The sequence below is a fragment of the Cytophaga aurantiaca DSM 3654 genome, from assembly GCF_000379725.1.
Lineage (GTDB): Bacteria > Bacteroidota > Bacteroidia > Cytophagales > Cytophagaceae > Cytophaga > Cytophaga aurantiaca.
On record NZ_KB903662.1, the window covers coordinates 1 to 57,671 of the forward strand.

The 57,671-nt window shown below is 37.2% G+C and carries 57 protein-coding genes and 1 pseudogene; 31 read left to right on the plus strand and 27 right to left on the minus strand.

The genetic code is table 11. From position 1 onward, the window contains the following. The 4 genes and pseudogenes from A3EE_RS0114410 to A3EE_RS0114435 form a co-directional block, all read right to left on the minus strand. Nucleotides 1-1,337, minus strand: a pseudogene (locus A3EE_RS0114410) (hypothetical protein); the annotation flags it as partial. Nucleotides 1,338-1,803: 466 nt separating this feature from the next. Beyond that, entirely contained in the window at nt 1,804-2,376 is a 573-nt protein-coding gene (gene nadD, locus A3EE_RS0114420) for a nicotinate (nicotinamide) nucleotide adenylyltransferase (protein WP_018344144.1), read from the minus strand. A gap of 16 nt (nt 2,377-2,392) precedes the next feature. Next, nucleotides 2,393-2,962 (minus strand): guanylate kinase, encoded by a 570-nt coding sequence (gene gmk / locus A3EE_RS0114425; protein WP_018344145.1) that lies wholly within the window; start codon nt 2,960-2,962, stop codon nt 2,393-2,395. 300 nt (nt 2,963-3,262) lie between these two features. Continuing rightward, nucleotides 3,263-3,868 (minus strand): sigma-70 family RNA polymerase sigma factor, encoded by a 606-nt coding sequence (locus A3EE_RS0114435; protein WP_018344147.1) that lies wholly within the window; start codon nt 3,866-3,868, stop codon nt 3,263-3,265. A 100-nt stretch (nt 3,869-3,968) separates the two neighbouring features. On the opposite strand from A3EE_RS0114435, the gene A3EE_RS0114445 reads away from it, so the two are divergent. Beyond that, nucleotides 3,969-5,216 carry an O-antigen ligase family protein gene (locus A3EE_RS0114445; protein WP_033418133.1) on the plus strand — a complete coding sequence of 416 codons (1,248 nt, stop codon included), beginning with the start codon at nt 3,969-3,971 and terminating at the stop codon, nt 5,214-5,216. Nucleotides 5,217-5,505: 289 nt separating this feature from the next. Here A3EE_RS0114445 and A3EE_RS0114450 read toward each other — a convergent pair whose 3' ends face one another. The 8 genes from A3EE_RS0114450 to A3EE_RS0114485 form a co-directional block, all read right to left on the minus strand. Next, complete coding sequence (locus A3EE_RS0114450; protein ID WP_018344150.1) at nt 5,506-6,267, minus strand: glycosyltransferase family 2 protein; 762 nt, start codon at nt 6,265-6,267, stop codon at nt 5,506-5,508. Nucleotides 6,268-6,272: 5 nt separating this feature from the next. Next, nucleotides 6,273-7,283: a glycosyltransferase family 9 protein gene (locus A3EE_RS0114455; protein WP_018344151.1), complete on the minus strand. Its 1,011-nt coding sequence runs from the start codon at nt 7,281-7,283 to the stop codon at nt 6,273-6,275. A gap of 34 nt (nt 7,284-7,317) precedes the next feature. After that, a complete protein-coding gene (locus A3EE_RS0114460) occupies nt 7,318-8,103 on the minus strand; it encodes a glycosyltransferase (RefSeq protein WP_018344152.1) in 786 nt (261 codons plus the stop codon). A gap of 8 nt (nt 8,104-8,111) precedes the next feature. After that, nucleotides 8,112-8,984, minus strand: a complete 873-nt coding sequence (locus tag A3EE_RS0114465; RefSeq protein WP_018344153.1) for a glycosyltransferase family protein — start codon at nt 8,982-8,984, stop codon at nt 8,112-8,114. A 75-nt stretch (nt 8,985-9,059) separates the two neighbouring features. Beyond that, nucleotides 9,060-9,593: a hypothetical protein gene (locus A3EE_RS0114470; protein WP_018344154.1), complete on the minus strand. Its 534-nt coding sequence runs from the start codon at nt 9,591-9,593 to the stop codon at nt 9,060-9,062. A gap of 383 nt (nt 9,594-9,976) precedes the next feature. Beyond that, nucleotides 9,977-11,284, minus strand: a complete 1,308-nt coding sequence (ahcY, locus tag A3EE_RS0114475; protein ID WP_018344155.1) for an adenosylhomocysteinase — start codon at nt 11,282-11,284, stop codon at nt 9,977-9,979. 199 nt (nt 11,285-11,483) lie between these two features. Then, nucleotides 11,484-12,590, minus strand: coding sequence for a DUF4421 family protein (locus tag A3EE_RS0114480; protein WP_018344156.1), 1,107 nt, complete (start codon nt 12,588-12,590; stop codon nt 11,484-11,486). Between the two features lie 47 nt (nt 12,591-12,637). After that, complete coding sequence (locus tag A3EE_RS0114485; protein ID WP_018344157.1) at nt 12,638-13,408, minus strand: biotin--[acetyl-CoA-carboxylase] ligase; 771 nt, start codon at nt 13,406-13,408, stop codon at nt 12,638-12,640. Nucleotides 13,409-13,457: 49 nt separating this feature from the next. Here A3EE_RS0114485 and rsfS point away from each other — a divergent pair, with 49 nt between their 5' ends. The 8 genes from rsfS to A3EE_RS0114525 all read left to right on the plus strand — a co-directional run bounded on the left by rsfS (nt 13,458) and on the right by A3EE_RS0114525 (nt 22,377). Then, nucleotides 13,458-13,835: a ribosome silencing factor gene (gene rsfS, locus A3EE_RS0114490; protein WP_018344158.1), complete on the plus strand. Its 378-nt coding sequence runs from the start codon at nt 13,458-13,460 to the stop codon at nt 13,833-13,835. Nucleotides 13,836-13,862: 27 nt separating this feature from the next. After that, nucleotides 13,863-15,944: an ATP-dependent zinc metalloprotease FtsH gene (ftsH, locus tag A3EE_RS0114495; RefSeq protein WP_018344159.1), complete on the plus strand. Its 2,082-nt coding sequence runs from the start codon at nt 13,863-13,865 to the stop codon at nt 15,942-15,944. Nucleotides 15,945-15,953: 9 nt separating this feature from the next. Continuing rightward, nucleotides 15,954-16,601: a LutC/YkgG family protein gene (locus A3EE_RS0114500; RefSeq protein WP_018344160.1), complete on the plus strand. Its 648-nt coding sequence runs from the start codon at nt 15,954-15,956 to the stop codon at nt 16,599-16,601. Next, the gene (locus A3EE_RS0114505) at nt 16,585-17,358 is read left to right on the plus strand and encodes a UDP-2,3-diacylglucosamine diphosphatase (RefSeq protein ID WP_018344161.1); all 774 of its coding nucleotides are present in this window, start codon (nt 16,585-16,587) and stop codon (nt 17,356-17,358) included. Before A3EE_RS0114500 ends, A3EE_RS0114505 begins: the two co-directional genes overlap by 17 nt. Next, nucleotides 17,337-18,155: a hypothetical protein gene (locus A3EE_RS0114510; RefSeq protein ID WP_018344162.1), complete on the plus strand. Its 819-nt coding sequence runs from the start codon at nt 17,337-17,339 to the stop codon at nt 18,153-18,155. The genes A3EE_RS0114505 and A3EE_RS0114510 overlap by 22 nt, the downstream gene beginning before the upstream one ends. A gap of 97 nt (nt 18,156-18,252) precedes the next feature. Beyond that, nucleotides 18,253-20,604 (plus strand): TonB-dependent receptor, encoded by a 2,352-nt coding sequence (locus tag A3EE_RS0114515; RefSeq protein WP_018344163.1) that lies wholly within the window; start codon nt 18,253-18,255, stop codon nt 20,602-20,604. A gap of 6 nt (nt 20,605-20,610) precedes the next feature. Further along, complete coding sequence (locus tag A3EE_RS0114520) at nt 20,611-21,408, plus strand: DUF4249 family protein (protein ID WP_018344164.1); 798 nt, start codon at nt 20,611-20,613, stop codon at nt 21,406-21,408. Nucleotides 21,409-21,579: 171 nt separating this feature from the next. Further along, on the plus strand, nt 21,580-22,377 hold the full coding sequence (locus tag A3EE_RS0114525; RefSeq protein WP_018344165.1) for a DUF4249 family protein: 798 nt from the start codon (nt 21,580-21,582) through the stop codon (nt 22,375-22,377). 262 nt (nt 22,378-22,639) lie between these two features. On the opposite strand, the gene A3EE_RS0114535 is transcribed toward A3EE_RS0114525, so the two are convergent. From A3EE_RS0114535 to A3EE_RS0114545, 3 genes are all read right to left on the minus strand, one after another. After that, nucleotides 22,640-23,545, minus strand: coding sequence for a diacylglycerol/lipid kinase family protein (locus tag A3EE_RS0114535; RefSeq protein WP_018344167.1), 906 nt, complete (start codon nt 23,543-23,545; stop codon nt 22,640-22,642). 77 nt (nt 23,546-23,622) lie between these two features. Then, nucleotides 23,623-24,276: a porin family protein gene (locus tag A3EE_RS0114540; RefSeq protein WP_018344168.1), complete on the minus strand. Its 654-nt coding sequence runs from the start codon at nt 24,274-24,276 to the stop codon at nt 23,623-23,625. Between the two features lie 94 nt (nt 24,277-24,370). Then, the gene (locus A3EE_RS0114545) at nt 24,371-27,064 is read right to left on the minus strand and encodes a putative LPS assembly protein LptD (RefSeq protein ID WP_157447043.1); all 2,694 of its coding nucleotides are present in this window, start codon (nt 27,062-27,064) and stop codon (nt 24,371-24,373) included. Between the two features lie 99 nt (nt 27,065-27,163). On the opposite strand from A3EE_RS0114545, the gene A3EE_RS0114550 reads away from it, so the two are divergent. From A3EE_RS0114550 to A3EE_RS0114570, 5 genes are all read left to right on the plus strand, one after another. After that, the gene (locus A3EE_RS0114550) at nt 27,164-27,937 is read left to right on the plus strand and encodes an N-acetylmuramoyl-L-alanine amidase family protein (protein WP_026209794.1); all 774 of its coding nucleotides are present in this window, start codon (nt 27,164-27,166) and stop codon (nt 27,935-27,937) included. 22 nt (nt 27,938-27,959) lie between these two features. Beyond that, nucleotides 27,960-28,883: an MlaD family protein gene (locus A3EE_RS0114555; RefSeq protein ID WP_157447044.1), complete on the plus strand. Its 924-nt coding sequence runs from the start codon at nt 27,960-27,962 to the stop codon at nt 28,881-28,883. A 383-nt stretch (nt 28,884-29,266) separates the two neighbouring features. Then, on the plus strand, nt 29,267-30,895 hold the full coding sequence (locus A3EE_RS0114560; protein ID WP_018344172.1) for an acyl-CoA carboxylase subunit beta: 1,629 nt from the start codon (nt 29,267-29,269) through the stop codon (nt 30,893-30,895). Nucleotides 30,896-30,910: 15 nt separating this feature from the next. Then, nucleotides 30,911-31,753: a transglutaminase-like domain-containing protein gene (locus tag A3EE_RS0114565; protein WP_018344173.1), complete on the plus strand. Its 843-nt coding sequence runs from the start codon at nt 30,911-30,913 to the stop codon at nt 31,751-31,753. An 84-nt stretch (nt 31,754-31,837) separates the two neighbouring features. Beyond that, a complete protein-coding gene (locus A3EE_RS0114570) occupies nt 31,838-32,350 on the plus strand; it encodes a methionine-R-sulfoxide reductase (protein ID WP_018344174.1) in 513 nt (170 codons plus the stop codon). Between the two features lie 49 nt (nt 32,351-32,399). Here the strand turns inward: A3EE_RS0114570 and A3EE_RS0114575 are convergent, their stop codons facing one another. The 4 genes from A3EE_RS0114575 to A3EE_RS0114590 form a co-directional block, all read right to left on the minus strand. Continuing rightward, nucleotides 32,400-33,353, minus strand: coding sequence for a hypothetical protein (locus A3EE_RS0114575; protein ID WP_018344175.1), 954 nt, complete (start codon nt 33,351-33,353; stop codon nt 32,400-32,402). A gap of 1 nt (nt 33,354) precedes the next feature. Then, nucleotides 33,355-34,182, minus strand: coding sequence for an FkbM family methyltransferase (locus A3EE_RS0114580; protein WP_018344176.1), 828 nt, complete (start codon nt 34,180-34,182; stop codon nt 33,355-33,357). Between the two features lie 84 nt (nt 34,183-34,266). Then, nucleotides 34,267-34,872 (minus strand): thioredoxin family protein, encoded by a 606-nt coding sequence (locus tag A3EE_RS0114585; protein ID WP_157447045.1) that lies wholly within the window; start codon nt 34,870-34,872, stop codon nt 34,267-34,269. Nucleotides 34,873-34,962: 90 nt separating this feature from the next. Next, nucleotides 34,963-35,583, minus strand: coding sequence for a 4'-phosphopantetheinyl transferase family protein (locus A3EE_RS0114590; protein ID WP_018344178.1), 621 nt, complete (start codon nt 35,581-35,583; stop codon nt 34,963-34,965). A gap of 292 nt (nt 35,584-35,875) precedes the next feature. On the opposite strand from A3EE_RS0114590, the gene A3EE_RS0114595 reads away from it, so the two are divergent. The 3 genes from A3EE_RS0114595 to folB are packed head-to-tail and all read left to right on the plus strand — an operon-like array spanning nt 35,876 to nt 38,048. Continuing rightward, nucleotides 35,876-36,802: a WD40 repeat domain-containing protein gene (locus A3EE_RS0114595; RefSeq protein ID WP_018344179.1), complete on the plus strand. Its 927-nt coding sequence runs from the start codon at nt 35,876-35,878 to the stop codon at nt 36,800-36,802. Between the two features lie 28 nt (nt 36,803-36,830). Beyond that, the gene (locus A3EE_RS0114600; protein WP_018344180.1) at nt 36,831-37,664 is read left to right on the plus strand and encodes a DivIVA domain-containing protein; all 834 of its coding nucleotides are present in this window, start codon (nt 36,831-36,833) and stop codon (nt 37,662-37,664) included. Between the two features lie 18 nt (nt 37,665-37,682). Continuing rightward, a complete protein-coding gene (gene folB / locus A3EE_RS0114605; protein ID WP_018344181.1) occupies nt 37,683-38,048 on the plus strand; it encodes a dihydroneopterin aldolase in 366 nt (121 codons plus the stop codon). On the opposite strand, the gene A3EE_RS0114610 is transcribed toward folB, so the two are convergent. Then, on the minus strand, nt 38,026-38,343 hold the full coding sequence (locus tag A3EE_RS0114610) for a HesB/IscA family protein (protein WP_018344182.1): 318 nt from the start codon (nt 38,341-38,343) through the stop codon (nt 38,026-38,028). The two genes, folB and A3EE_RS0114610, sit on opposite strands and share 23 nt — an antisense overlap. Nucleotides 38,344-38,436: 93 nt before the next feature. On the opposite strand from A3EE_RS0114610, the gene A3EE_RS0114615 reads away from it, so the two are divergent. The 14 genes from A3EE_RS0114615 to A3EE_RS0114680 all read left to right on the plus strand — a co-directional run bounded on the left by A3EE_RS0114615 (nt 38,437) and on the right by A3EE_RS0114680 (nt 49,180). Next, nucleotides 38,437-38,991 (plus strand): DUF7935 family protein, encoded by a 555-nt coding sequence (locus A3EE_RS0114615; protein ID WP_018344183.1) that lies wholly within the window; start codon nt 38,437-38,439, stop codon nt 38,989-38,991. A gap of 50 nt (nt 38,992-39,041) precedes the next feature. Next, nucleotides 39,042-39,884: a prephenate dehydratase gene (locus A3EE_RS0114620; RefSeq protein WP_018344184.1), complete on the plus strand. Its 843-nt coding sequence runs from the start codon at nt 39,042-39,044 to the stop codon at nt 39,882-39,884. Next, nucleotides 39,862-41,037: a pyridoxal phosphate-dependent aminotransferase gene (locus tag A3EE_RS0114625; protein ID WP_018344185.1), complete on the plus strand. Its 1,176-nt coding sequence runs from the start codon at nt 39,862-39,864 to the stop codon at nt 41,035-41,037. Before A3EE_RS0114620 ends, A3EE_RS0114625 begins: the two co-directional genes overlap by 23 nt. A gap of 56 nt (nt 41,038-41,093) precedes the next feature. Continuing rightward, nucleotides 41,094-41,612: a hypothetical protein gene (locus A3EE_RS0114630; protein ID WP_018344186.1), complete on the plus strand. Its 519-nt coding sequence runs from the start codon at nt 41,094-41,096 to the stop codon at nt 41,610-41,612. 53 nt (nt 41,613-41,665) lie between these two features. Next, a complete protein-coding gene (locus A3EE_RS0114635) occupies nt 41,666-42,589 on the plus strand; it encodes an SPFH domain-containing protein (protein ID WP_026209796.1) in 924 nt (307 codons plus the stop codon). A 24-nt stretch (nt 42,590-42,613) separates the two neighbouring features. Continuing rightward, entirely contained in the window at nt 42,614-42,997 is a 384-nt protein-coding gene (locus A3EE_RS0114640; protein WP_033418136.1) for a hypothetical protein, read from the plus strand. Between the two features lie 10 nt (nt 42,998-43,007). Continuing rightward, the gene (locus A3EE_RS0114645; RefSeq protein ID WP_018344189.1) at nt 43,008-43,550 is read left to right on the plus strand and encodes an NADPH-dependent FMN reductase; all 543 of its coding nucleotides are present in this window, start codon (nt 43,008-43,010) and stop codon (nt 43,548-43,550) included. A 336-nt stretch (nt 43,551-43,886) separates the two neighbouring features. Next, nucleotides 43,887-44,222 (plus strand): hypothetical protein, encoded by a 336-nt coding sequence (locus A3EE_RS0114650; protein WP_018344190.1) that lies wholly within the window; start codon nt 43,887-43,889, stop codon nt 44,220-44,222. A gap of 30 nt (nt 44,223-44,252) precedes the next feature. Further along, entirely contained in the window at nt 44,253-44,555 is a 303-nt protein-coding gene (locus tag A3EE_RS0114655) for a hypothetical protein (protein WP_018344191.1), read from the plus strand. 282 nt (nt 44,556-44,837) lie between these two features. Continuing rightward, on the plus strand, nt 44,838-46,022 hold the full coding sequence (locus tag A3EE_RS0114660; RefSeq protein WP_018344192.1) for a cation:proton antiporter: 1,185 nt from the start codon (nt 44,838-44,840) through the stop codon (nt 46,020-46,022). A 169-nt stretch (nt 46,023-46,191) separates the two neighbouring features. Next, entirely contained in the window at nt 46,192-46,473 is a 282-nt protein-coding gene (locus A3EE_RS0114665; protein WP_018344193.1) for a GNAT family N-acetyltransferase, read from the plus strand. Between the two features lie 77 nt (nt 46,474-46,550). After that, complete coding sequence (locus A3EE_RS0114670) at nt 46,551-47,132, plus strand: MiaE family protein (RefSeq protein WP_018344194.1); 582 nt, start codon at nt 46,551-46,553, stop codon at nt 47,130-47,132. A 144-nt stretch (nt 47,133-47,276) separates the two neighbouring features. Beyond that, entirely contained in the window at nt 47,277-48,476 is a 1,200-nt protein-coding gene (locus A3EE_RS0114675; RefSeq protein ID WP_018344195.1) for a BaiN/RdsA family NAD(P)/FAD-dependent oxidoreductase, read from the plus strand. A 53-nt stretch (nt 48,477-48,529) separates the two neighbouring features. Next, the gene (locus A3EE_RS0114680) at nt 48,530-49,180 is read left to right on the plus strand and encodes a class I SAM-dependent methyltransferase (protein WP_018344196.1); all 651 of its coding nucleotides are present in this window, start codon (nt 48,530-48,532) and stop codon (nt 49,178-49,180) included. Nucleotides 49,181-49,575: 395 nt separating this feature from the next. On the opposite strand, the gene A3EE_RS0114685 is transcribed toward A3EE_RS0114680, so the two are convergent. The 7 genes from A3EE_RS0114685 to A3EE_RS0114710 all read right to left on the minus strand — a co-directional run bounded on the left by A3EE_RS0114685 (nt 49,576) and on the right by A3EE_RS0114710 (nt 57,492). Continuing rightward, entirely contained in the window at nt 49,576-50,613 is a 1,038-nt protein-coding gene (locus A3EE_RS0114685) for an LIC11966 family surface protein (RefSeq protein WP_018344197.1), read from the minus strand. A 3-nt stretch (nt 50,614-50,616) separates the two neighbouring features. Then, on the minus strand, nt 50,617-52,692 hold the full coding sequence (locus A3EE_RS0114690) for a S41 family peptidase (protein WP_018344198.1): 2,076 nt from the start codon (nt 52,690-52,692) through the stop codon (nt 50,617-50,619). Between the two features lie 273 nt (nt 52,693-52,965). Next, nucleotides 52,966-53,097: a hypothetical protein gene (locus tag A3EE_RS22210; protein WP_281166489.1), complete on the minus strand. Its 132-nt coding sequence runs from the start codon at nt 53,095-53,097 to the stop codon at nt 52,966-52,968. Nucleotides 53,098-53,134: 37 nt separating this feature from the next. Further along, on the minus strand, nt 53,135-53,455 hold the full coding sequence (locus tag A3EE_RS0114695) for a magnetosome magnetite crystal formation protein family (protein ID WP_018344199.1): 321 nt from the start codon (nt 53,453-53,455) through the stop codon (nt 53,135-53,137). A gap of 223 nt (nt 53,456-53,678) precedes the next feature. Next, complete coding sequence (locus tag A3EE_RS0114700; protein ID WP_020526093.1) at nt 53,679-55,901, minus strand: hypothetical protein; 2,223 nt, start codon at nt 55,899-55,901, stop codon at nt 53,679-53,681. Continuing rightward, nucleotides 55,898-56,440 carry an RNA polymerase sigma factor gene (locus tag A3EE_RS0114705; RefSeq protein ID WP_018344200.1) on the minus strand — a complete coding sequence of 181 codons (543 nt, stop codon included), beginning with the start codon at nt 56,438-56,440 and terminating at the stop codon, nt 55,898-55,900. The genes A3EE_RS0114700 and A3EE_RS0114705 overlap by 4 nt, the downstream gene beginning before the upstream one ends. Before the next feature lie 50 nt (nt 56,441-56,490). Continuing rightward, nucleotides 56,491-57,492 (minus strand): hypothetical protein, encoded by a 1,002-nt coding sequence (locus tag A3EE_RS0114710; protein WP_018344201.1) that lies wholly within the window; start codon nt 57,490-57,492, stop codon nt 56,491-56,493. Between the last annotated feature and the right edge of the window lie 179 nt (nt 57,493-57,671).

A 57,671-nucleotide genomic window follows, 5' to 3' on the forward strand; every position in this document is an offset into this window, starting at 1 on the left:
GCAGTAGTTGCACCGTTGCTCCAAAGCAGTGTTGTATTAGCAGATGGAGTAGCTGTTAAGTTGACAGAACCACCGGCACAGAAGGTTGCAGTTGGACCGGCAGTGATGGAGATAGTTGGTATAGGTAATTGTGTGATGCTGATTGGAGAGGATGTGCTTATACAGCCTTGATTGTCTGTGGCAGTAAAACTTACCGTACTTGTTCCGGAGACATTAATGGTGTTTGTTGTTGCACCGGTGCTCCACACAATATTTGTAAGTGATCCGGCATTTGCTGTCAATGTAACGTTACTGCCTGCACAAACAGTCGCTGATGCAGTTGTAATACTCACCGGTTGTGGAGCCAGCTTGAAGTGCATCCCATTGTATACATCTATGGAATTTAAAACGCTTATGCCACCCAATGTAATTCCTAGTTTTGCTATATCGTATGAACCTGCAGGTGTTACAAAACCTATATAATATTTATCGGTGCTGCCATCCAGTAATCTTAAATCAGCTAATGCAAAATTATTTTTTACAGCTACCGCTGTACCTGCGGTGTTATACGCAGTAATAATAATACTTGATAACAGATCTGCTGATACCAATGCTGGAGACTTTCCGACAGTGAAACCTACGTATTCGCCCGCAATACCTTTTGTTGTGAATGCCAGATCAAGATAAGATGGGCCAATGGCAGGTACAATAAGGCTTGCAAAGTCTGTAGTGCTTGCACTTACTGCGTTTGTCTCATTTGAAACATAACCCAATAAACCATTCGTCGCAAAAGCCGCTACACTTGTTGCGTAAATTGCAGTACAAGGTGTTTGCAACCGGGCATTGTATATTCTTAATTCATCTAATAGTTGAACAGAAAGTAAATTGTTTATTTCTAATGTTGCTTTCTTGATGTGATAAGATGCTGTTGCATCTGTCATATACTTAAGTGTATATACTTTTGGTCCTCCTCCGATGGATAGGTCTAGTCCTAACAGACTGCTTCCTGTTCCATTGGCAACATTTACATTGTTTTCATCATATAGACGAATTGTAATGTTGTTTAGCAGGGAAGTAGAGAGTAGACCTCCGATTGCCTGGATATCAAAAGAAACAATGTCACCGGCATGGCCGATCTGAGGAAAACTCACCGTTATGGATGAATTTGTTAAAATACCTGCAGAAGCAGATAGATAACCATAATTGGAGGCATCGCCATCTACTAAAAGATTCGCCTGGATAAAGTCAGACGAACTTGCGATTAGAGCATTTGCCTCAACAATTGTTTGGGCACGGCAAATAGTAAATGTTGAACTCAAGCCTATTGAGAACAACAAAAAGGTGTATAATTTTTTCATAGCTGGTTGAAAAATTTATGTGTCAAAAATAAAAGAACGATTAATTATATGTTAATTTATATCAATAATATTACATCATATAGCTACTTACGCCATTCTTTATTTATTGTTCTATACTATGATAAGTTTTATTTGCAATCTTTAATAAATACTTTTATTTATTTGAAAAATATAATTATAAGCTATAATATTGAACTAAAATGGCCTTTATTTGAATTTTACACCTTTATTAAAGCGGATAAATGGGTTAATCACTAATCCGAATCATTATTTATGCCAATTAACAAGCGTTAAAATGTTGAATTTTTTAAATAAATTACATTGTTTAAATGGTTGATTTTTTAAAAATAGAGCCATTTAAAATGGATATATTCTTAAGTCGGGAAGAAATAGAGAGTGTTTTATCAGATAAAGGCAAGGTGAATATCACCTGTATTGGGATTCAAAAAGGAGCGTAGATCAAAAATCAGTTATAATATTTTCTGGATAAAATGAGTTCTTCAACTTTATCACTCACAAGGTAACGAATGGATTTTTCCTGTTTAATCAGGTTACGAATGTAGGTTGCTGAAATCTCTATCAGAGGGGCATTAACCATTTTAATGCGGGGATGATTTTTTAATACTGAATCTTCGGCATTCGGTCTAGGGTATACATACAATAAAAAATGTTCAAGTATTTGTTCGTAATTTTTCCAATTGGTGAATTGAGGCAGGTTGTCTTCACCAATAATTAAAACAAAAGTATGCTGCGGGTATTTGTCGCTTAGATGTGTAAGCGTATCAATGGTGTAGCTCGGTTTTGGTAAGTTAAATTCAATATCGCTTGCGCGGAATTTTGGATTGTCGTGTATGGCAGCAGTAACCATATCCATACGATCAAATTCATGAAGCAGGGATTGATTTTTTTTGAATGGATTTTGAGGGCTTACTACAAACCACACTTCGTCCAGATCGGTTGTTTCAACCATTGTGTTGCCAATGATCAAATGACCCATGTGTATGGGGTTGAATGAGCCAAAGAATAATCCGATTTTCATAATAGACGCTTACAGACTATTTATCAAGAAAGGCATCTACTAATATATGTGCTTTTTCAAACGTCTCTTCCAGACGATCATTTATAAGTATTACATCAAATTTATCCTGAAAGGAAGATTCGTATTTCATTTTTTCAACACGCGTCTTTAAACTTTCTGCCGATTCTGTATTGCGGTCAATAAGTCTTTTTTCTAATTCTTCTAAAGAAGGAACTTTTACAAATATGGATAAGGCAATATCTCCGAATTGTTCTTTTAAACTTATTCCGCCTTTTACATCTACATCAAAAATTACATGTTTGCCCATGTCCCAGATACGCTGCACTTCAGAGCGCAATGTCCCGTAGTATCTACCCGGATATACTTCTTCCCATTCAACAAATTCGTTGTTTTGAATGCGGCGTTCAAATTCTTCTACTGATAAGAAATAATAATCTTTGCCATTGGCCTCTTTACTTTCACGCATTTCACGTGTACAGGCAGATATTGAAAATCCAATGCGAGGGTCTGTTTTTAGCAGATGCTGAACGATGGTGGTTTTACCAGAGCCGGAGGGAGCAGAAAAAATGAATAATTTTCCTTCCATAAACTTAGATACAATTTTTATTGATATTTCCGCGGATGCTGTCAATCAGAGTAGAAGGTACGGGGCGCTGTTCTAACTTATGCTTGATAACTTCTTTAACAGACTTTTCAATGTTGTAATGATTGTAGCAAGGGGCGCAATGTTCGATATGTTCCTGCAGATACAGAATCTCTTCTTCGGNACCTTCACCGTCTAAAACTAAATTAAGCTTACATAAGCAATCTTTGCAACAGTAGCGTTGTTCGGCTTTTTTGCCCACGAGTTTGTTTACAACCTCTTTAATGAAATCAATCATGTAGCTTAATCGTTTTTCTTTCGTTGATCCTTGTAACCCATTGACTGGGCGTATTCATTTAACTTTTCTTTTAAAACGTTTCTGGCTCTATGTAAGCGAGAACGAACCGTTCCGATCGGAATGTCTAATATTTTAGCCATTTCTTCGTAAGTGAATCCTTCCAGATCACACAGAATAATAATGGTTCTGAAGTCTACATCCAATGCATTAAGTGCATTAGCAACTTCATCTCCAATCATATTGTTTAATGAATCAACACGTAAATCGCTCGTGATTGTTTCATTTATATCATCTGAATTATAATAGGATTCAACTTCTTGATAATCGACTTTATTAGGCTCTTTCGTCTTACGTCGATATTCATTAATAAAAGTGTTTTTCAGGATTCTAAACAACCAGGCTTTGGCATTAGTTCCCTTTTCGTAAGAGTCGAAAAAGCGATACGCTTTTAAATAGGTTTCCTGAACCAAATCATTCGCATCGTCTTCATCAAAGGTTAACCGGTAACCAAAGTTGTATAACGGCCCAATAAGGTGCATGAATTCCTTCTCAAAAAGGCTGTCCTTTTCTTCCTTACTTTTGTAGGTTGTTTTGGAATTTTGCTCCTCCATTAATCAATATTGTCTATATTTACAGACCTTTTGGTATTGTTATCAATACCAAATATACACTTTTTTGTTAAAGTTGTAGGGTGTCAACCAGACCGTTTTCATGAATTTATCTTTTAAAAACATCCATTCCAATACTTCTTTTCTAAATAGCTGGTTCTTAATAGCAGGCATCATTGCATTGGTCGGTATCTTTTTTTCCAGAGCAATGATCAGCATAGGCATGATTGGAATTGTTCTGATTTTTATCCTTACAAAAAGTTGGGAGAAATCGTTCTCTTTCAGATCAACAGATCCGATCTTATTCTTTTTAGCTCCGATATTATTTATATATGTACTTGGTGGTATCTGGACAGAAAATCATTCGTATTGGCTGGATCGGATTGTAGTAAAGTTGCCTTTGTTGTTTTTACCCCTAGGGGCATGGGCAATCAAAGATATCCTCAGACAGTGTACAATAGATTTGCTGATCTTGATCTTTATATCCTTATGTGCCGCAACAGCATTGGGGAGCTTTGTATACTACATCCTTCATTTTAAAGAAGTAACAGAATCTTATAAGCACGCGAAAACAATCCCGACGATCATCGAACACATTCGATTCAGTCTCTTATTGGCAGTTGCTGTTTTTGCATCCATTCAGGCGTATTTTCATTCAAATCTGTTAACTACAAAAAAGCAAAAAAACAGTGTAGCTGCATTGGGACTTTTCATTTTTATCTTTCTTCATGTATTGTCTATCCGCAGCGGTTTGTTAGCGCTCTATGCTACAGGTTTTGTATGGTTAATCGTATATGTAGTACAAAGCGGAAAAAAGAAATTTTTACTGGTATTGCCTGCGGGCTTAGGCTTTCTGGTGCTGATGTATTTCTTTGTTCCTTCTTTACACAACAAAGCAAATTACATGGTGCGCGACATCAGTCAGTTTGCAACAGGTAAAAGTGTAAATAATTATTCGGATGGAAATCGATTGCTTTCGATGAAAATAGGTACGGAGGTAGGCCTCGAACATCCTATTATAGGTGTTGGCAGTGGAGATGTGCAGGATGCAATGAGTGCAGTATACAAAAATGAATATCCGGATATTGATAAACGTAATTGGTTAATTCCGCACAATCAATTTGTTTATATGTTTACCGCATTAGGTAGCATAGGTTTGTTGATCTTTATTGCGTGTTTGATTTATCCATTATTCAATCGGGATATCTTAAGCGATATTTTTTGTCTTGCTGTATTGGTAAGCAGTTATACATCTTTTTTATCCGAGTCTACCTTAGAGATTCAGCAAGGGATTGTATTGGTAAGTTTAATGTTCTGTTTGGCTTACTTGAGAAAAGTAGCAGTGCATTAATTTCAATAGCGTTCAAATCGATTCCATTTATATTAGTGCTTTTAGCACGTCTCACCGGCCTCATTTCAAATTGCGTTAAGAAATTTTGGTTCATGGAGCTTTTTGAACGCTACAACTAGTCCTTTTTCAGGACGATTTTGTAGCGTTCGCGGAATGAACCAAAATTTTAGCTTATTTGAAATCAGCCTTGATTTTTTGGTTCTTTTGTATCAAGACAAAAGAACAGAAGAATAAAAAAGAGAGATGGTAATAGATAAGAAAGGAGAACTGTTAAATTAACTAAACAAATTTATTTTTCCCGAAGATACCTATACTCATACAACTTATTATATTTCACAAATACATAAAATGAACTGATAATGGCCCAAAGCAGACCTGCATACCCATTCATAAAATTACGTTCAATAATATAAAATTTGAAAAAGTAAAAAGGTGCAAATAGAAAAATAAAAAAACGGCTTCTGGATTTATTTTTCTTTACCTGTTCAAGCGCACCTTTGGAAGTATATACATTGAATTTGTCAAAATATTCCGAAAGCGAAGCATAACTGTAATGCAATAGCTCACCTTGCAAAGATGCTACAGAACCGTTTACAATAAGTTTTTCATGAACTTCAGCCAGATCGTAATTACACTTATTTTTATTGAACAAGCGCACAATCGATTGCTTATTTTCTCTTCCGTAATTGAATTTTTGTCCGAAGAAAAATAACGTACGTGGTAATTCAAACGCTACAGCAGTTGTATGATGTTTCGGTAATTCTGTTTGAATGGATTGTTTTAATTCCTCTGTAAGCACTTCGTCTGCATCAATGTGCAACACCCAATCATTTTTTGCCTGTAAAACAGAAAAGTTTTTTTGTGCACCGAATCCTAAAAAATCCTGATGTATCACACGGCAATTATGTTCTTTACAAATAGCCAACGTAGCATCGGTACTGCCAGAGTCTACAACAACAATCTCGTCACACCAACTTAGTGAGCTTAAACATTCGTTCAATATAGCTTCGGCATTTTTTGTGATCAGTACGGCGCTTACAGGTATATTCACAATACTTATGAGTTAGGTGTGTTGTCTATTAATGCTTCGTATACATATTTCGGAGTGATACTTTGTATGCATGTACACGTTCCGGTTGTGCGGCAAAGGTCGCAGCTTTTGGTGCTTACCAATGCTGTTGATCTGGATCCCAGCGGGCCCCATCTGCCTGCATGCATCGGTCGTATCGGTGGATAGATTCCGATGGTTTGTTTATTCAATGCTGCTGAAATATGTAATGGTCCGGTGCTGCATGCAACCGTAGCATCACAGATATTAATAAATTCAATAAATTCCTGCAAAGAAAATTTCCCCGTAATATCGGTTACGTTTTGTTCTGAGAATATTTCCGGACATTGTTCGTGAATCAATTTGCCTTCAGCTGATGTGCCGCTGATGTACACCTGATACTGAAGCGGAGAAAGCAATTGAGCCAGTTTCCAGTAGTTGCTCAATGGCCATTCCCGTGCGCTGCCTTTAGACTTTGTATGGAATATAATATGTTTTTTAGCCAATGGATTCAACACCGATTGCAAGCTTGAATTGCTTTGAACTTTTAATAAGGTATAGGTTTTTATTTTTTCAAGATCGGGAATCGGATTTTTAAACCACGGCGACAGCAAATAAAAATTCAACTGCGATTCATGCAAGGGAGAATTTTTTCTTGAAAAAGAAATGCGTTTGTTCAGATACAGCCAATGATACCAACGATTCGCAGTCCCAACCCGAAGAGGTACCTGCTTACGGATCTTTTTTTCTAATGCTTTATCCGGAAATGCAAACAAAATAGCTTCAGCCTGAACATTACTTGGAAGGCCATTTTCAAGAAGAGCTGCACGGTCTAGGAAAACATCCACATGCGGACAAGCTTCAATAATTGATCGGGTATAAGAAGAGCCGATAAAATAAATGAGGATGTCTTTGTTCTGTTCTTTTAAAAATGCGGCAAGCGGAAGCGTTACGATCACATCACCGATACTGTCCGTGCGGGATATGATAATGCTTTTAGGTAGGTTGCCTGCTTTCATTTTTAATGAATCGAATTGGAAAGTTTACGTTAGATTAATGATTATTTAAACCATTCGTACAAAACGCTTTATTTAATTCTATTTTTTGATACATCAATTGAAGATTATGTTGAATGTCGTCTTCAGCATAATTTGAATCGTGATGTATGTGGTATTGTATTGCTTTGAATTTTAATGAATCAAGTGTGTACCCGATTTTCAATAATCTCCACTCAAGATCTGCATCTTCTCCGACACTTGCTTTTACATAGTCTTCATCAAAACCGTTGATTGCAAGTAGTCCTTCTTTTTTAAGAGAAAAGTTGCAGCCCATCAATCCTTTTTTCTTTCTTGGTACCCATGCGTAGGGAAGGTAAATACCTTCTTCTACATAGGTAGATCCTGCTAAGACGATGTTCAATAAAGATAAACGTTTTAATGAATCATCTGCAAGCAATTTTTCTGAAAGACTTTTGGCGACCATTACTCTTCGTCCGGCAAGTATGGTTTTTTCTTTGGTATTTAAATAATGCTGCGCCAAACATTCGCTATGGGGAATACAATCTCCATCGAAAAAAACAATGACTTCTCCACGGGATTGTTTAATGGCTTCATTTAATATTCTATTTTTTCTGAAGCCAATATCTTCCTGCTGTACAACGTTAATCGGAAAAAATGCTTTGCGTTGAAACTCTTCCACGAAGCGCAATGTCTTTGGATCGTTATTGTCTTCTGCAATTACTACTTCAAAATCTTTGAAGGATTGTGTTAACAATCCCTGCAGCAACAACGACAGACAATCCAGTCGCTTGTAAAATCCAATGATAACGGAGATCTTCATAGATTAATTTATGAACGGATTTTATAATTTTTATATTCACCGATTCTCCAGCCTGTAAGTTTTTCAACAGAAATTTTTAAACGGTGTTTGAAAGAAAGTTTCTTTTTACGAAGATCGAATTTGAAAACCCAGTTTTGCTTATTAATGCGCGGAAGCATCACTGCCGGATGTGTACCGGTAAATGCTTTTAATGAATTGATTTCCGAATAGTCGAACAGTTCTATCTCTTCAATTTTAGACTCGATCCATTCATCGTTGTGCCAGTATTTTGAAAATGATTTTGCTTTCTCAACCTGAAAAGCAGGATTTTTTACCCAGCCGTAATGGTAGATGTATGCATCAATTAATTTAACATGCAGTTTTTGATTGTTCTTTCTGAAACCCTGTGCATCTCTGTAAGATCGAATGTTCCGGTCGTTTCGGATGATGCGGATTTCTCTTCTATACCAGTTCGGAGCATCTCCTACATATTCATACGAACCGTAAAAATGTTCATACTTGAAGAGTAATCCTTCAATGGAAGTATCTGTTAAATTTGCTTCCATAGCAGATTTGATTGCCGGAAGATATTTTTCATGAACGGCTTCATCTCCCTGAATATAAAAACACCAATCCACATCCGGTGAAATAGCATCCATTGCTTTGTCTGTTTCTACAGCGAGTACTCGGCCGCCTTCACGAAGGGTATCGTCCCAGATTGTATGAATGATTTTTATTTTAGGAGAACCGATTGATTGTATCAATTCTTCAGTAGCATCTTCAGAGTTGCCGATTGCTACTACAAATTCATCGCAGATGGGCAGGATAGAGGTGATGGCCTCAACGATCGGATAATCGTACTTTACTGCATTCCTGATAAATGTAAAACCTGCAACTTTCATAATCGGGCATTTTCATGCAAGATAATTAAAAGTATGCAGACTGCTAACCTTTTGTTCTATCGTTGATAACGATGATTATTTGTGTGCAGGCACAATTGCCGGAGTTTTATTTTCTGGAATGCTGTGCAATAACAGTTGATTGTGAATAGCCACAAAGTCTTTATGTTGGAAAGAACTGATGTGCACTTTGTTTGTTTTAAAACAGATCGTCAATTCTTTCCAGGCGTAATGCCTGTCGTATTTATTGAGAATGGTATAATATAATGCTTTGCAGAATGTATGTGTTTTTTTATGACCAATTAATGGACGAACGATCACATCTGTTGGCGTGATTTCGATTTTCTTTGTTAAGGTTAAATTAACTGCAGCTGCAATAAATACTCCTGCCCATAAGATCATTGCTGAAATATCAAGGTAGTTACAATTACCCTCTGCAGCTTTGTAAAAGGCGATCAAAATAAACGTCGAAAAAGTCATTAATAAGATAGAAAGCAGAATGGAAATGTGATACGCCCATGATACACCCTGGCGAATTCTTCTTTGACAGTTAATAATGGAAGTAGTTATTAAACCTAATATGATTAACTCTATAAATATATTCGTTTCCATAGCTGTAGGTGTTTAGAGTTTAACTTTTTACATAATCTGTTTTTACATATCCCTACTGTATTTTGTATTATATACATTCTCCCTTCATTTCAATGAAAGACAAATGCCGTGTCGTTTTAAAAATAATCGACTCAAGACTTTCTAAAATGCTTGTAATTTTTTGCTGGTATTATAATAAACGTTTAGCTATTTCTTTGGTTCTAAAAAAATCAAATAATTTTGAACATGTGGTAATTATGATAAAAAAGACAGTTTTTATATAAAATAAATTCAACTTTTCATTTCAACAAAGTGAATTTTATGATGTAATAAAAAAAGTGATAATTCATAAAAAAGCCCCGCTTTAAGCGAGGCCTTTTTTGAATTATTGGAGGAATCCAGAATTAGTATCTGTATTCGTTGTTTTTATATGGTCCATCAACTGTTACGCCGATATAGGCAGCCTGATCAGCAGATAAAACTTCTAATTCAACATCAATTTTTGCTAAATGCAAACGAGCTACTTTTTCATCCAATGATTTAGGTAAGGTATAAACCTTATTCTCATATTTAGATGCGTTTTCCCATAATTCCAGCTGAGCAATTACCTGGTTAGAGAATGAGCTTGACATTACAAATGAAGGGTGACCTGTTGCACAACCAAGATTAACCAAACGGCCTTCCGCTAATATAATCACATCATGACCATCAACATTGTAAATATCAACTTGTGGTTTAACAGTAACTTTTGTTGAACCGTAGTTTTTGTTCAACCAAGCCATATCAATTTCGTTATCAAAGTGACCGATGTTACAAACGATCGCTTTATCTCTCATAGATTTGAAATGCTCGCCTGTGATGATGTTTTTGTTACCTGTTGCAGTAACAACGATATCTGCACGTTTAACAGCGTCAGCCATTTTCTTCACTTCAAAACCATCCATTGCAGCTTGCAATGCGCAGATCGGATCGATTTCAGTAACAAGTACACGTGCACCTGCACCTCTTAACGAAGCAGCAGAACCTTTTCCTACATCACCGTAACCCGCTACAACAGCAACTTTACCAGCCATCATTACATCTGTAGCACGACGGATACTGTCTACTAAAGATTCTTTACAACCGTATTTGTTGTCGAATTTTGATTTAGTTACAGAGTCATTGATGTTGATTGCAGGTAATACTAAAGAACCATTGCGCTCTCTGTCTTTCAAACGAAGTACGCCTGTAGTGGTCTCTTCTGAGATACCACGGATATCTTTTACCAATTCAGGGAAACGGTCTAAAACCATGTTTGTTAAATCACCACCATCATCCAGGATCATGTTCAATGGCTTACGATCTTCACCGAAGAATAATGTTTGTTCAATACACCAGTCAAATTCTTCTTCGTTCATACCTTTCCAGGCATAAACAGAGATACCAGCAGCAGCGATTGCAGCAGCAGCATGATCTTGTGTAGAGAATATGTTGCAAGATGACCAAGTTACCTCAGCACCCAATTCAATTAATGTTTCAATCAACACAGCTGTTTGGATCGTCATGTGAAGACAACCTGCAACACGTGCACCTTTTAAAGGTTTTGAAGGGCCAAATTCTTTACGAATTGACATTAAGCCCGGCATTTCTGCTTCTGCTAATTCAATTTCTTTTCTTCCCCATGCAGCTAGGGAGATGTCTTTAACTTTGTATTTTACAAATGTGTCTACCATTTTTTTAGAATTTTACCTTTTGATAATTAGTACAAATATAATTTATAAACCATTGAAGTTCAAATGTTGTTTAAAATTCCAAAACTTTAGTTTTTTATTCTATTAAGTGTGTTGAATTGAGAATATTTTACTGTAAATCTTGATAAAATGCCTTTCTAATAGATTTTATTTTGGATGGATGGTAAAACAAAAAATACCTTCATTCGCTTTTTTTATTTTTCTTCGGAATATGGTCTTCCATCTGTTTTTGCATGAAATCTACTTCCTCTTTCATGATTTTCAATGGATTGAAACGATACCCAACAAAAAATTGATATGTTAGCTGCACACCATCTGTATATACAGCAGTGTTTTCCTGACGATAACTTTCTCCGCCTAGATTCAAGTTGCATCCGGTAAAAAAAGATCGTCCATTATAACCAACGGCAAATCGACTATCCCAACCTAAAATTCGGTTGTTTTGATTGGTATATGTACTGCTGGTGTAAAAATCTGTTTTAAAGTGAGAACGTAAATAGCCAATGTATGGAACAACTGCAATAGAGGCATAAAAGTATTTTTTAATAACAAATACGTAATTATAACCTATACCTAAATTTATTTCTAAGTTATCCGAACGTTGTTTCGTATGCGTTGGTGAGGCATCTTCTTTATCGTTTATAATGTAATACCGGTATTTTGATTGTATAATGAAGCCTCCCGTACTTTTTAATTGACGGTCGGTTTGTGTTGACAAAGCTTTCAACGAGAGACGTGGATTAAATGAGTATCCGCTAGAACCTATAAAACCTGTGTACTTCAGATCAGGGAATTGTATATATGGATCACCTTGCTTCCAGGTTGAGTTATAGTCTTTGGTATTGTATAAATAATATCCTCGTACGCCTGAGTATCCAATGGATTGAAAAAAATGTCTAAAGATGAACTCCATCCCAAGCGCAAATTCTTTTGTTTTTCCTTGAGTTTCTTCATCACCATTGCCAGGCAAAAATTTAGGTGCGATTCTAAAACCTCCGGATATAAAACGGTAGTTAAAACTCATTCCTGCATACGTAGCAGTATTTGGATATAGATTGATGTTTTGTCCGCCGTTATTGCGGATGTTAAATGTTTCTGTGGCGTTGCTCATAGAAGCTTTTATTCCTACATAATTATCCATGCGTTCTATGTAGCCATTTTCAACAACTTCTTTTAGCGTATCTGCTAATTGTGCTTTACAAAAAGCCGGAAGAATTATTAATGAAAATAAAAGAATTATCTGCGATACAAAAGTTCGGAATGAAATGATGTAGATTAAAAATTGCATCGTACTTATTGTTTGGACGAAACCTCAATTAAAATAAACTATATAAATTAACGGAATATAAATCGAACTTCCTTGAACTGATATTTTCTTTTTGCTCCGGATTCTTTTTCCATAAGTAGAGTTCCATTTTCTTCAATGCTCCTTATGTATCCCATAAAATCTCCTTCTTCATCCTGATAGGCATGCAATGTGTTTAATGCATATAGCTTGGATTGGTAAAGATTCAATAATTCATGTTTCAGTCCTGCGTTCAGTTGTAAATAAAACATTTCAATATGTTCGCAGAGTTTATCAAATAACTCCTGCAGATTTATTTCCACACCTGTTTCCTGCATCACAGAGGTAGCTTGCGGCAGATCAAAAAGTACTTGATTTACATTGATGCCGATGCCCATCACAACCGAATTTATTTTGTCGCCGCGTAAGGTATTTTCAATTAAAATACCACTCACTTTTTTATTCTCAATGTAAATATCGTTGGGCCATTTCACATAAACCTGTTTGTTGGCAGGAAGCAATTTTTCAAGTGTTTCCACGACTGCTAAAGAGGAAATGATGTTCAAGTAAAAAGAATCTGCAATGGGGTACGAATCGGGGAAAAAAATTGCCGAAAATGTCAGATTCAAATTGGGTGTACTTAGCCAGGTATTTCCTTGCTGGCCACGACCTGCAGTCTGCTCGTTTGTTATGACTATCAAGCCATTAACAGCACTTTTACTACGTACGAGTTCACTGGCAACAGTATTGGTCGAGTGACAGCTTGGCAGAAAGTGTATACTTTTCCCCGTGAATTTTGTATTGGCTGAGTTATTGTACAATGGAAATTATTAATTTTAAGTTAAATTTCGATAAATAGAATCAAATTAGGTGGTCGAAGCAAAAAATAAAACGAAAAAAGCGTCTTTAGCTGATTTAATTGTGATGGGTATGCAGGAAAAGAAAGCCCAAAACATCACGGTTATTGATCTGAGGAAACTGAAAGAGGCTGTTGCCGATTATTTCATCATCTGTTCTGGGAACTCAGATACTCAGGTAGATTCTATTCATGACTCTGTAGATGAAGTTGTTTTTAAAACAGACAACATTCACCCGTGGAGAACGGAAGGATCGATGCAGAAGGAATGGATCGTGGTTGATTATGGTGACGTTGTAGCGCACATATTCAGAAAAGATAAAAGGCCATTCTATAACCTCGAAGAATTATGGGGTGATGGTGTGATCACAAAAATTGAAAATTTAGACTAAGTATTCGTTCTTAAAGGATAGAAATATATGAGTATGCCAGAAGATAATAAGAAGAAAAAAAATCCAATACCTAATCCCGCACAAAGAACAAATTATCAGATTTTTTTAATTAGCGCACTTTTACTTGTTGTATTAGGTATTGCGCTGTTTAGCAGCTCTGGTGATATTCAGAAGATCCCTAAAAAGAAATTCTTCGAGATGGTGCTTCAGCACGATGTAGATAAGATTGTTTTGGTGAATGACCGTATGGTTGAAGTTACATTGAATAAAGAGGCTCTTGAAAGCCCTCGTTACGATGCATATTTCAAAAAGAACAAAGGTTTCTTATCCGGTACGGGCAAATCTGGTCCGCATTTTGAATTTGAGATTTCGCCTTCGTATGATATTGAAACGATTTACAATGAGTTCCTTGTTAAAAACAATGTACCTGAGGCAAACAGAATTCCGATTGAAATAGACAGCAATCGCGCAGAGGTAACAAACCAATTGGTATCCTTAGGTATTTGGGTATTGATCTTTGTTGGGATCTGGCTGTTGTTTAGACGTATGTCTGGCGGCGGTTCAGGCGGACAGATCTTTAACATTGGAAAATCTAAAGCTGCTTTATTCGATCAGGATAATAAAGTAAAAATTACATTCTCGGATGTTGCAGGTTTAGATGAAGCAAAAGAAGAGGTTAAAGAAATTGTAGACTTCCTAAGATATCCAACCAAGTTCACGAAGTTGGGTGGTAAGATTCCTAAAGGCGCGTTGCTTGTAGGCCCTCCGGGTACAGGTAAAACGTTATTGGCAAAAGCCGTAGCAGGTGAAGCGGGTGTTCCGTTTTTCTCGTTGTCCGGTTCAGATTTCGTTGAAATGTTTGTTGGCGTTGGTGCTGCACGTGTGCGTGATTTATTCAAGCAAGCGAAAGAAAAAGCTCCATGTATTATCTTCATAGATGAGATCGATGCGATCGGTCGTATGCGTGGTAAAGGCGGTTCTATGCCGGGTTCCAACGACGAACGCGAAAATACATTGAACTCGTTATTAGTTGAGATGGATGGTTTCGGAACAGATTCAGGTGTAATCATTCTTGCGGCAACAAACCGTCCGGATGTATTGGATTCAGCATTACTTCGTCCGGGCCGTTTCGATCGTATGATCAGTATTGACAAACCGGATATCGTTGGCAGAGAGCAAATATTCAAAGTGCATTTGAAACCATTGAAATTGGGTAAAGATGTAGATGCGAAGAAAATTGCTGCTCAAACTCCAGGCTTTGCCGGTGCAGAAATCATGAACGTATGTAACGAAGCAGCATTGATCGCTGCCCGTAAAGATAAATCTGAAATTGAAATGCAGGATTTTCAGGATGCAATTGATCGTGTGATCGGCGGTCTTGAAAAGAAAACAAAAATAATTTCTCCGGAAGAAAAGAAAATTGTTGCGTATCACGAAGCAGGTCACGCAGTAGCAGGCTGGTATTTAGAGCACGCAGATCCATTGGTAAAAGTAAGTATTGTACCTCGCGGTGTTGCTGCATTGGGTTATGCGCAGTACTTGCCGAAAGAACAGTTCTTGTATACGGTTGAACAGTTGACAGACGAAATGTGTATGGCACTTGGTGGTCGTGCTGCTGAAGATATTGTTTTCAATAAGATCTCAACAGGTGCATTAAGCGATCTGGAACGCATTACAAAAATGGCGTACGGGATGGTGTCGATCTATGGTATGAATGATAAGATCGGTCAGATCTCGTTCTATGATTCGAAAGCAGGCGACTATACGTTTAACAAGCCATACTCTGAAGCAACGGCACAGACCATTGATGAAGAGGTTCGTAATATTGTGCATGAAGCATACAACAGAACAAAGAAGTTGCTGATCGATAAACGTGATAAGCTTGAAATTATAGCAAAACAATTGTTAGAGAAAGAAATTTTATTCCAATCTGACTTAGAAAAATTGATCGGTAAAAGACCGTTTGATACGGAAACAACCTATGAAGCATTTACAAACAAAGTAGACGCTCCATTGCCGCCATCAAGCATCATTCCTGATCCGGTAAAACAAGAAGGAAACGAAGGCTCTTCAACGTACAATACAAACGAAGGCTCATATAATAAATAGTTTGTTGAGATGGCTCTGAATCCCTCTAAAGAAGCAATATTAAAAAAAATAAGACAAGGTTTGACTCGGAGGAATGCACTTCCTCCTGAGCCAAACTTTACGTCTGATATTTATACTAAGTCAGAAGAAGAAGATTTATCTGTTGTGTTTGCACAACAGTTTTTACAACACAAAGGAGAATTTTATTTTGTTGAAAATGAAAAAGAACTTTGTGAAGTGGTAGCAAAGGTTGTTTCTGTAAAACAACTCGAAAATATTTTTGTATGGGAAAAGGCACTAATCGATATGCTTGCTCCTTCTTCTTTAGTATTTGACACAAGTGAAAAAGATTTTGCTTTAGCAGGCGTTGGCATTACAGGCTGTGAAGCGTTGATCGCACGCACAGGAAGTGTTTTAATAAGTTCTGCAAACTTATCGGGCAGACGTTTGTCGATCTATCCACATGTGCACATTGTGATCGCTAAAACATCACAGCTGCAGTATGATATTAAAGATGGCTTAGAATTTATTCGTACAACGTATGGTGCAAATATCCCTTCTATGATCTGTCTGGAAACGGGTCCAAGCAGAACGGCGGATATTGAAAAAACTCTTGTACTTGGTGCGCATGGTCCTAAAGAATTACTTGTCTTTTTAATTGATGATTCAGCAAATTAAGACCGTAGATAAAGGTAAAAAAATATATTTCTTATCCGATCTTCATTTAGGTGTTCCTACGCATGAAGAAAGCCGAAAAAGAGAAGATAAAATTATTCGGTTTTTAGATTCAATAACTCCTCAGGCGCAGGCCATTTTTTTAGTAGGCGATATATTTGATTTCTGGTTTGAATACAAACATGTAATCCCAAAAGGTTTTATAAGGCTGCAAGGTAAGATTGCTGCTTTAACCGATGCTGGTATTCCTGTATATATATATACCGGCAATCATGATCTATGGATGTTCGGATATTTAGAAAAAGAATTGGGCGTTACTGTATTTCATAAACCCATTGATTGGGAAATCGCAGGGAAGAAATTTTTGATCGGACATGGTGACGGATTAGGGCCCGGTGACTTTGTATATAAATGCACAAAAAAAGTATTTGTTAATCCATTTTTTCAATGGGTTTTCAAGATGACACCGCCCGCAATTGGCATGGGTATTGCAAAGTTCTGGTCAGGAAAAAGCCGTCAGCACAATGCCGACGACCGTTTTTTTGAAGAAAAAGAATTCTTGTGGCAATATTGTAAAGAACAGAACGTCTTAGTAGAAAGAGATTATTATATTTTCGGTCATAGACATATGCCCTTGGATTTACCGGTAGGCGATCACGGCAGATATGTAAATATCGGAGATTGGATCGTGTTTGATACCTATGCTGAATTTGACGGAAGCGCACTAAAACTTATATCATGGAAAGAAACCACAGATTAGTACTTGGGTTTTTATTTTTTCTTATCACAGTAACTGGTTATTCTCAGGTAATAAAACCGCTTAGTACTTCTAAAATTCCAGGGCAGATCGGATGCGTATCGTCGGATGCATACGGTTTCATGTATTTAACAGATCAATCCGGCAATATTTATAAACTGGATTCCGTAGGCAAACAATTTGTATTGGCATCGCCGCCACGCAGAGGGCAGATCACTTCTATAGAAGCATCACGAAACGTAAATATTTTTGTTTTTTACAGCGAATATCAAGTCTATTATTATTACGATCGTTTTTTAATGCAATCTCAGTCATTAACATTTTCGAATTCAACGGTTGGCTTTGCACGGATTGCAACACCTTCTTTAGATCAAAATGTATGGCTTGTCGATGATCAGGATTTTAGTTTGAAAAAATATAACTCTACTTATTTATCTGTAGATATTACTACACCTTTGGATCTAATAATAGATCCCGAAGTGTACGATATGAATTTTATGAGAGAGTATCAGAATTTATTATTTATTAATGATGCGAATTCCGGGGTGTTAATTTTTGATAACATGGGGAATTATAAAACCCGCATTCCGGTAAAGGGATTGAAGTACATAAGTTTTTCAGGCGAAGATCTGGTATATATAAAAGACGGAAGTCTGTATCTTATTAATATATATACTTATAAAGAACGGAAGTATACAAACGATTTGTTTGCAGGAGCCACAGCTGCAGTTTTAACCAATAAAAGGTTACATGTAATAAATAAGGATACCTTGTTTATTTATTTATTCGAAGAAAAATAATTTCTGCGTAGGGGGGCAATACAGAAATTATGTCTTATAACTGAAAGAGGAAAAGCCATCCTTATCATTTCAATAAAATAGCATCAATTGTAATAGAATGAAATATCTAATTTGTTTTTGTATCAGTTTTTTTCTTGCTATAGGTTATGTGAATGCACAAACAACCTATACAGTATCAGGTAAAGTGGTAGATTCAACAGGTAGTCCGTTGGCTGGCGTAATTGTTCGTACAAGCGATGGAGCAATCGGTTCAGCTACAGACGGCGACGGATTATTCAAATTGCAGGTGCCTAAAGGGGAGTACACAATCATCATATCTTTTTTTGGATACAAAGAACAACAGAAAGTTATTCAGGTTAATAATAACATAATGTTGGCGATTACAATGGAAGAAGATCTGGAGATGGCAGATGAAATTGTAATTACAGGAAAGGCACCCGATGAAAATGTTACAAATACCAAGATGGGTGCTACTGAATTAACAGTCGAAGAAATAAAAACATTACCTGCATTATTTGGTGAAGTAGATATTGTTAAGAACATTCAAACCTTGCCGGGTGTTCAGGTTGCCGGCGATGGAAATACAGGTTTGTATGTGCGTGGCGGCGGTGCAGATCAGAATTTAATATTGGTAGACGAGGCCCCTGTATATAATGCATCACATTTGTTTGGTATCTTTTCGATTTTTAATGCGGATGCTGTGCAGAGCGCGGAGTTGTACAAAGCCGGTATACCTTCTCAATACGGCGGAAGATTGTCGTCTTTGTTAGATATACGTTTGCGAACTGGCGGTGCAAACAAAAAGAAATTTTCTGCAAGAGGGGGGATTGGTGTAATAGCAAGCCGCTTAACAGTAGAGGGTACATTTGACAAAGGAAAAGGATCGTATATTTTTTCAGGAAGAAGATCGTATGCGGATTTGTTTTTATTACTGTCTTCAAATCCTGAGACAAGAAAAAACAAATTATACTTCTATGATCTGAATGGGAAAATGACGTATCAATTCAATAAAAATAACAGCTTATCTGTATCATCGTATTATGGTAAAGATGTTTTTAAATTTGGAGGTTTGTTTGGAATGGGCTGGGGTAATTTTACATTCACTGCAAATTGGAATCACATCTTTACAGATAAAATTTTCTTAAATACGATCTATACACATTCTGAATATAGATTCAATTTAGGTATTGGCGGTACAGACGATCCTCAGGCATTTGATTTCAAAACAGGTATTACTGAAAACAGCATCAAACAGGATTATCAATATGTGCCAAACATTCGACATGCCTTTCACTTTGGATGGTCTGTAAGTCAGCGGGAGTATAACTCAGGGAATTTTGTTCCTGCAAGTTCAAACTCAATTTTTGAAGCAACTCAGATTCCGAAATACCATTCCTTAGAAGGGGCGTTGTTTGCTTCAAACAAGCAAAAACTTTCAGAGAAATTGACGTTGGATTACGGCTTAAGATTGAACATGTTTAATAATGTTGGCACAGGTACAGTAAATCATTATGATGGACATCCGGTTACAGGAACAAAAATAGATTCTACTGTATATGGTCAAGGAGATATTATAAATACCTTCTGGGGACTTGAACCCCGCATTGCTGCACGTTATATTCTGGATGACCAAGCATCGGTTAAACTTGGCTTTAATCGCAACTACCAATACATCCATCAGATCTCAAATTCATTATCTCCGGTACCATTTGATGTGTGGGTGCCAAGTAATGATTATTTCAAACCAGAAGCTGTGAATCAATATTCTGTCGGATATTTCAGAAACCTGAAAGACAACACGTATGAAACATCTGTAGAAGGGTATTACAAAACGTATACAAATTCGATTGATTACATTGATAATGCCAATCTGTTGCTAAACCCGCAAATCGAAACACAGGTATACACAGGAAAGGCCTGGAGCTACGGTGCTGAGTTCTTTCTTAAGAAAAAGAAAGGACGCTTGACAGGATGGGTAAGTTATACGTTATCATGGAGCTATAAAAAAATCGATGGCATTAATAATGGCGAAAAATATTTTGCCGGGTATGATCGCAGACATAATTTAAATGTGATTGCATCATATAAAATCAGTGAGCGTGTAACATTCGGCGGACAATTTGTATTTGGAACAGGCCGACCAATGGGCTTACCAAATGGCGGGTATCAAATTGATTATTTTTGGTTGGGTACCTATCCGGAAAGAAACTCGTACCGATTGCCAAGCTATCATCGCTTAGATCTTTCAATAACAATTGACTCACGCAAAAAAGAAGGCAGAAAATGGGAAGGCAGCTGGAGTTTCTCGATCTACAATGTGTATGGTTTCGCTCACATCAATCCATGGACGGTTATAGCACAAACAAATAAAGACACGGGCAACAAAGAATATGTAGCCATTTATTTCCCGGCTCCAATACCATCTGTTACCTATAATTTTAAATTCTAATTTGTTATGAAAAATATATTCATACTATTATCTACCCTTGTATTGTTTTCGTGTCAGAAAGTAATAGATATTCATCCGGCAACAGGAGACGTAAAAGTTATTATACAGGCATATTTATATACGGATTCTGTTGCCCATGTGGTAGTGACAAAGTCAACAGATTACTTAAGCACAACACCACCACCAAGTTTATCTTCTGCTACTGTTACATTAACAGATGATCATGGTAACTCAGAAGTATTAACATGGAATGCTTCAAGACAACGTTTTGAAAGCAGTGTTATGAAAGGTATCGTTGACGAGACCTATACATTAAAAGTAGATTTGGAAGGGAAGTCGTACAGCGCTACCTCAACACTGCTATACCTGGATCAGGTTGACAGCATCACAGTTGTAAAGGAAGCAAAAACAACTTTTAATGATGAAGGATATTATATGAAGTTGTATGGTACAATTCCTACAAACGTAGATAAGTATTATTTATTCAAAGGGTATTCAGCTGGAAAGTTTTTGAATGGTCCGAATGATATTGTATATGCAGATAACACAATGATCTCCGGCAAGCTGGATGGTATTGATATGGGATATAAATGCGACTCACTTGCAATTGCGAAGCTTGAAATATATTCACTTACCTTAGGGGCTAATAAATTTTATTCCTCAGCAGAATTGCAACTGAATAACGATGGAGGCTTTTTCTCTACACCGCCGGCCAACGTTCCAAGTATGTTTAATAATGGCGCCGTTGGTTTATTCCAATGTTCAGACGTGCAGGTGCTGACAACGTATGTTGATCTTCAATAAAATCGGTAAAAGATAGTTTTTGGAAGTATAGTAAAGAGTGGTTAGATTGCTTAGCAGTCTAACCACTCTTTGTTTACCCGCTTTCGTCAGATCACTTTTTTGTGGTCCTACGAATTGTTTTAAAAAATCAGAGAGCTTGGTATCGTACCTATATTTCGATTATAATTTATAATGAGATCCATATTTTTAATAGTATCAGCTCTTGTATTATTTTCTTGTCAAAAAGTAATTGACATTCATCCACCTACAGGGGAAGAAAAAGTTATTATACAAGCGTATTTATATACGGATACCACTGCGTATGCAATTATTACAAAATCGACAGATTACTTGTCGAAAAAGATACCGCCTCATATATCCAATGCTGTGGTAACATTGTTTGATGATCATGGTCATGCAGAAGTATTGAGATGGGATTTTGGAGCGCAACGCTTCGAAGGTAGATTCATGAAAGGCAAAGTAGCCGAGACCTATACATTAAAAGTAGATTTGGAAGGCAAGTCATATAGTGCAACTTCTACACTCTTATACTTAGATCCGATGGATAGTATAACAGTTGTAAAAGAACCAAAAACAATTTTTCTTTATGAAGGATATTATATGAAGTTGTATGGAACAGTCCCTACAAACATAGATAAATATTATTTATTCAATGGTTCTTCGAATGATGTGTCAGTGACTGGGTATAATTATATTAATTGTGCAGACAACAAACTGATTTCAGGAAAGTTGGATGGTATGAATATGGGATATAAATGCGACTCCCTTGCAACTGCTGAACTTGAAATAAATTCGCTTACATTAGCGGCTTATAAATTTTATGAAGCAGCCAATTTACAGTTGAACAACGATGGTGGATTTTTTTCTACTCCACCAGCCAATGTGCCAAGTATGTTTAGTAATGGTGCAGTTGGTATATTCCAATGCTCGGACGTGCAGAGATTGTCGACGTATGTTAATGTCCAATAAAAATCAGCGAAATAGATTTTCGCTGTTGTTGGTATTCCCGCCAGCTCTGCAATTTGTATATGAACCGAAAATAACGCGGGCTACCAACAACACACAGTTCTCAATGATTAATCTTCACATGGTTGTCGGTGATCTGCGCAAACGCGCTTCCTCTATATTTACTCGTGCTCAGGCAGAAACACCAACAACTGCAAAAAAAACTACACATTCGTCAGACCACTTTTTTGTGGTCCGACGAATTACCTAACTAATAAAATCGATTTTAGTTCTTTTTCTTCGGCACCAGTATCTTTAGCGACTGCGGCACGCATCGTACATGGATCGATGTTCCCAGCATGATCGGTTCTCCGTCAATATGTGCAGGTCCTTCAGTATTTCGTTCAATCGTAATTGTTTCAAAAAAATCGTGGTGGATGTCTCGATCCCTATCCAGCTTTCCGGAAAAAAGTTTGTATACCTTTTCAATAGCTTCAAGCACATTCACCGGTTTCATTAATACCATGTTCAATTGCTTATCGGATAGCGATGCATTGGGCGCAATAAATGCATTGTTGCCATATTGATTTGCATTGGCAAACGTACACAATAAAAACGTTCCGTTGATCTCTTTATCCTCGTTGATGCGAATGTGAAGCTGATCTCCTCTGTAACTGCGTACTTTTTTTATAAATGCTTTGACATAGGTTTTTAAACCTCGGGTAGGCAATTCGTCGAATACTTTTGCAACGTGTGCATCCAGGCCGATTCCGGCTGTACAGAAAAAGGGTATACCATTAATGTTTCCGTTATCAATTGTTTGAACGGTGAAATTATTCATCAGCTCAATAGCTTTCAGCGGTTCGAGTGGTATACCCAAATGACGCGCTAAGCCATTGCCTGAACCCATTGGGATAATGCCCAAACTTGTTTTTGTATGCAGTAGGGAAGAAGCGATTTCATTCATTGTTCCATCACCGCCAACCGAAATAACATAGGGGATACCTTCTTGGGCAGCTTCTGCAGCAATCTCTCTGCCATGGCCGGCATAACGTGTCAATACAATTTTGATTCTGTTGCGATCCGTTTTTAATGTATTGTAGATCATCTCAGAAATATTGTGTTTCCGAGTTGTGCCCGATACAGGGTTAATGATAAACAAAAATAAAATTTCCGGATTCGAATCTGTCATAGTGTATGTAAATATATAGAATGCAGACCGATGTGCAAATTTCGGGATTAGAAAAAATGAATGCTGATTGTGAATGTTTATTTCTTTTTCTCTCGGAATAAATAATAACCAACCGTATACATTGCTTGAAACGTATTTACTTTTTCGTTCGTCTTATTAATATCAACAAATCCTCGATTTGCACGCATTTCAAAAAACATGCGTTTCTGCATGATAGAAAAACCCACACCTAATGTAATTCCTGAATTCCATGAAGTATAATCGCTGCTTATGTTTTGGAAAGAATCATCTCCGTTTTTTTGCTTGGCTGATATATTATAACCTGCAAAAGCTCCTGCAAGTAGATTTAAATTCACTTTGCTGTTTTTGAAAAATGTAAATTTTGCTAATACAGGAATTTCAAAATATTGTAAACGAATTTTTACGTTTGTGTAATTGGTATAAACATCTCCAACTATGTTTGTTTGGTATGTATGTTGAGTATAATCTTTCCCTAGAGTTGTATAAATGAATTCTGTTTGAAGAGAAAAGAGTGTGTTGATCTTATAATTTGCTACGGCAGCAGCATTAAAATAAGTAAATCCCGTTGTACTGCTTTTCATGTCAGGGTCTTGGGTATGAATGAACATCAGGTCATTAAATGTTACTCCAGCTCTAACTCCCAGACGAATTTGTGCAGAAGCGGCTGCTGAAATTGTAATAAAAGTGAATAAAAGAATAAAGTGTTTCATAGCCCGGTAAAATTTAATGTACATAAACCGCTACCATAATAACTAGTTTGTACATCTTAAGTTAAAAATCTTGAAAAACTGTTTGCAATCTCTATCAATACCCACCCATATACGTCGCGTTTTGTTTGTTGATCTTTAGATCACGCAACAAAGAAGACTTCGCACTCAGTGTAAAGAAGAAAGATTGTCTGTCACCGAACGGTATTACGTTCAGACTCATTTGCCAGCAATGCAGATCTCTGAAAATCTGTATGGTTGTATAACCGAGTTTTTGATGTAACACATCGTAACCTGAAGTTACTTTTACTTTCCAGTTATCGGACACTTTAATATCTCCATTAAATGTAAGTGAATTGGTGTAGGTAGATGGCGCCTCACCGATTTTACTGTAGCTGATATTATAACTGACAAATAAATTCCATGGTACATTAAAATCTACATATTGATCTGCACCTGCGATTACATAATTGGCTGCATTCGGATTTAAGGTGCTTACAGGACGTTGGCTTTTTTGCCCGTTTGGATTTAAATTTGAACTTAATGAAATGCTGTAATTGGTTAGGGCTGCTGCTTTTTTGTTTTCTTTATTGTCTATCCAAAGATCGTTGGTACGTCTTTGATAATAGGTTTTTCCAATGACTGTATCCAGAACAGTGATATATGGATCAAATACACTGGAGAAGTTAAAGTCTACACGATCAAAGAAACGGCTGCGGGCTGTAAGATTGAATAGCGACCATTGCAGGGAGTCCGCACCAAAATTGTAGGAGCCGGATAGGTTTAAACTTTCCAGAAGTTTGATTTTTTTAGTCGGACTTAAACCGGTAGTATCTTTACGATCCCGCACTTTACCTTCAATGGTATTTTGAAGATTGATGCTTAAACTGTTGATGGTTCCGCTGCCGGGGCCGCCATAGATATAGCCGGCATACCTTGAAAAGGGCGTAGGTTCTTTACCCTGACTGGCGTTGTAAACAGCTTTGTTTGTATAGAAATAATTATCACCCGCCATTGCAACCATATCGGGTCTGTAGGTATAGGTAAACGTAGGAATAAGCGTATGGCGAATCCCTTGCAAGATCTTGCTGTTCACTCTGTACATACCATATACACGGGTAGTTAAGCTGGCAGTAAAATTTGCAGAAAATGCAGTGTTTAATCCTTTGATCGTATCTGTTGGCTCAACTACCAGAGGACCCATTCTTGGTGGTGTGCCGGTATAATGGTGAAGTGTATCGTAATCCAATTTTTCAGCATAGATCCAGTTTTCAAGATTAAGGCTGGGGTTTAAACTTAAATATTTAAGAAGCTTAAAGGTTGTACCGATTGGTACGGTGTTTTTAATACCCCATTGTCCTTGCTTCAGTATTTCTTTGTAGTATGTTTGCATTGGTACAATAGTATCTGCGTATGTACCACCATCATTGAGCGTCACATTTTTTAAATGATTCGTAGCTACATATTTAGTACTTCCGTTGTATGCGATGTTTATTTTTTCATACCATTTATCTCCGTTGCCGACTTTGGATTTAAACGGATAGATCCGGTTCATAGAAAAGTTTACATCCGGCAGGGTAACGTTCATTACCTTGGTCTGTGTATTCTGATCTTGCCTGAAAGCAACCGATAAACTAAAAGGGGAGTTGCGGAATGCCTTTGACCAGGAGACGTTGGAAGCAAAGTTGGTGCTTTGGTAATTGATCGGATTGTAAGTATTCGTCGTATAAAATTTACTTGAACTGATGTTCACGCTTGCAGATAAGCGGCTGGACTTATTACCAATGGTTGTGTGGTTCCAGATAATGTTGTACAACTCAGGTACTTTTGTTGTATCTGCAAAACCTTCTTTTACCTTGCTGTAACTGAAGGATGCATTGCCCGAGTAACTATACTTTTTGATGTAATTTGCTGAAGCGGAAACTCGGTAGCTTTTATTTGCATACAGGTCACCAACAATCTTTGCTCCGACGTAATCGTTGACCGCCCAGTAATACCCGCCATTGCTGATAAAGAAACCTCTGCTTCTGGATTCACCGATGGTTGGAAAAATAATACCGGATTTACCTCTGCGTGTAACCGGGAAAAAACCCAGTGGCAAACCTAAAGGTGTTGGGATGCCCATGATCTCCATATGGAACGGGCCTGTAACAACTTTATCTCCGGGAATAACTTTTAATTTACTTGCATTGATAGAATAGTGGGGATGCGGCAGATCACAGGTAGAGTACAACGCATGTTTCACATAGATCGCTTCCGGAGTTCTTTTTACCGGTCCACCATGAATGTAACCATCTCCCTGTCGTGTTACAATTCCTTTAATGATCCCTTTTCCGCTTTTCATATTGTAACGAATTGAATCTGCCACATACATATCAGCACCTTCTTTAAATACAGGCTTTCCGATCACTCTACCGGTTAAGGTGTCAAGCTTGCCGTAAGCACTGACTTCGTTATCTACCCAGTTTATAATTAAATATTCTGCCGTAATATTTTTACTTCCATAAGTTACTTTTGCCTCACCATACAGATAAACCCGTTGCTCAGCCATGCTCATGCGGATGGAATCACGACAGGTATACTGTATCCGTGTTTCAATATCACTTTTAGGAATTTCAAGAGAGTCGACTGCGCTGATTTGCATCGAATCAAGCGTCTGGGTATGTTTTGTTTTTTTGTGTGTAGTATCTGCAATGGGCTTAAGCAGATCTTCTGTAAAATTCTGTTTTAAAGAATCAGATATAGGTGTTTGGGCATTGATTCGTTCCGCATTTAAAATGCAGAAAATCAATGAAATTATACGGATTATACCGACTTTATATTTCAGAATTAAATTAAAATTCACAACTTTGGGCAAAGTTATTGGATTAACTTCATAAATGGCTACAAGGTGAAAAAAAATCTTTCGATACTTTTTACTGTAATAATACTAACATTATCATCATTTTCACCACTTGGGGTGCACTCATACAAAGTTCGTACCATAGTTCTGGATGCGGGTCATGGTGGAAAAGATCCTGGTTGTCATGGTACTACCGGTGTAGAGGCGAAAGTGACCCTTGCAGTAGCGCTGGAATTGGGCAGGATCATCAAAGAGAATATGCCTACGACCAAGGTGTATTATACCCGAATGTCTGATAATTTTATTGAATTGCACGACCGTGCAAATATTGCCAACCGCAACGATGCAGACCTTTTTATATCCATTCATTGCAATTCAGGACCTACAGCTGCTTATGGCACAGAAACCTATGTAATGGGACTGCATGCTTCAGAAGATAATCTGGCAGTTGCAAAACGCGAAAATGAGGTTGTTTTAAACGAAACGGATTATAAAAAGAACTACGATGGTTTTGATCCGAAATCTCCACAGGCACATATACTTTTTTCACTTTACCAAAATGCGTATATTGAAAACAGTATTCTGATGGCATCGAAGATCGAACATCAATTTTCGGCACGTGTCGGCAGAAGCAGCAGAGGGGTTAAACAAGCTGGTTTTTTAGTGCTTTGGAAAACTACCATGCCAAGTGTACTGATAGAACTGGGTTATCTGACAAATGCCGCTGAAGAAAAATACCTGACGAATAAAAGCAATCAGGTATTGCTGGCTTCAGGCATTTACCGAGCAATTAAAGAATACAAAACAGAAATAGAAAATTAGTCTTTACCATACACTACTACGAGTGAAAATATCAAAAGAATTTAAAGTTGGCTTAATGACCCTGGTTGCAGGAGTTACATTGTATCTTGGGTTTAACTTTTTGAAAGGGGCGGATGTATTTTCTAATTCCAATACCTACTACATAAAATATTCTAAAGTAGACGGACTGGCACCTTCAAATCCGGTTTTAATTAACGGATTTCAGGTAGGTAAAGTAAAAACGCTGACTTTAAATCAACAGGATAATAACAGCATTCTGGTTTCGATCGAAGTAAACAAAGAAATTCTGGTTGGCGATGGTACCTATGCAGAAATTGCAAAGGACTTGTTGGGAAGTATGAGTATTGTATTGAAAATGGGCAAAAATACCAGACAGTTTGCAAACAAAGATACCATTACAGGCGGCTTTCAGATGAGTCTTACCGATATGCTGGGTAATAAGGCTTATCCGGTAATCGATCATTTGGATACTACACTGGTACATATCAGCCATATGCTCGATAACGATATGCGTTCAAAGTTGTACGGTACGCTGGCAAATCTTGAAGCCATATCCGGCATGTTGAAAACAACCATGCAATCGGGACAAAACAATATGGATGGCACGTTCCGGAATTTAAATATCCTGACTGCAAATCTGGTTGAAACAGAAAAAAGATTAACTCCGATCTTAAATAAATTCGGATCGCTTGCAGATACATTGAACGATCTGGAATTGAAGCAGGCGGTTACAAATGCAAATGTCTTATTGGTTGAATTGAACAAGTCTGCTCAGAAATTAAACAGCGGCGAAGGTTCATTGGGCGCGATGTTAAATGATAAAGCTGCGTACGACAATCTGAATAAAACACTTACTGATCTGGATGCTTTACTGCTTCACATCAACAAAGACCCGAATCATTTCTTTGCACCGTTCGGTAAGAAAGAGAAAGCGAAGAAAAAGTAGTCAGTGGTCAGTAAAGAGTTTTAAGTAGTAGGTTTTAAGTTTTAAGATTACACTATTTGGACTTCCTCGCGCCAGTCTTCAGACTGGTGTGTACCATTCGGCAGTCTGAAGACTGCACAGTGCCAGAAACGATAGAGACAAGAAATAAGGGGATGCATAGCTCATGGTCTGTAGCCATAGGTTCTAAAAATAAAATTTACAAACAAAAGCCCCGGAGTATATCCGGGGCTTTTGTTTTTTCGTAAGACTAAAAAAGGATTATATTGTATTTGTAAGGTTTTGTGAATCAAGAAACGAATCCACTTTACACTCTAAACTTTACACTTAAAACGTTTAACCAACGTTCTTAAAACATAAAACTTACTACATAAAACTTTTTTACAATGGATATCGAATTCAATAAAAACGAAGATGCTTTAAAGACGCTTTGTTATGCCTTGAAAAAGCGTTTGCAGAAAGTGGCGTTAGGGGGAGGAGAAAAGCGTTTAAAGGCCGAACAGGAAAAGGGTAAGCTGACAGTGCGTGATCGAATTGCTACCTTGTTTGATAAAAATACAACAGCCATTGAAATAGGCGCGTTGGCTGCAGAAGATATGTATACCGAAGTAGGCGGTTGTCCGTCGGCCGGTGTAGTAGTGAAATTGGGCTATGTAGAAGGTCGTTTGTGCATTGTTGTTGCAAATGATGCAACTGTAAAAGCAGGAGCATGGTTTCCGATGACAGCCAAAAAGAATTTGCGTGCGCAGGAAATTGCAATGGAGAATAGAATTCCGATTGTGTATCTGGTGGATAGTGCAGGCGTTTTTCTTCCGATGCAGAATGAAGTATTTGCAGATAAAGAACATTTTGGCAGGATCTTTCGGAACAATGCATGGATGTCTTCGGAAGGCATCTTGCAGATTGCAGCTGTGATGGGCAGCTGTGTTGCCGGTGGTGCGTATTTGCCGATCATGTCTGACGAAGCATTTATTGTAGAAGAAACAGGTTCGATTTTTTTAGCAGGTTCGTATTTAGTGAAAGCTGCTATTGGTGAAACCATCGACAACGAAGCCTTAGGTGGCGCCACAACACAAACAGAGATCTCCGGCATTATTGATCATAAATGCAAGAATGACGAAGAATGTTTAACACGTATTCGTGCAGTATTTGCGCATACAGGTCACAATGCAAAAGCAGGCTTTGATCGCATCAAGCCAACAAAGCCGGCATTAAACGAGGAGGAGATCTATGGTCTGTTGCCGCAGGATCGAAGCAAGCCTTATGATATGATGGACATTATCAATCGTTTGGTGGATGAGTCGAAGTTTGAACACTATAAAGAATTATATGGTCAGACTATTATCTGCGGCTACGCACGCATTGACGGCTGGGCTGTAGGCATTGTAGCCAATCAACGTAAGATTGTAAAGACAAAGAAAAATGAAATGCAGATGGGCGGTGTTATTTATTCCGACTCTGCAGATAAGGCTGCCCGTTTTATTATGAACTGCAATCAGCGTAAAGTACCGCTGTTGTTTCTTCAGGATGTGACCGGCTTTATGGTTGGTAGTAGGTCTGAACAAGGCGGTATTATTAAGGATGGTGCTAAGATGGTAAATGCTATGGCCAATTCGGTAGTGCCTAAGTTTACTGTAATTGTAGGGAATTCCTACGGTGCCGGTAATTATGCCATGTGCGGAAAGGCGTATGATCCTCGGTTGATCGTTGCCTGGCCAAGTGCACAGATCGGTGTGATGAGCGGCGCATCTGCTGCAAAGACCTTGTTGCAAATAAAAGTTTCTTCCTTGAAGGCAAAAGGTCAGGAAATGACACCTGAAAGCGAAGCAGCATTATTAAAAGAAATCACAGATAAATACAACGAAGAATTATCTCCGTACTATGCTGCTGCTCGTTTGTGGATTGATGCAGTGATTGATCCGCTGGAAACAAGAACCTATGTATCAATGGGTATTGAAGCGGCAAATATTAATCCTGAAATGAAGCGTTTTAATGTTGGTGTATTACAAACGTGATGAATATATTTGAGTATGGAAGAGAGTAAGATCAAGGCAATGATATCGTTGTTGGACGACGAGGATATAGAAGTAGTCTCTCAGATAGAGAAAGAATTTCTGGCGCAGGGAGGAAGTATTATTCCGTATTTAGAGAAAGAATGGGAACAGAATTTCAATCCGGTTGTTCAAAAGCGAATTGAAGATTTGGTACATAATCTGCAGTTTGTATTGCTGGAAGATCGCTTGGCCAAATGGAAAAAAAATGGCGGGGAAGATCTGATGGAAGGTCTGTGGTTGATCTGTACCTACCAATATCCGGATCTGGAATTTGCTACCATTAAAAGTGCAATGGAGCAGATCTATTATGAGGTATGGCTGGAAATGAAGCCGGACATGCTGCCTATGGAGCAGGTACGCACCCTGAACAATGTCTTGTTTACAAAATTAAAATTCAGTTCGAATACCAAAAACTTTCATTCGCCGGCAAACTCTATGATCAGTCAGGTGTTGGAAAGTAAAAAAGGTAACCCCATTTCATTGTGTACGATTTATATGATGGTTGCGCAGAAATTGAAATTGCCGATCTATGGCGTAAATCTTCCGAGTTTATTTATTCTTACCTATAAAAACGATTCTTCGCAATTCTATATCAATGCGTTTAACAAAGGATTGATCTTTACAAAAGAAGACATTGATAATTACCTGCATCAACTGAATCTGGCGCCAATAGACGTGTTCTATCAGCCCTGCTCGAATATTGACATTGTTGCCAGAGTGTTGCGCAACCTAATCAATTCGTTTGAAAAATTATCTGAAACTGATCGGGTAGAGGATGTTAAAAAGATGCTCCATTTTTTGACCGGAGAAAAATACTAGAATTGCGGCGCGGTTATTGAACAATGGAATTTAAAACAATCCATTGCTGTTGTAGTATCGTATGTAATGGAAATATAAAAATCTATGTCAACTATTTTCAAAAACCTGGCCGTATCAGTCGCATTGCTGATGAGTTTTGCAGCCTGTTCGCAAAAAGCGGAACAAGCTCAGACTCCTGCAGACACGACAAGCAAATCACCTTTAATCATACCAAATATGACTGCTAAAGATCCAAGCAACTACAATACATTAACATCTGAGGAAACCAGGGTGATTGTGAATAAAGGTACCGAGCGACCTTTTACAGGAAAATATTATGCTACTAAAGAGCCCGGTACATACATCTGTAGAAGATGCAATGCTCCTTTGTATCGTTCATCGGATAAATTTGATTCGCATTGTGGCTGGCCAAGTTTCGACGATGAAATTTCAGGTGCTGTAACCCGTGTGCCGGACGCCGATGGACATCGTGTAGAGATCATATGCAGCAATTGTAAAGGTCACTTAGGGCATGTATTTGAAGGCGAACATATGACGGATAAAAATGTGCGTCATTGTGTGAATTCAGTTTCGATTGAGTTTGTACCTCAACAGTAATCAGTTGTCAGTGGACAGTAGTCAGTCAAGAGCAAACGCTGACCACTGTTTACTGACCACTGACTACTCGTTTTATTTCCTCCCTACTAAAATTTATTTTTTCAATATTCAAATGCGCCGGATCGAAGATGTCTGCTAGTTGTTCTTCCGATTCTATTTTGCTAATAAGATTTAATCCTTGTTGTTTTATTTTATCCGGATATCCGGTAAGTATTTTTTTTAGTCCTTCGTAATCCGTATAACCAACTTGTTGCAGGATATAAAACACATTGTGTATATGGTTTTCATTGCTTCCGACAGGATATAAGATACGGTCTTTCATCGCTATCATTTTTGAATTGGAAGGAAAGAAATCAAAATATTCAAAGACGTCGGTTTGAATATTAAGACCTTTTACATAATTAAAAAAACGCAACAGGATCGCTTTATTTTTTTGCAGGAATGAATTTCTACGGATCCGATCTGCGATCGAACGTTTGTCGTAGGTCCATAGTGCATAGGTTACCGATAATTCTTTGGGGTAGAATACAACATGGGGAGTGTTGGCTTCAATGTATTCAATATTGTATAACGGATTTTTGTATTCTTTATCAATTTCAATTGTTGTAAATCCGGTTTGTGGATCTATCGTAAATCCCTGTTTGAAAATAATAGATTCATAACCTGGTCCGTAAGAAGCTGCCGAGGTTAATAACAATCTTCCGTGGTGATGGATACTCTGATGCGTAATGTTTGTAACCCTATCCGGTAGTGGCATCCAGAAGTGTGCGATCAACGTTATAAATGGATTATCTACAGCAGTGATGGCAATCACAGGATTGATACGTTCTTGTAAAAAGAACCCATTTTTTTTGATATTACGATCAATGATTTCTAAAAGAATCGTTTTGTCTTTCGCCATTTCTAAAAGCAGATCTTTAGAAAGAGTATGAGCAATACGTGGTTGATTCTTTTTAAAAATATGTGTTAAAGTGTTGATATAATAATCAAGCCCCTTGTTCATATTAATTAAGAAGGTGTTTGAAGGAATCTATTTTATCGTTATGAATTAAAATGTAATTGCTTTCAAAATAAGCATCTGTAAAAGATTCTAATTTTTTTGAAGTCTGATTGTAAATGAATGTTTTGTAACCTGCATCCGCAATAAGATTTCTTAGGTCTTGTTCTTTAATGCCGAAGCCATCTAAGAAGAACGGATTGATCTCGATTAGAATAACAGGCTTGTGTTTTTGAATGAGTTGCGGCATTCCTTTTAATGCAAAGTATTCGGCACCTTCAATATCCATTTTAACGAATGAAATATTGGTAGCATCTGTAATAGCAGTGTCCAGAGCAACTACCTGACATTGATATTCCTCGTTTTTATTGAACTGATAATGTTGTTCCTTGCCTTCAAGTTCGTTGTTGCGTTCAGACATGTGTGCCTGTCCGGCAGCGATACCGCCAAATTCTACTACAGGTACATTGAATGTTTTGATTTCATTTGCTTCTCCTACACCTTGTAAAAACAATTGTACATTGGCTAGTTTGTAATGCTTGATAAGCATGGCGCAAACTTTATGAGTAAATGGGATTGGCTCGTAGGCATACACTTTTTTTGACTGTTGCCCCATTGCAACCGTGTAGTAGGCGTAATTTGCTCCGATGTCGATCGATTCCGCATCTTTGGAAAGAAAGTATGGAAGCAGTTCCATCTCTTTTTCTTCAACAAGCTTATTGTCGATATCTTTTACTTTAGCGTAAAATTGAAATTTTGCATAAGCACTTTTGCCAAATAGCTTAAAGAGTAAAGGTTTCAGAGCTGTTCGAAGGGGAGAATTTAGAGTAGCCATGAAATGAAATATGGTTTGTAAAACAGTAGTCTTCTGAATCGGGGTAAATTCAAAGATGCTGCTTGTGAGAAATAGTATTGAAGATTAGAACTGTTTTAACAGGCAACCTACTGGTCTTGTTTCAGAGATCTTGATCGACTTGTTGGTGATCATTGCTGTGATCGCATCGCTTAGAAACGACAAGGTAACATCTGTACTGCTTTGAGGATTATCGTCGATGGAACCTTTATACACCAATCTGAAAGAGTTCTCCATTTTCTTCAGCACGAATGCATCAGGCAAACGGGTAACACCAAAGCTTACGGCAAGGGACTGTGTGGTGTCAGCCAGATATGGATACAGAGATTCGTCGTTCTGAACCTTTTTACGCATCGCTTCTACAGTCTCCTGTTTGTCCGATTTGCTTACGGATGAATTGACTAAAATAAATGCTACACCGCTTGTATTGTATCGCTTTGCAAGATTGATGATTCGTTGTTCGTATAGTTTTGCGTAAGGGCAACTATTGTTCACGAAAATAATTACGACAACCTTTTTATCGTTGTAATCACTCAACGATATCGGTGTTTCATTTGTAACGTTTATCAGCGTGAAATTTTTTATTTCATCACCAATTAAATAGCCTCCTAAGGGTTGTGCAAAGGATACGATTGACGTTAAAAAAAATAGGGTTAGTAAGAAGTTTTTCATATTCAGGGGTGAATTACTCGTATGATGGATGAATGCAGTATTAAATTGTAAAAGAATCATCCGTATCAATTCTGTTCAATGTACATGTTTCTAATTTATGTTAAAAGCAACAATATAAGTATCGTATTCAAAGAATAGTATTCTATACGTATTTGCGCCCAAATGGATTTGCGTTTCACCATGATTTAAGCCGGCAGGGATGGGATCAACAATAATATCGTCTTTTAATGAAATTCCTGTTGAGCCCGCAAGCTTATATCCAGCTTCTTTTATGCACCAATATTGCGTCATATGGCGTATGTCATCAGAAAATTCTTCTTCAAACAGGAATTTTTTTCTAATGGCAAGTATTTTTGTATCAATTCGTTCAATGTCGATCCCGACAGGCTTGCTTTTATCGATAATTGCCGCTGCATAGGCATGTGAATGACTGATCGAAACATGTCCATTTTGTTCACACAAATAGGGTTTTCTATCCGGCATTTTAAGTGTTCCTGCATACGATAGTTGCAAATGTTCACAAACCATGCCAACAGTGAGCCGGCTCGCTAACCATTCCTGTTTCTTATTCGGATGCGAAATGCCTGCTAAATAATCTTTTTCTTCCCTTCCAAAGGTGTAGGACTCTTCAAGAACCTGTAACTGTTCCTGAATATTCCACAGCCCCCAGGCTCTGTCCTTATCTAGATTATGAATGGTAATTATTGGCATTTTATCAGATTATTAATGGAACAAAATACGGATTTTTTTAGACTTTATCTGTGCCAAACCGCATTGTACACCTCGATTTTATAATGCATTGCATTGGATCAGCGCATTACAGATTGTATGTACGATTTTATGAAAATACGTATTTATTGAATTCCGGTTATATCGCATGAACACTTATGCACATTCAAACGAATACTGTGGATAATAGATGAATAATTGGTAAATTTATCATGAGATAAGAGAGGCCGATCAGAGTTATTTATCAGTAGTCGAACCACTAGTTACAAAACGAATGAAACAAGCGATTCACGTTCAAAAACTCGGTGTGTACAAAGGACACAACGATTCGATTTATGCCTTGGAAGCGGGTGTAAGTGAAGCTGCGTTTTATACTTCCGGCGCCGACGGAATGGTTGTTGCCTGGGATCTCAACAAACCCGATGAAGGCAAATTGGTTGCCAAACTTCCGAACTCAGTGTATGCGCTGTGTTATGTTCCCGAAACACATGAACTGTTTGTAGGTCACAATTTTGAAGGCGTTCATGTGATCGATACCAATACTAATAAAGAAAAAAAATCTGCACAGATCACGAAGAGTGCAATATTCGATATAAAAAAATACCGGGATTGGTTGTTGGTTGCTACCGGAGATGGTTATTTGATCGTACTGGAATCAAGCGATCTAAGCACAATAGCGAAATTGAAAATTACAGATGCAAGTATTCGCGTACTTGCTATTGATCCAAATCAAAAGCAGCTGGCGATTGGTTGCAGCGATCATTTAGTTCGCATTATTGATCTGCCGAGTCTGCGTATTACGCATACATTAAAAGGGCATACCAATTCTGTGTTTACGTTAACGTATTCGCCTGATGGCGAAGTGCTGCTGAGTGCTGGAAGAGACGCACACATCATCGTTTGGGATATGCGTACATATACGCCCATCCATTCTATTGCTGCACACATGTATGCCATTAATCACATTGCATTTAGTGCTTCAGGAAAATATTTTGTAACCGTAAGTATGGATAAATCCATTAAAGTATGGGATGCTGCACAATTCAAACTGTTAAAAGTAATTGACAAATCAAGACATGCAGGACATGCTACTTCGGTAAATAAAGTATTGTGGACCGCATTTAACCATTCAATTATTTCTGTTAGCGACGATCGTACCATTTCAATCTGGAATGTAGATGTACCGCACGGACTTATATAATTTTAGGCAGATAATTAAATAACGAATCATGAAAATCACTCCGATTGAAATAAGACAAAAAGATTTCAATAAAGTATTCAGAGGGTATGACAAAGAGGAAGTAGATGCTTTCTTAAAATCGCTTTCTCAGGAATGGGAAAAATTAATGGATGAAAACCGCGATGTTAAAAGCCGTCTGGAGCAGGCTGATCGTGAGATCACTCGTTTACGTGAAGTCGAAAGTTCATTATTCAAAACGATAAAAAATGCAGAAGATACGGGGGCAAGTTTAATTGATCATGCCCAGCGTCAATCTGATTTGCATATGCGTGAAGCGCAGATGAATGCGGAAGCAATCATGAGTGAAGCACGTAACCGTGCCCGCAAAACAGTAGAAGAAGGTGAAGTGGAAGCGCGCACACTTGTTGCGAAATTGGTTGATGAAGTAACAACGTTACAGAAAGAATACGCTGATATTGAATTTAAGAAACAACACGCCATTCAGGAGATACAAGCCTTGGGTGAAGGTTTGTTGGAGCGTGTTCAAAGAGAAAAATCAAAACCGAACCGCGCCGAAACTGAACAGCGTATTGAAAAGGTTATCGATGCGGCAAAGGCTATTAATACAACTGTTGCCGATGATTTTTCAGGCCATGAGCTTAAAACAATCATTAAACCAGTCTCACAAGTAGTAGACAAAGAAATTGTCAGAGATGCGGATGCTCCGTTGTTTAATCTTGAAACCATACCGCCTGCACATGTAAGTAAGCCTGCTGCAGAGAAGGTTAAAGAAGAAGCACCGAAAGTACTTATTCAGGAAGAAAAGATAAAATCGAAAGACGATTCCAAAGAAGGTTCAGGATCATTCTTCGACTCAATCTAATTGTAAGTTGTATAAACTATGGATGCAATTATTTCATTAGAAGGCTTAAAGTTTCATGCGTTTCACGGAGTGCATCCGCAAGAACGTTTGGTAGGCTGCATTTTTATGGTGGATGTGCATTTGTCTATGCTTCCATTGGCCGATGGCTTTAAAGACGACCTCTCGCGGACGATTGACTATGAGCAGGTGTATAAATTAGTGGCCGAAGAAATGAAACATCCCAAACATTTGATCGAGACACTGGCTGAAAATATACTGACAAACATATTTGCTCATCAACCTTTGGTGGAGCACGCACACGTGATTATCTCGAAGATGAATCCTCCGGTTGGGGGAGAGTGTCTGAGATCTAAAATTGAACTTAAGAAGCAGCGTTTGTATTAAAAATAAAGCCTGTTACTTCCTCTGAATCTTCGTAATCCAGTTCTACACCAGCAACATACAGAACGTGTTTTTTTTCAATATATACAGGTATTCCTTCAACCAAATATTCATTATCTCCATCTTTTTTCTGATCAAAACCCAGTACAAAACTGGTCCCTGAACAACCGCTGCCGCGCACACCAACGCGCAATCCGTAACCTTCCGGAATGTTTTTGGTAGCCTTAATTAACGCAATCTGATTTAGAGCCAGTTGCGTAATGCTAAGCGGTAATATAGATTGATGGAAAGAAGCCACAAGCGGTGTTTATTCAATTCGGTGCAAACGATGCGCACAAAGGTTGTAATAATCACCCAAAATTGTATATTTTTGAAGACTAAAAATACTGATATGTCACAATTCTTATCATTCTTATCTGAGTTTATTAAAATCGTTTTACCAGCAGCGCTTGTTATATACGGTATGTACTTAATAGTTAATACTTTTCTTCAAAAGGAATTTGAAAAAAGAGCGCTTGACATACAACTTAAAAATGCGGACATCCAGATTAAAAATAATGAATTGATACTGCCGATCCGATTTCAGGCATACGAACGAGTTTGTTTGTTTTTAGAACGTATTGCTCCGCATAATTTAATTCTTAGCAGCAACGAACCGGGTATGAGTGCAGGACAATTACAACAGCAAATGCTGTTTAATATCCGTGAAGAATTTGCACATAATATGTCGCAGCAGGTTTATATGAGTGATGACGCATGGAAACATGTGAAAGATGCAATGGAAAATATTGTTTCCGTGATCAATAACTCTGCACAGATTGTTCCTTCTGATGCAAGATCAATAGACCTTGCAAAGATTATCGTTGAGGTATTGATGCAGTTGCCAACCGAGCCTACTGCCGAGGCGCTGCAATTCGTGAAAAATGAAATCAGACAAGTAATGTAATCATTCTGCCAACAGATTATTGTTGGTTTTTAATAACACGATCACGTTCCATGAAAATAGCCATCCAGGGAGGCCGCGCATCTTTTCACGATATTACTGCCCGATATTATTTTGGCGAAGACATTGAGATCTCTGAATGCTCAACATTCAGAGAATTATGTAACCAATTGAATGAGGGTACTGTTGATTACGCTGTTATGGCCGTTGACAATTCTATTGCTGCTGCCATACTTCCCAACTATGCATTGATAGAAGAATACGGATTCAAAATTATCGGTGAAGTATATTTACAGATCAAGCAATACATCATGTGTGTGCCGGAAACAAACGAAGATAATATCCGTTGGGTAATGTCGCATTACATGGCACTGAATCAATGCGAAGATTATCTGTTGAATCGTCCGATGATGGAACGCAGAGAATATCACGATACGGCAGATAGTGCAAAGTATATCAAGGAACACAAGAGTCAGGATATAGCAGCGATTGCAAGTAAGTATGCAAGCGAGTTGTATGGTTTGAAATTGCTGGAACCCGAAAGCGTTGAGACCTATAAAAATAATTTTACCCGCTTTTTTATTCTTTCGAAGGATAAGAAGTTTAAAAACGAAGCGGCAAATAAAGCAACAATTAGTTTTCGTTTAACCGATCAGGTTGGTGCTTTATCTAAAGTGTTGAAAATTATTGTTGACAATGAAGTCAATCTTACAAAGATCCAGTCGTTGCCTGTATTTGGTACCGCGGCAGAGTATCGTTTCCATGTAGATTGCGAATGGAGTGATTATGCAAAATTTAAAAAGAGCATTGCGATCAATTCCATTGTTGAAGATTTAAAAATATTGGGTGAATATAAAAAAGGAGAATTCGTAAATGATTATTCCCGCAGCAAGTAGGCTGAACGTTGTTAAAGAATATTACTTTGTGCGCAAGCTTGAAGAGATTGCGAAGTTGAACAAAGAAGGTAAAAATGTGATCAGCTTTGGGATCGGTAGTCCCGATCTTGCACCATCTGCAGCAACCGTAGATGCATTGGTAGCTACATCGCGTTTGTCGAATACGCATGGGTATCAGCCGTATCGCGGTATACCTGAATTGAGAGACAGCATTGCTTCGTTCTATAAAAATACCTATGGAGTAGAATTAGATTCCAATACAGAAGTACTTCCGTTGATGGGTTCTAAAGAAGGGATACTCCATGTATCTATGGCTTTCTTAAATCCGGGCGATGAAGTATTGGTTCCGGATCCGGGCTATCCAACATATACCTCTCTTACAACATTGATCGGTGGAGTGGTACGTAAGTATGCATTGAGTGAAAAAAACAACTGGCATCCGGATGTTGAAGAACTGAAAAAGCAGGATCTGTCGAAAGTGAAGATGATGTGGTTGAATTACCCACACATGCCAACAGGTGCAGAAGCGGATCGTGTACAGATTGAAAAAATTGTTGCGTTCGCAAAAGAACAAAAAATATTATTGTGCTTTGACAACCCGTATAGCTTGGTATTGAATCAAAATAAACCATTCAGTATTTTAAGTATTCCGGGTGCAAAGGATGTTGCTGTTGAATTCAATTCCTTGAGCAAGTCGCACAACATGGCAGGATGGAGAATCGGGATGATGGTTGGTTCACCGATTTACTTAAATCCTACACTTACGGTAAAAAGTAATATCGATTCAGGTATGTATCTCGGTTTGCAGAAAGCTGCGATCGAAGCATTTAAGAATACAGACCTTTGGCATGCAGAACGCAACGCTGTGTATGCAGAGCGCAGAGAAAAGATATTTGGCATACTTGATAAATTAGGCTTTGAATACAGCCGCAAGCAGGTTGGTTTGTTTGTTTGGTGCAAGCCTAAGAATGCTGCTGCAATTGGTGACATACCTGCATATGTAGATCGTTTGTTGAATGAAGCATATGTATTCTTTACTCCAGGCGCTATTTTTGGCGAACAGGGAGAAGGATATCTGAGAGCATCGCTTTGTGTGCCGTTGGAAAAGATTGTTGAGGCCGAAGCGCGTATAGATGCCTGGCTGAAAAAATAAATAAAAATAGCAGGGACATTCAAATGTTGAATGTCCCTTTTTTAAATTGCTATGATATGGATGAGATTTTTAAAATCGGAGAAGAGGGAGCGCATGCATTGCTTCAACGTCAAATGAAAAGTACGTTTAGGTGGATTTTTTTTGCAATAGGTATATTGTTCATATTTCTTATATATGTGGGAAGTTTCAAAAAGGCATTTATTTTTTCCGGGGGAATATTATGTCTGTTTTTATTTTCTTTTTCACGAAGAAAAAAACATTTTGAAATTTTACGTTATCAAATAACATCCGATCGTTTTATACAATTTGTGGATCTCGAAAATGTTGATACGTTTGTACAAATGGCAAGGGCGCGAAATGCCGCCAGGCATGGTGTAAAAGATGAGAAAGAAGTGTTGTTCGATCAAATTGATAAAATTCTTTTTAAGAACTCAGGCGAAATTCAAATTTTTTCTACAAAATTTGATTGGTTGACCAATAATGGAAGGATTACTTTTTATCCGGAAATGGAAAATTTTGATCGTGTGAAACAATTTATTAAGGAACGTTTCACGAACATTGTTATCGAATCGTAGTACAATTTTATAATTTTAATACATTTTAGTTAACCTCTTAAACACGTATCATTATGTTAATTACTTATTCAATTATTGCAGGGCTAATACTACTCGTTTTTATGTCGGGTGTAATCACCGTCAATCAGGGAAGTGTAGCTGTTATGACGATCTTCGGGAAGTACAACCGCTTCTTAACCCCGGGATTCAATTTTAGAATTCCGTTTATAGAAAAAGTGTATAGCAAAATCTCTATTCAGAACCGTTCTGTGGAACTACATTTCCAGGCGATCACACAGGATCAGGCAAACGTACACTTCAAAGCCATGTTGTTATACGCTGTGGTAAACCAATCGGAAGAAACCATTAAAAACGTCGCATTCAAATTTGTTGACGAAAACAATTTCATGCAGGCCTTGATCCGAACCATTGAAGGAACAATCCGCAGTTTTGTTGCAACAAAAAAACAATCTGAAATTTTAGGTTTGCGTACAGAGATTGTTGAAGAAGTGAAGAAGCACCTTGACGATACCTTAGAAGAATGGGGCTACCACATGATCGATATTCAATTGAATGATATCACGTTTGATGAAGAGATCATTAAATCAATGGCAAAAGTTGTTGCATCAAATAACCTTAAAGCAGCAGCTGAAAATGAAGGACAAGCGTTATTGATCACAAAAACAAAAGCTGCAGAAGCAGAAGGTAATGCAATCAAAATTTCAGCTATTGCGGAGAAAGAAGCTGCAATGCAGCGCGGGCAAGGTATTGCATTGTTCCGTGAAGAGGTAGCTAAGGGGATGGCACAGGCAGCAAAAGAGATCAATGAAGCAAATCTGGATTCTTCATATTTATTATTTACCATGTGGACAGAAGCAGTGAAGCACTTTGCTGAAACAGGTACAGGCAATGTTATTTTCTTAGATGGTTCTCCGGAAGGTATGAATAGAGCAATGCGTGAGATGATGGCATCCATGCAATTGAATCAGAAGAAGTAAGAATCTAAATTAAGAGATAACTATATGAAATTTATAAAAATCATATTCTTAGCATCGCTATTAGCATTCATGTCTTTTTCAAATAGAACAGCTGTTGACGGCTGTTCTATTTTGCATAACGGCACATTTGAATACATGATTGACAAGGATAAGGTAAGAGTTGTAATTGATGATGAAAATCATACGGAATACCATAAAGGTAGTAAGTATGTTATTCAATCTAAACTGGCTTGGGTGAATGAATGTGAATACAATGCGACGCTTGTAAAAGCAACAGTTCCTAATTTCCCATTCCTCGCTGGAACCGTCATGAATGTGAAGGTAAATAAAATAGAAGGTAAGACCATTTTCTATACAGCTACCATAAAAGGACAAAGCTTTCCGGGAGAATTGAAGAAGATTAAATAAGGATCAATACATGAAAAAAAATATTTTGGCAATTGTTGGAAGTGCAAGCAAAGGATCTTCTAATTTGAAGTTGGTGCAGTATCTTTCAGTAGAAATGCAGAATGATTTTTCTCTGGAAATTTTTGATGCCTTAGTAACGCTTCCGCATTTTGATCCGGCGCTTACAGATAATAATACTCCAAAAGAAATTACAGCTATTCGTAATGCCATCTCACATGCAGATGGCATTATCATTTGTACCCCGGAGTATATTTTCAGCATGCCAAGCGGATTAAAGAATTTAATCGAATGGTGTGTATCTACAACTGTTTTTTCAAAGAAGCCTGTCGGGTTGATTACTGCTTCTGCACAAGGAGAGAAAGGACACGAAGAATTGAAACTGGTAATGAAGACCGTTGAAACGATTTTTACAGAAGAAACAACGTTATTGATTCAGGGAATAAAAGGAAAAATCGATTCAGAAGGAAATATCCGTACTGAAGAATTGAAAGCTGAGCTGTCTGTTTTTATAAAACATTTTTCAGTACTTATTCGGAGCTCTAAACAAGAGTAAGCTAACTTTTGCTAATATTTTTATATTTTTAATGCGTTGATTTTTAATGATATAATTAATTTTTTACTGTCTATAAATAAATATTACTAATAATATTAGTATTAATTAAAATTGTATTTATATTTGCTAATGTAATTAGTAAATGATCTATACCCTTGCCCATTTTAATAAAACATTATATATGCCAATACGCTGGACACGTGGTATATAAAGTGTAAGCTGGTTTTGCTTTCATCACAGCTGAATGAACAAAGCTATTTTGTTAAAAAGGGTAGGGTGTAAGATCGCCAACAGCAAAAGTTAATTCAATTTCATTTTAACATAGGAGGAAAATATATGTTTGTTATCAGTGACATTATCAAAAGCATCGGAATGGATATTCAGTATTTATTTTCCATTCTGAAAAGATCAAATTGGTTGACAGGAAACGGTACCGGAGTATCGTATTCGTTCTTAAACCTTGAAATGATAAATAATACGATCCTGTCGGGGATGGTGTATATAGGCGATAAACTTGTCGACTTTGAATTGAGCTTTCAGGATATCATGTATAATACCTTCAGAATTGGTAAGTATACTTTTTTAGTAAAGTCATCCGATGAGATTACTGTCTTTGTTGACGGAGATGAATCCAATACGATTCCTCTGATCAAAATGAGTAATCTGAAATAATCCTATAATTAATTCGACTAAAAGTTATTTATGGAAACAGATTTGAATTTTTTTGAAGAAGTACATTTAAAGGGTGACTCTACTAAAAAGAAAACAGTTAGTAGCAATGCATCAAATTTCAAAAAAGGAATATTGATCGGCGGCGCGTCTATTGTAGTAATACTGGCTATTGTGAGTTTTCAGAATAGCGAAAATTTCTATAGTTATGAAGATGCAGCGCTGCATCTGGATTCTATTCAGATTCAGCAAAACAATCGCATCATTGAATTGCTGGAAACGAGAACACAACGTGATACAACCATTGTGCATGTAATTGCACCGACGTCATTATAATAGAAGTAGTGCTAACGTCTTCGGGGCTTAAATCCCGTTGACGTTTCGCTACAATCGAAACCTATAACAGATGAAACCTTCGAGGTTTAACCTCCAAGGTTTCGTTTGTCCTTTTCCTGATTTATAGTTTATTTTCCCGAAGAGCCTTGTAGCAATACAAGGCTCTTTTTATTTAATTATAACAGCCTTTTCTTTATTAATTTACTAATCTGAATTTGCTATCTTTGGTCTGAGCGTTACATCTTTTAAGGGACGCCGTAAACCCCTAACGGATTCTATTCAATGAATATTTTAATAACTGTTTGCGTTCTGTTACTGTTGGCTTATCTGTTTGATCTGACCTCTTCTTTTACAAAAATTCCTTCGGTAATATTATTGCTTGTATCGGGTTGGCTTGTAAAGCAGGCTTGTTATGTGTTTAATATTACAGTGCCCGACTTAAATCCGTTGCTGCCTGTAATAGGTACCGTGGGTTTGATTCTGATCGTGCTGGAAGGTTCATTGGAATTGGATGTAGATAAAACCAAGTTTCCGATGATCAAAAAATCCATTGTGGTTGCATTTCTTCCAATGATTATTTTGGCAGCACTGCTGGGTTTTTTCTTTCAGTATATAGGCGGATATACATTAAAAGATAGCATAGCATACGCAATTCCATTTTGCGTGATCAGTAGCGCAATCGCAATACCAACTGTTAAAACACTTCATTCCCGTGTGCGCGAATTTGTTGTTTTTGAAACAAGTTTGTCGGATATACTAGGTGTGTTGTTATTTAATTTTGTTGCATTGAATGCGGTTATTAATACAGATTCAATGATTGAATTTTTTGTTGAAATCAGTATTATCACCGTTCTGTCTTTTATTACTACCATTTGTCTGTCCTTATTATTGACAAAGGTGGATCATCACATTAAATATAGTCCGATTATAATCATCATCATTTTATTTTACGGTGTTTCCAAAATATATCATTTACCAGGGTTGATTTTTATAATGATTTTTGGTTTACTATTGGGAAACATAAAACGAATAAGCAAACTTAAATTCTTCCGAAAAATTAATTATAAAGCAATCGAAGTAGAAGTGAATAAACTACACGAGCTTAGCGTAGAAGCGGCGTTTCTTGTTCGCGCGTTGTTTTTCTTATTGTTTGGTTTTTTAATGCATACCAGAGATGTGTTAAATACAGATACCATTTGGTATGCTGTAGGGATTATCACAGCAATCCTCCTTATTCGACTGGTACAATTACTGATCTATAAAATTCCGCTTATACCAATCTTATTTATAGCTCCCAGAGGGTTGATTACTATTTTACTTTTTGTCGCTCTTGTTCCTGCACCTGCCGGTTCTATTGTAGGTACGTCGCTTGTGATCCAGGTGATCGTTCTTTCAGCTTTGGTAATGATGGTTGGACTTATGTTTACACCGAAAGAGCTGGAGGCAAAGAATGAGGAAATGAAGTAGTCAGTGGTCAGTAAACAGTAGTCAGTTTTCCGCCCAATGTGGATTTATTCTTCTTGCGTTCTTTGCGTTTTAAACTTTGCGACCTTTGCGGTTAATTTTAATATCTTTATCAATCACCGTCATCAATACGAACGGAATATTCTTTACATTCTACTAAATAAAATTTTATATGAATATTAATCACATAAAAGACGAGAAATGCGGATGTTTTATCGCTACTGAAAACGCTGATGAAGTAGGACGAATAACATATGTGATGTCAGGAGAAACGAAGTTGGTAATTGAGCATACTGTCGTGAATCCATCCTATGAAGGACATGGGTTAGGTAAAAAGCTTGTTTTTACCGTTGTGGATTATGCCAGAGCAAACAACATTAAGATCCTCCCTGTGTGTACCTTTGCTAAAGCGGTATTTGATAAAACACCTGAAATTAAGGATGTGCTGTTTTAATTTCCGTTATACACGGAACTTCTGATTTCAGGCTTCCGCATTTTTTGTATCTTTGCAGCGTATTTAATAACATCTCTATGTTAGGACTGAAATTACCAACGGACCCGCGTTGGGTTGAAATTGTAGAATCAAATATCCCCGAAATATTAACGGATCACGCGTACTGTGAGCAGAAGGCTACGACCAATGCCATGTACATTGTGATTAACTTTCCGGAATATACTGAGTTGGTAAGTGACATGATTGACCTGGCACAGGAAGAGTTGCAGCATTTTAAAATGGTGCATGACATCATAAAAAAACGCGGATTGGTTTTAGGTCGTGAGCGTAAAGATCCGTACGCAGGTGATATCTATGCATTCATGCGTAAAGGTCATATCCGAAAATTTGTATTGATTGATCGTTTGTTATTTTCTGCATTGATTGAAGCACGCAGCTGCGAACGTTTCAGATTGCTGAGCGAACAGATCAACGATGAAGAATTAAAAACATTCTACCGTGAACTGATGATCAGCGAAGCAACGCATTATACAACATTTATCAACTATGCCCGCAAATACAGTGAAGGCGAAGACATTGATAAACGCTGGCAGGAATTTTTGGACTACGAAGCAACAGTGATTGCGAAGTATGGCGATAGCGCGACGATGCACGGGTAACGTACTAGGTTTGAAGTTTTAAGTTCTAAGAGCTCGATAAGTTATCTTTGATTTAAATTGAATCTTACCTAAAGAAATGGTTCTTAAAACGTAATACCTATAACATATTGCCTTCTTAAAACTTATTACTTAAAACATATTACATTGAAAAAAGTTGCAATCATCGGTGGCGGCCCATCAGCACTCATGCTTGCAGCAATGTTGGATGAGAAGAAATACGCAGTTCATATCTACGAAAAGAATGCAGCTGTCGGACGGAAATTTTTAGTGGCAGGTGACGGCGGTTTTAATCTTACACATTCGGAATCGATTGATTTATTTGTTGCACGCTATACGCCGAATAATTTTTTAGAAGAAGCACTGCGAGCATTTACAAATCAGAATCTATGTGATTGGTTAAAGAATATCGGCATTGAAACATATACGGGTTCCAGCAAACGTATTTTTCCTGTGAAAGGTATAAAGCCTATTGAAGTGTTGAATGCTTTTCTTAAAAAACTAACAGAAAAAAATGTTCAGATTCATACACTTCATGAATGGAAGGGATGGAATGAAAAGAATCAAATCGTTTTTCAAAATAAGAAAGAAAATATTCATGTAGATGCGGATATGATTGTATTTGCATTGGGTGGTGCAAGCTGGAGTGTAACAGGTTCAGATGGAACATGGCTGAATTTATTTCAGAAGAAAGGAATAGATGTTGTTCCTTTTCAAGCTTCGAATTGCGGATACACTATACAATGGCCGGATGTATTTATAGAAAAGCAGGAGGGGAAATGGTTGAAAAATATTTCAGTTGTTTGCGGAGATAAACAGAAGCAAGGTGAGCTGGTTATTACAAAATCAGGGATCGAAGGAGGAGCAATTTATGCATTGAGTCCTGAAATACGTAAGCAATTGTCTCAAAAGAATGTAGCTGAAATTGCAATTGATTTTAAACCAACTTTTTCAAAAGAAGATCTTGTTCAAAAACTCTCTGCTAAATCAAAAAAATCTGTTACAGAAATTTTAGGTAAAGAAATTAATTTATCGGATGTGCAGATTACTATGTTAAAAGTATTTCTTTCAAAAGAAGATTTTATAGCTGTCGATAAACTTGCAGAATATATTAAACATTTTCCTTTATCTATAACAGGTAGAGTACCGATAGATGAAGCAATTTCAACCGTTGGTGGAATTCCCTTAACGGAAGTAGATGAAAATTTTCAACTGAAAAAAATACCGAATCAGTATGTGCTTGGTGAAATGCTGGATTGGGACGCACCTACCGGCGGATACTTATTGCAGGGATGTTTTAGCATGGGAGCGTGGGTTGCAGGAAAAGTGAATGGGGCACACGATTAACTCACGAATATAATTAAGTGAAATAAGTTTTAGAGAGTATTGTATTATAACGCATGGAAGAAGAACAATTAAAAGCATTGGCATCACAGCTTAGACAGCCTCATGGAAGCAAAGGTGCTGAGATGGGCGATCTGATGAACGAGTCAAACGGTAACATGACACGTCAAACGATCAACAGTCTGGATATACAGGATGGCGAAGAATTGTTGGAGTTGGGGCATGGAAACTGCGCGCATTTGTCGTATATATTGGATCGTTCTAAAGCAATGTATTATGGATTGGAAATTTCGGAATTGATGCATACGGAAGCGAAGCAGATCAATAAAGGTTTTATAGAAAAGAACCGCGCATTCTTTTTCATGTACGATGGAATAGAGATTCCTTTTGGTGAAAATTACTTTGATAAGGTATTTACCGTAAATACGCTTTATTTTTGGGACGAACCTGAAAAAATGCTGAATAGCATTTATAAAGTACTGAAGCCTGGAGGCGTCTTTAGTATTGGCTTCGCGCAGAAATCATTTATGGGGCAATTGCCTTTTACGAAGTTTGGCTTTACGTTGTATGATACGGATGAAGCAGAAGCGCTGGTTGCTAAAACAGAATTTAAAATATTAAAAACAGAAACGCAGGTAGAACGCATTAAAGGTAAGATAGGCGGATTGATTGATCGGGAGTTTACGATACTTACTCTGATAAAGTAATTCAATAAAAAAGCTCTGAGATAATTTACCTTAGAGCTTTTTTATTGAATGTCTATTATTTTTTATAGATCAACCCTTATATTATTAAAACTGCTCAAAATAAATTGATACAAATTATTTTGAGCAATTTTAATACACATTGCAGTAGATACTATGTTATGACCCCAGTCGGGGTCATATGTTTATAGCCTGTCGGATTTAAACAAACTACGCACAATACCGAAGGTATTCCTTAGAAAAGAACACCTTCGGTATTGTGCGTAGTAAAACTAATTTGTTTATGCTATAAACATGCGACCCCGCTGGGGTCGTTCTGAGAAATAATTTTCAATTGATCTAATTCTTAATTAAGAGGATTAGAAAAACAATAATATTTATCAAGATAGATATGCTGCTTATTTTTTAGGAATCTGTTTGTCTAAAAACGCATTCGTTGCTTCGTTCCACTCATTAATTAATTTTGCACGTTTTGTATTCAGCTCTGTGTTTTTTGTATTGTAAGTAGCAACAGATGCATTGTACTTGGCTGCAGCTGCATTGTATTGATCCGCTTCTTCTTTCGTTACAGTTCCTTTGCCTTTTGCATCGATTACTTTTTTGATTTTTTCGAAATTCTCTTTTGCAAGAAAGAAATCCAACTGACCTTGAATTTGATTGTTTGCTTCGTCCTGATAGAAGTTCAATAAATTTCTTAATGCAACTTCCAGGGTTCCATCTCCTTTATAAGAAGGAATTGTATCCAATGATTTTAAACCTTCTTTTGATGTCTGTATTAGAGCAGTTCTGCTTTGTTGAACCTGACTGATATTGCCTGCAGAAAGTGCTTGTATCATCTGCTGTTCCTGGAAAGAGCTTCTGAAAAGAAGTAAGTTCATATCACTTTGGAACTTCATTACTTTGCTTGCGATTCTAAGCATTTTATCTTTGCTATCTTCTGTGCTTGGAGCCATGGTGATGTTGTTTTCAGCAGCAAATGCATTTACTTGGTCATTTACCATGTCAGAACCTTTGCTTATTTTTTGATTCGCAATTTCCTGTGCTGTTACATAAGCCTCCATTAGATCATACGATTGCTCGGCGATGGCTTCCATATCCATAATCTTTGCATAGTCGTTTGCCATAACGTTGTATGAAAGATTTAAATACGAGATCAACGAGTCGCGCAGCGTTGTTTTTCCATTGTATCCTTTCATTTTTGCAATCTTAGTTTTAGAAGCCTTTAAAATGTTCAGCACTTCTTGTCTTTTGGATTCAGCTTTCTTAGCACTTTTTCCATGGGCAACCTGATTGATGTAATCAAAGTATCCGTTTTTAATTGTACCAAATTCAGAAGTCATGCTATTTAAATATTCTACAGCGGTCTGAGAAAAAGAAGTAGCAGTGGAAATGAAAAATAGTGCCAGTAAGGCAACACATTTGATTGAAGATTTCATATTTTATTTTTGTTTAAGGTTAATAAAGTCACACATGATATCATAGGTTTGCTGCAAGATCAGATCTGTTTTCAACTCTTCTAAATAGCTTGTGTAAAGTTTTTTATAGTTGGCATCGTATGTTAAGAAGTCGCTCTCCAATCGATTGTAATACACGTCAAAACCTGTTCGATTATAGGTTGCTGCAGCATATTCTTTTTCAGATTCTTTTTTGAATTTATTCATATCACTCCAGAATCCGGCAACTGTTAAATGCATGACAATGTCATCATTTTGTGTTCTGTGTAATGAATCCGAAACCTGGGTCAGATAGTTATATCGTTTGTTTTCGTTTATGCGTATTGTGTTCTTGTCACTTAAGGCTGCAACAGGCAGTGCTGGAGGGAATGCGAAAATCGCTTTTTTAGCAATCGAATCTCCTATGATGTAAAATGGTTCTTTATTTTCTTTTTCTGAAAGAACTTCTAAATAAGGTAATGTGATATCGGGTGTTACACCCTTTCCCTGATAGCTGATTCCTGTAGTTCTGTATAGTTTTATTTGAGTAAGCTTGGCTATACCCATATTGTCTGTTGAAGAAAATTTGCTATAAGATACCGTTGTATCTAATGGCGCGAAGCCCTGGCCTGTAGCTTTGCCATAGGTTTGTTGGCCTACAATAATTGCTCTATGGTTATCTTGCATCGCTGCGCTGAATATTTCAGATGCAGAAGCACTGTGCCCGTTTACCATAATGCATAACGGTCCATCGTATACAGTTCCTCTGGCCATATCTTTTGTTAGCGTAGCTTTCTTTGTATTATCCAGAATGTAAAATAATGGTCCGATATCAATAAACAAACTGGACATTCCGATTGCTTCATCAAGTGATCCGCCGCCGTTATAGCGTAAGTCTATGACCAATCCTTCTATACCTTCATTTTTTAATTTTAGAATTTCTTTAGATAATTCATTTGCGCAGCCCAAAGCATTTGGATTGTTTGCATCGCTGTAAAAGGAAGGGATGGAGATGTAGCCAATTTTTTTATCCGATTTTATGATATAACTTTTAACCGTATTGTTTTCAAATTTGATGGCTTCTTTTTTTAACTTAATCGTTTCAATCGAACCGTTTTCTTTTTTTATAGTCAGTTCTAATATTGTATATTTTTCGTTTTGCAATAAATTATTTGCCTCTCCATAGGTGAGAGAAGTAATATCCTGCGGCTGCTGATTCAGTTTTATTGCGGTTACCAGATCTCCGGTTTGAATGATATTTGCAAACCATGCCATGCTGCCCGGAGCAATGTATTCTATAGATAAATTTCCATAGTCCGTTTCCCCAAAGAAGATGCCGAACGTCAGTACTTGAGATTGCAGGTGTTGAGAGAATTGTTTGAATGTATTGTAATCGTAATATTCTGTATGCGGATCGTATCGTTTACATATAGCATTCAGTAGCATGTCTTCAACTGTTGCATTAAAATCTATTGCCGGATCCAATAAAGCATTTATTTTTTTTAATTCTTTCGCAAAGATGATGGCGGCTGTTTTATTTTTATTGATCAGAAAATCTTTTGGTGCACTTATACTTTTTAGTTGCAACGTATCGAGTGTATAATAAGAAGCATTTAATACAAGGTATTTAATAAGACGCGACCATCGATTTGTTTTTTTCTCTTTGGATTCCAAAAAATCTCTTTTGCCGGAAGTGAAGGTGATAATTTCATTTTCAGTAAAACTCAATTCAGAATGAGAAAGCGTTTCTACTATAACCTGACTTTCTTTAACTCTCGTTTTATATAGATCGGCTATTGTAGCAACAAGCTTACATAGATCTTTAGAAGAAGTAGGTTTGATATTTTGAACTTGTGTTAATAACAGTTGTCTGTCGGATTCATAGAAATGGATTTTTCTATAATCCAATTCAGCTAAAAGCAGATCTATCGTTTGCTGTGCAACTTCTGTATTAAATTGAATCGGTGCAATGTGATTTTTTTGAAGCAATGTCCATAAGGCATCCATTTTTTTAGAGCATGAAGGCGTTTCCGTTTTCGGTGTGTTTTGTGCGTAAGTAAAAACAGATAAAAGGAGAGCCACAAATAAAGCGGACAGTCGGAATAGAGCCGAAAAGTAATGTCGCATGCAGGGAAAGAAATCAATTAAAAGATTAGGGGTTGTATTGCTGAAAGGCTATTGAAATATATTTGAATGTTTAAATAGCCTCTTCAATACGAACATAGCAAAATCCTTCAGAAGAAAGAAAAAGTAAGCAGATTATTAATGTATTTTCTTGTGAAAACGGATCTTTTAAAAAATCATAAAAGAATCTGCCTTTCAAATTATTGTAATTTAATGAAGAAATTGAATTATTTACTTACAGCCTTGTGCACACGGTTTCTTTTCCGTCATTTGTCCATGGTATTGTCCGGGTGTTGAACTGGATCTGCAGCTGCTGAAAGCAAGCAATACTAAGCTGATGAATATAAGAAGTATTTTTTTCATGAAACTATAACGTTACTTGCTTTTGTAATGATATGTGTTAACGAATGAAATTTTTAAACCATTCCTGGAAGTATGGCCCAACATAGAAAACCGGTTTTTCCTCTTCTTTTAATGCACTTAACAGACCGATGATCCAGAGCACAAAACAGCTGACTTCAAATGCCAAAAAAAGAATATTGATTCGGAAAAATCCCAGAATGATTGAACCGCCAATAAATAGCACCTGCAAGCCCAGGGTCTGACGTAAGTGGAAGCGTGCAATCGAGTCTTTGGTGTTATTGTCCAGGTATAATACGAAAGCAATGATCCATCCCAACAGTGGAATGTAAGAAAGAAGAGCTATATTTTTTCCGTTCATAAGATTTTGCAGCTAAGCACGATTAATTGATAGTGATGCAAATTTACAAAATCAGATGGATATTTTGTACAATCAAAATCATCTAATAGAGAGTGTAGGGGGCACTCTCTAAGATGATGCTGTTGTTCCCATCTGCTAAAAAATCATTGTAAATGTGCAGATGGCTATGTAAAACCCCAACAACGACTACACGAACATTCGAGTCGATCAGTAGTATCTGGTATTAGAAGCTGAATCGGATTCCGGTCTGAAGCCCTAACATAAATTGAGTTTGTTTGAACGGCACTTGTTTGTCGAATACATTTGAGAAATAGTAGTAGACGATAGGTTCAGCAAATACAGAACAGGATCTGGAGAATTTATAATAACCGCCAACGGAAAAAGAACCACCCAGAGATATATGCTTATCAGAATGGTGCCCAACGATGGAGCTATCCAATGCATTCAGATAGGTTACAGAACTGGTTTGATAGTTGATGAGCAAACTGGTTCGGGCAAGTAAGGAGAATTTGTCGGAAATGCTGTAGCCATAAGCAACATGAATAGGAATTGAAATGTTCTGGAATTTATCGGTGTGTTTTACTACCTGAGTTGAAATATTATTAATTACTGTGCTATCTGTTTTCACGTAATGAGTTGTGAAGATGTATTTGTGACTTGTTGAATCGTACGTGCTGTCACGTACATAATTTCCTTGATAGCTCATGTAGCTTGAATCGATATGATTTTGCGTAATGGTCGACGGCTGACTTAAGCTGGAATATTGCAAGCCAATACCAACTTCTATTTTTTGCGTTAAGGCATAATTCATACGGAGACCGGTTGTAATGCCAAAACCTGTTCCTGCATTTTTATTGCGTTCTTTTATAGCGTTGTTTAATGAGGTTTCCGAAGTGTTTGGAGATAGATGCATATAACCTAGTACAGGTGTTGCGTATCCATCAAAGCTGCATCTGGAAAGGAAAAGAGATTTCTTTTTGCTTTCTTCAGTTGTTGTTGCATTTGTTGTTTTTGCTAAGTTTTCTGCTGTAAGAGAATCAATTTCTTTTGCCAGAATGGTTGAATCCATTTTTGCTATGGTCGTATTGGTTACAGTGTTTTTTGATTGTGCAAAGGCATTCGCATCATTAAGATCTGAATTCGTATTGGATGCATTTGTTAAGCCGGTTGTATTATTTGCAGAATCAACAGATTCCTTTGCAGAAGCTGAGTTCTTTACTTTGCTGGATACTAAGGACTGTTCTATTGTAGAAGCAGTATTCGCTTGCGTTGCAAGGTTCGTATTTGAGAGTAGAGAACTTGCATCAGAAGCAGTGCTTATTGAATTTATTGCATTTAATGACACGATTGCATTCCGGATTTGAGAAGCATTCAAATTCGGAGCTTTATCTGAAGTATTGTTATTGCCCGACTCTGTAGACTTCGCTGAAGCTGCATTTGTTATAGACGTATTCGATAACGAATTTTTAGTGTTTAATAAATTGTCATCTTGAATAAGGGTAGACGTAAATTGTTTTATAGAGTCTGCATAAACAGAAGTACGTAAATTGCTCTGAGAAATAGTTGTATTGAGAGATTGTGTTTTTAATAATTCACTGGTACTTTTTGTATTGTCGTAACTGCTAGTCGCTGCGCTGTTCGCTGTGTTAGAAGATGAATTATTTAATTGATCCGAAGATGAAACGACAGCAGAATTATCTGAAATTGAGTTGGCGTGTTTATCCGTTAAAGATAGGTCAGAATCTGCTGTTTGAGTAGATTGGACGTTAGATGATTTAGGTGAAGACGCGTTTCTTTCAGTTGATTTAGCATTTGTATTTGTTGAACCTGAAACAATCGTTTGTTTTTTTGTTAAATAAGTTGCTCCGGATGTATGACTTACTGCACCTGCTCTAGAAGCATTGCTATGAACATTCGATTCGGTCGGATCGTTTGCATGGAAATTCTTATCTGTTGCTTGCGTATTTTTGTTTTTTGAATATATAGCAGCAGTAGTTGAATTGTTTTGATCAATGTGCGAATCGGTGCTGCTATTTGTTTGTAAAAGAACAGGAGCAGAAGTGTTTTCTGTAGTGTTGAGCGAAGAAGTGTTTGTGCTGTGATCGGTTTCTTTGTTAGAAGAAGTCTCTGTCCCGTTTGTAGTATTGTCGGTTGAATGTGCAATGGGATTATTAATTACAGAAGAAGAAGAAGTTTCTGAGGCAACCGTTGTTTGATTGTTGTGCGTGTCTTTTGTAGTATATAAATATGTCGCAATAGCAATGGTGCTGATAACAAGTATTGAGAACAGGAATGGATTTTTTAAGAAGGAACTTCCTCCTGCATTTCCGCCTTCTGAAGGGATATTCGATTCAATGGAAGCCCATAAATCAGAAGGGACCTGAACTTCGTGTCCTTCAAATTTATCTTTTATGACTTGATCCATACGATCTGTATTTTCTTTCATAATGTTATGATTCCTTTCTGGAGAAGTTTACTTTTTAATAATCCTCTTCCTTTAGCCAGTTGTGATTTTGAAGTTCCCTCTGAAATCGACAACAGTTCACTTATCTCTTTGTGTGTATATCCTTCAATAACATACATGTTGAATATCATACGGTAGCCATCGGGTAATGTTTGAATGACATCCAGCAATTCATCAGCAGACATTTTTGAAATGATATCAACAACATCATCGCTTTCTTCTTCGGTATAATAGAGGTCTGTCTGCGATTGCTTTACTTTATCTTTGTGGTAATGATTAATTGCTGTTGTTACTACAATTCGTTTTAACCAGCCTTCAAACGAACCTTTGTATTCATAGGATTTAATGGAATTGAATATTTTTATGAATGCCTCCTGAAGAATGTCTTCAGCTTCAAACGTTGTAAATGAATACCGCATGGCAATAGCTAGCAACCTCCCTGCATACTGTTTGTACAGGGATTCAAAGGATTGTCGGTTTCCTTTTTTACAGCCTTCTATTAACTCTTTTTCTATATTCATTTAAAAAGTAACGGGAAAGTAAATTCATCACTTTCCCGTAAAATATACCACTAAATATCTATTTGTGAAAGATAGCTTTCAATTTGTGATTCCTCTATTTCAACAAAATCGAGATCTTCAATATTTAGATTCGAACCGCAATGCATAACATGATGCTTCAAGGCTATATAATATTTTCCATCATGATAATTAAGGGCTGCAATATTCAGGCTCATATTGTTTGGAATGGAGTTGCAAAAGAAATCCAGATTTGTAGAGTTGATGTAAAAGTTCCCGACAGAATTTGTTGCCGGGATAGTATAATACACTTTTGTATAGGTTGTCTTGTATATGGTGTCGCATCGTATCGTTAACCTGCATACATCCGGATAGGATGCAAAATAATCACAATTAATCCATCCGAATTTTGTGCATTTGATTACATATTGATTTACGTTATTTATAATTGCCCAATCCAGATTTTGATAATAAGCAGAGGTATCCCATCTGTTTCGTGTAGAGTCAGCCGGTATAGTAACATTGCTGTTTACCGTATCAGCTTGTACAGGCTTCCACACAACAGTGCCTAACGAATCTCTTCCTGTAAATACATTCATAGAATCGGTAGTGCCTCTGGGAGCTGCAACGGATATGAAAAAACTGGCATTATTTGCTAATGATAATGGAGCGCCGTTTTGTGAAGCTGCTACATAAAACTCTCCTCCGGAAGTTAAGATCTTTCCGTTAGAAATTGTAGGCGCATTGTTTACGATCATCTCAGATAGTTTCGTTACTTCTTTTAATTCCACTGTCACATTTCCTGTTACACGTGCGCCTGATGCTGTACGCAGCGTGCCTGCTCCAATCATTACTTTAGTACCTTTCTTTCCGGTAATAACAGTACTTTGACTGGCATCGAATGTGAATTTTTGAGTCTTGATTCGTTGATTTGAAAAGTAATTAGTAAAAGAATTGTCTGATGGCTCAACACTTTCCGGTTTTTTTGTGCAGGCATTTATAGAGAGTAAAATTCCCAAGGGAAAAATCAGGGAGTACAAGAATCTTTTTTTCATATCAATAAATTGTTTTGTTATGATTAGAAGACAGGTATATATGAAATAGGGTTGCCTCAGATAAATAAGTTTCTGGTAGCAACTTATTTATCGTCAAAGTTTGAGATTTTATTTGGGTATTTTGATTTGTATACTGAAAAGGCATAATATAAGGTGGTGGTTAATAGTATTATAACTCC

Bases quoted from the DNA above. Each gene is read 5' to 3' on its own strand.
- nadD (WP_018344144.1), bottom strand. From the start codon at position 2,376: ATGAAAATCGGATTATTCTTTGGCTCATTCAACCCCATACACATGGGT.
- gmk (WP_018344145.1), bottom strand. From the start codon at position 2,962: ATGGAAGGAAAATTATTCATTTTTTCTGCTCCCTCCGGCTCTGGTAAA.
- A3EE_RS0114435 (WP_018344147.1), bottom strand. From the start codon at position 3,868: ATGGAGGAGCAAAATTCCAAAACAACCTACAAAAGTAAGGAAGAAAAG.
- A3EE_RS0114445 (WP_033418133.1), top strand. From the start codon at position 3,969: ATGAATTTATCTTTTAAAAACATCCATTCCAATACTTCTTTTCTAAAT.
- A3EE_RS0114455 (WP_018344151.1), bottom strand. From the start codon at position 7,283: ATGAAAGCAGGCAACCTACCTAAAAGCATTATCATATCCCGCACGGAC.
- A3EE_RS0114460 (WP_018344152.1), bottom strand. From the start codon at position 8,103: ATGAAGATCTCCGTTATCATTGGATTTTACAAGCGACTGGATTGTCTG.
- A3EE_RS0114465 (WP_018344153.1), bottom strand. From the start codon at position 8,984: ATGAAAGTTGCAGGTTTTACATTTATCAGGAATGCAGTAAAGTACGAT.
- A3EE_RS0114470 (WP_018344154.1), bottom strand. From the start codon at position 9,593: ATGGAAACGAATATATTTATAGAGTTAATCATATTAGGTTTAATAACT.
- ahcY (WP_018344155.1), bottom strand. From the start codon at position 11,284: ATGGTAGACACATTTGTAAAATACAAAGTTAAAGACATCTCCCTAGCT.
- A3EE_RS0114480 (WP_018344156.1), bottom strand. From the start codon at position 12,590: ATGCAATTTTTAATCTACATCATTTCATTCCGAACTTTTGTATCGCAG.
- ftsH (WP_018344159.1), top strand. From the start codon at position 13,863: ATGAGTATGCCAGAAGATAATAAGAAGAAAAAAAATCCAATACCTAAT.
- A3EE_RS0114500 (WP_018344160.1), top strand. From the start codon at position 15,954: ATGGCTCTGAATCCCTCTAAAGAAGCAATATTAAAAAAAATAAGACAA.
- A3EE_RS0114505 (WP_018344161.1), top strand. From the start codon at position 16,585: ATGATTCAGCAAATTAAGACCGTAGATAAAGGTAAAAAAATATATTTC.
- A3EE_RS0114510 (WP_018344162.1), top strand. From the start codon at position 17,337: ATGGAAAGAAACCACAGATTAGTACTTGGGTTTTTATTTTTTCTTATC.
- A3EE_RS0114515 (WP_018344163.1), top strand. From the start codon at position 18,253: ATGAAATATCTAATTTGTTTTTGTATCAGTTTTTTTCTTGCTATAGGT.
- A3EE_RS0114520 (WP_018344164.1), top strand. From the start codon at position 20,611: ATGAAAAATATATTCATACTATTATCTACCCTTGTATTGTTTTCGTGT.
- A3EE_RS0114525 (WP_018344165.1), top strand. From the start codon at position 21,580: ATGAGATCCATATTTTTAATAGTATCAGCTCTTGTATTATTTTCTTGT.
- A3EE_RS0114535 (WP_018344167.1), bottom strand. From the start codon at position 23,545: ATGACAGATTCGAATCCGGAAATTTTATTTTTGTTTATCATTAACCCT.
- A3EE_RS0114540 (WP_018344168.1), bottom strand. From the start codon at position 24,276: ATGAAACACTTTATTCTTTTATTCACTTTTATTACAATTTCAGCAGCC.
- A3EE_RS0114560 (WP_018344172.1), top strand. From the start codon at position 29,267: ATGGATATCGAATTCAATAAAAACGAAGATGCTTTAAAGACGCTTTGT.
- A3EE_RS0114565 (WP_018344173.1), top strand. From the start codon at position 30,911: ATGGAAGAGAGTAAGATCAAGGCAATGATATCGTTGTTGGACGACGAG.
- A3EE_RS0114570 (WP_018344174.1), top strand. From the start codon at position 31,838: ATGTCAACTATTTTCAAAAACCTGGCCGTATCAGTCGCATTGCTGATG.
- A3EE_RS0114575 (WP_018344175.1), bottom strand. From the start codon at position 33,353: ATGAACAAGGGGCTTGATTATTATATCAACACTTTAACACATATTTTT.
- A3EE_RS0114580 (WP_018344176.1), bottom strand. From the start codon at position 34,182: ATGGCTACTCTAAATTCTCCCCTTCGAACAGCTCTGAAACCTTTACTC.
- A3EE_RS0114585 (WP_157447045.1), bottom strand. From the start codon at position 34,872: ATGAAAAACTTCTTACTAACCCTATTTTTTTTAACGTCAATCGTATCC.
- A3EE_RS0114590 (WP_018344178.1), bottom strand. From the start codon at position 35,583: ATGCCAATAATTACCATTCATAATCTAGATAAGGACAGAGCCTGGGGG.
- A3EE_RS0114595 (WP_018344179.1), top strand. From the start codon at position 35,876: ATGAAACAAGCGATTCACGTTCAAAAACTCGGTGTGTACAAAGGACAC.
- A3EE_RS0114600 (WP_018344180.1), top strand. From the start codon at position 36,831: ATGAAAATCACTCCGATTGAAATAAGACAAAAAGATTTCAATAAAGTA.
- folB (WP_018344181.1), top strand. From the start codon at position 37,683: ATGGATGCAATTATTTCATTAGAAGGCTTAAAGTTTCATGCGTTTCAC.
- A3EE_RS0114615 (WP_018344183.1), top strand. From the start codon at position 38,437: ATGTCACAATTCTTATCATTCTTATCTGAGTTTATTAAAATCGTTTTA.
- A3EE_RS0114620 (WP_018344184.1), top strand. From the start codon at position 39,042: ATGAAAATAGCCATCCAGGGAGGCCGCGCATCTTTTCACGATATTACT.
- A3EE_RS0114625 (WP_018344185.1), top strand. From the start codon at position 39,862: ATGATTATTCCCGCAGCAAGTAGGCTGAACGTTGTTAAAGAATATTAC.
- A3EE_RS0114630 (WP_018344186.1), top strand. From the start codon at position 41,094: ATGGATGAGATTTTTAAAATCGGAGAAGAGGGAGCGCATGCATTGCTT.
- A3EE_RS0114635 (WP_026209796.1), top strand. From the start codon at position 41,666: ATGTTAATTACTTATTCAATTATTGCAGGGCTAATACTACTCGTTTTT.
- A3EE_RS0114640 (WP_033418136.1), top strand. From the start codon at position 42,614: ATGAAATTTATAAAAATCATATTCTTAGCATCGCTATTAGCATTCATG.
- A3EE_RS0114645 (WP_018344189.1), top strand. From the start codon at position 43,008: ATGAAAAAAAATATTTTGGCAATTGTTGGAAGTGCAAGCAAAGGATCT.
- A3EE_RS0114650 (WP_018344190.1), top strand. From the start codon at position 43,887: ATGTTTGTTATCAGTGACATTATCAAAAGCATCGGAATGGATATTCAG.
- A3EE_RS0114655 (WP_018344191.1), top strand. From the start codon at position 44,253: ATGGAAACAGATTTGAATTTTTTTGAAGAAGTACATTTAAAGGGTGAC.
- A3EE_RS0114660 (WP_018344192.1), top strand. From the start codon at position 44,838: ATGAATATTTTAATAACTGTTTGCGTTCTGTTACTGTTGGCTTATCTG.
- A3EE_RS0114665 (WP_018344193.1), top strand. From the start codon at position 46,192: ATGAATATTAATCACATAAAAGACGAGAAATGCGGATGTTTTATCGCT.
- A3EE_RS0114670 (WP_018344194.1), top strand. From the start codon at position 46,551: ATGTTAGGACTGAAATTACCAACGGACCCGCGTTGGGTTGAAATTGTA.
- A3EE_RS0114680 (WP_018344196.1), top strand. From the start codon at position 48,530: ATGGAAGAAGAACAATTAAAAGCATTGGCATCACAGCTTAGACAGCCT.
- A3EE_RS0114685 (WP_018344197.1), bottom strand. From the start codon at position 50,613: ATGAAATCTTCAATCAAATGTGTTGCCTTACTGGCACTATTTTTCATT.
- A3EE_RS22210 (WP_281166489.1), bottom strand. From the start codon at position 53,097: ATGAAAAAAATACTTCTTATATTCATCAGCTTAGTATTGCTTGCTTTC.
- A3EE_RS0114695 (WP_018344199.1), bottom strand. From the start codon at position 53,455: ATGAACGGAAAAAATATAGCTCTTCTTTCTTACATTCCACTGTTGGGA.
- A3EE_RS0114700 (WP_020526093.1), bottom strand. From the start codon at position 55,901: ATGAAAGAAAATACAGATCGTATGGATCAAGTCATAAAAGATAAATTT.
- A3EE_RS0114705 (WP_018344200.1), bottom strand. From the start codon at position 56,440: ATGAATATAGAAAAAGAGTTAATAGAAGGCTGTAAAAAAGGAAACCGA.
- A3EE_RS0114710 (WP_018344201.1), bottom strand. From the start codon at position 57,492: ATGAAAAAAAGATTCTTGTACTCCCTGATTTTTCCCTTGGGAATTTTA.